At 72.2% G+C, this 54,393-nt stretch carries 61 protein-coding genes and 2 pseudogenes (1 of these 63 cut by a window edge); 35 read left to right on the top strand and 28 right to left on the bottom strand.

Features of this window, described 5'->3' with window-relative positions; all coding sequences use genetic code 11:
• The 3 genes in view from AA75_RS39350 to AA75_RS39340 are tightly spaced (at most 24 nt apart) and all read right to left on the bottom strand, a layout consistent with a single transcriptional unit that may run on beyond the window.
• Window positions 1–1,466 carry the 5' portion of an aerobic carbon-monoxide dehydrogenase large subunit gene (locus AA75_RS39350; protein ID WP_033825254.1) on the bottom strand. 928 nt of this gene lie to the left of the window's left edge, so the window shows 1,466 of its 2,394 coding nt (coding positions 1–1,466); its start codon is at window positions 1,464–1,466; the stop codon falls past the left edge of the window.
• The gene (locus AA75_RS39345; RefSeq protein ID WP_033825253.1) at window positions 1,463–1,960 is read right to left on the bottom strand and encodes a (2Fe-2S)-binding protein; all 498 of its coding nucleotides are present in this window, start codon (window positions 1,958–1,960) and stop codon (window positions 1,463–1,465) included. Before AA75_RS39345 ends, AA75_RS39350 begins: the two co-directional genes overlap by 4 nt.
• 24 nt (window positions 1,961–1,984) lie before the next feature.
• Entirely contained in the window at window positions 1,985–2,926 is a 942-nt protein-coding gene (locus AA75_RS39340) for a xanthine dehydrogenase family protein subunit M (protein ID WP_233289390.1), read from the bottom strand.
• Window positions 2,927–3,136: 210 nt separating this feature from the next.
• On the opposite strand from AA75_RS39340, the gene AA75_RS39335 reads away from it, so the two are divergent.
• The 4 genes from AA75_RS39335 (at window position 3,137) to AA75_RS39320 (ending at window position 7,454) form a co-directional block, all read left to right on the top strand.
• Complete coding sequence (locus AA75_RS39335) at window positions 3,137–4,147, top strand: LysR family transcriptional regulator (RefSeq protein WP_033825252.1); 1,011 nt, start codon at window positions 3,137–3,139, stop codon at window positions 4,145–4,147.
• An 84-nt stretch (window positions 4,148–4,231) separates the two neighbouring features.
• Entirely contained in the window at window positions 4,232–4,957 is a 726-nt protein-coding gene (locus tag AA75_RS39330) for an SRPBCC family protein (RefSeq protein WP_033825251.1), read from the top strand.
• Window positions 4,958–5,066: 109 nt separating this feature from the next.
• Window positions 5,067–6,524 carry a glycine betaine/L-proline transporter ProP gene (gene proP, locus AA75_RS39325; RefSeq protein WP_033825250.1) on the top strand — a complete coding sequence of 486 codons (1,458 nt, stop codon included), beginning with the start codon at window positions 5,067–5,069 and terminating at the stop codon, window positions 6,522–6,524.
• Window positions 6,525–6,584: 60 nt separating this feature from the next.
• A complete protein-coding gene (locus tag AA75_RS39320; protein WP_233289389.1) occupies window positions 6,585–7,454 on the top strand; it encodes an alpha/beta fold hydrolase in 870 nt (289 codons plus the stop codon).
• A gap of 55 nt (window positions 7,455–7,509) precedes the next feature.
• Here AA75_RS39320 and AA75_RS39315 read toward each other — a convergent pair whose 3' ends face one another.
• The 5 genes from AA75_RS39315 to AA75_RS39295 form a co-directional block, all read right to left on the bottom strand.
• Window positions 7,510–8,490 (bottom strand): zinc-binding dehydrogenase, encoded by a 981-nt coding sequence (locus AA75_RS39315; protein ID WP_033825249.1) that lies wholly within the window; start codon window positions 8,488–8,490, stop codon window positions 7,510–7,512.
• A gap of 92 nt (window positions 8,491–8,582) precedes the next feature.
• Window positions 8,583–9,167, bottom strand: coding sequence for a TetR/AcrR family transcriptional regulator (locus AA75_RS39310; protein WP_033825248.1), 585 nt, complete (start codon window positions 9,165–9,167; stop codon window positions 8,583–8,585).
• 58 nt (window positions 9,168–9,225) lie between these two features.
• Entirely contained in the window at window positions 9,226–10,290 is a 1,065-nt protein-coding gene (locus AA75_RS39305; RefSeq protein ID WP_033825247.1) for a class I SAM-dependent methyltransferase, read from the bottom strand.
• Between the two features lie 162 nt (window positions 10,291–10,452).
• Entirely contained in the window at window positions 10,453–11,883 is a 1,431-nt protein-coding gene (locus AA75_RS39300) for an amidase (RefSeq protein ID WP_033825246.1), read from the bottom strand.
• 38 nt (window positions 11,884–11,921) lie between these two features.
• Window positions 11,922–12,515, bottom strand: coding sequence for an ABATE domain-containing protein (locus AA75_RS39295; protein ID WP_199520526.1), 594 nt, complete (start codon window positions 12,513–12,515; stop codon window positions 11,922–11,924).
• 114 nt (window positions 12,516–12,629) lie between these two features.
• Between AA75_RS39295 and AA75_RS39290 the strand changes: the two genes are divergently transcribed.
• Together AA75_RS39290 and AA75_RS39285 are read left to right on the top strand one after the other, a co-directional pair.
• Window positions 12,630–13,172 (top strand): carboxymuconolactone decarboxylase family protein, encoded by a 543-nt coding sequence (locus tag AA75_RS39290; protein ID WP_033825245.1) that lies wholly within the window; start codon window positions 12,630–12,632, stop codon window positions 13,170–13,172.
• Between the two features lie 122 nt (window positions 13,173–13,294).
• Window positions 13,295–14,188, top strand: a complete 894-nt coding sequence (locus AA75_RS39285) for an endonuclease/exonuclease/phosphatase family protein (protein ID WP_233289388.1) — start codon at window positions 13,295–13,297, stop codon at window positions 14,186–14,188.
• 144 nt (window positions 14,189–14,332) lie between these two features.
• Here AA75_RS39285 and AA75_RS39280 read toward each other — a convergent pair whose 3' ends face one another.
• Entirely contained in the window at window positions 14,333–15,217 is an 885-nt protein-coding gene (locus AA75_RS39280) for a LysR family transcriptional regulator (RefSeq protein WP_233289387.1), read from the bottom strand.
• Between the two features lie 177 nt (window positions 15,218–15,394).
• Between AA75_RS39280 and AA75_RS39275 the strand changes: the two genes are divergently transcribed.
• The 4 genes from AA75_RS39275 to AA75_RS39260 all read left to right on the top strand — a co-directional run bounded on the left by AA75_RS39275 (window position 15,395) and on the right by AA75_RS39260 (window position 19,439).
• The gene (locus AA75_RS39275; RefSeq protein ID WP_233289386.1) at window positions 15,395–16,606 is read left to right on the top strand and encodes an MFS transporter; all 1,212 of its coding nucleotides are present in this window, start codon (window positions 15,395–15,397) and stop codon (window positions 16,604–16,606) included.
• The gene (locus AA75_RS39270; RefSeq protein WP_033825243.1) at window positions 16,603–17,457 is read left to right on the top strand and encodes an SDR family NAD(P)-dependent oxidoreductase; all 855 of its coding nucleotides are present in this window, start codon (window positions 16,603–16,605) and stop codon (window positions 17,455–17,457) included. The genes AA75_RS39275 and AA75_RS39270 overlap by 4 nt, the downstream gene beginning before the upstream one ends.
• A gap of 286 nt (window positions 17,458–17,743) precedes the next feature.
• A complete protein-coding gene (locus AA75_RS39265) occupies window positions 17,744–18,616 on the top strand; it encodes an NAD-dependent epimerase/dehydratase family protein (protein WP_033825242.1) in 873 nt (290 codons plus the stop codon).
• Complete coding sequence (locus AA75_RS39260) at window positions 18,609–19,439, top strand: MBL fold metallo-hydrolase (RefSeq protein WP_149038650.1); 831 nt, start codon at window positions 18,609–18,611, stop codon at window positions 19,437–19,439. The genes AA75_RS39265 and AA75_RS39260 overlap by 8 nt, the downstream gene beginning before the upstream one ends.
• A gap of 347 nt (window positions 19,440–19,786) precedes the next feature.
• On the opposite strand, the gene AA75_RS39255 is transcribed toward AA75_RS39260, so the two are convergent.
• On the bottom strand, window positions 19,787–21,235 hold the full coding sequence (locus AA75_RS39255; protein ID WP_033825241.1) for a tetratricopeptide repeat protein: 1,449 nt from the start codon (window positions 21,233–21,235) through the stop codon (window positions 19,787–19,789).
• The gene (locus AA75_RS39250; RefSeq protein WP_199520525.1) at window positions 21,232–24,615 is read right to left on the bottom strand and encodes a CHAT domain-containing protein; all 3,384 of its coding nucleotides are present in this window, start codon (window positions 24,613–24,615) and stop codon (window positions 21,232–21,234) included. Before AA75_RS39250 ends, AA75_RS39255 begins: the two co-directional genes overlap by 4 nt.
• A gap of 143 nt (window positions 24,616–24,758) precedes the next feature.
• Here AA75_RS39250 and AA75_RS39245 point away from each other — a divergent pair, with 143 nt between their 5' ends.
• The 3 genes from AA75_RS39245 (at window position 24,759) to msrA (ending at window position 26,727) form a co-directional block, all read left to right on the top strand.
• Window positions 24,759–25,163 carry a hypothetical protein gene (locus AA75_RS39245; protein WP_033825239.1) on the top strand — a complete coding sequence of 135 codons (405 nt, stop codon included), beginning with the start codon at window positions 24,759–24,761 and terminating at the stop codon, window positions 25,161–25,163.
• A gap of 4 nt (window positions 25,164–25,167) precedes the next feature.
• Window positions 25,168–26,094: a hypothetical protein gene (locus AA75_RS39240; protein ID WP_033825238.1), complete on the top strand. Its 927-nt coding sequence runs from the start codon at window positions 25,168–25,170 to the stop codon at window positions 26,092–26,094.
• A gap of 126 nt (window positions 26,095–26,220) precedes the next feature.
• Window positions 26,221–26,727, top strand: coding sequence for a peptide-methionine (S)-S-oxide reductase MsrA (gene msrA, locus AA75_RS39235; RefSeq protein WP_033825237.1), 507 nt, complete (start codon window positions 26,221–26,223; stop codon window positions 26,725–26,727).
• Window positions 26,728–26,784: 57 nt separating this feature from the next.
• Here msrA and AA75_RS39230 read toward each other — a convergent pair whose 3' ends face one another.
• The 3 genes from AA75_RS39230 to AA75_RS39220 form a co-directional block, all read right to left on the bottom strand.
• Entirely contained in the window at window positions 26,785–27,462 is a 678-nt protein-coding gene (locus AA75_RS39230; RefSeq protein WP_051814183.1) for a flavodoxin family protein, read from the bottom strand.
• An 87-nt stretch (window positions 27,463–27,549) separates the two neighbouring features.
• On the bottom strand, window positions 27,550–28,113 hold the full coding sequence (locus AA75_RS39225; protein WP_199520524.1) for a peroxiredoxin: 564 nt from the start codon (window positions 28,111–28,113) through the stop codon (window positions 27,550–27,552).
• Between the two features lie 31 nt (window positions 28,114–28,144).
• A complete protein-coding gene (locus tag AA75_RS39220) occupies window positions 28,145–28,435 on the bottom strand; it encodes a muconolactone Delta-isomerase family protein (RefSeq protein WP_033825235.1) in 291 nt (96 codons plus the stop codon).
• A gap of 130 nt (window positions 28,436–28,565) precedes the next feature.
• Between AA75_RS39220 and AA75_RS39215 the strand changes: the two genes are divergently transcribed.
• Window positions 28,566–28,937, top strand: coding sequence for a hypothetical protein (locus AA75_RS39215; RefSeq protein ID WP_033825263.1), 372 nt, complete (start codon window positions 28,566–28,568; stop codon window positions 28,935–28,937).
• A 24-nt stretch (window positions 28,938–28,961) separates the two neighbouring features.
• Here AA75_RS39215 and AA75_RS39210 read toward each other — a convergent pair whose 3' ends face one another.
• Window positions 28,962–29,534, bottom strand: a complete 573-nt coding sequence (locus tag AA75_RS39210) for a hypothetical protein (RefSeq protein ID WP_233289385.1) — start codon at window positions 29,532–29,534, stop codon at window positions 28,962–28,964.
• A 191-nt stretch (window positions 29,535–29,725) separates the two neighbouring features.
• Here AA75_RS39210 and AA75_RS39205 point away from each other — a divergent pair.
• The 4 genes and pseudogenes from AA75_RS39205 to AA75_RS53015 all read left to right on the top strand — a co-directional run.
• Window positions 29,726–30,058 (top strand): annotated as a pseudogene (locus AA75_RS39205) (VOC family protein); the annotation flags it as partial.
• A 92-nt stretch (window positions 30,059–30,150) separates the two neighbouring features.
• Window positions 30,151–30,405: pseudogene (locus AA75_RS53025) on the top strand (hypothetical protein); the annotation flags it as partial.
• A 59-nt stretch (window positions 30,406–30,464) separates the two neighbouring features.
• Window positions 30,465–30,647 carry a hypothetical protein gene (locus AA75_RS53020; protein ID WP_233289394.1) on the top strand — a complete coding sequence of 61 codons (183 nt, stop codon included), beginning with the start codon at window positions 30,465–30,467 and terminating at the stop codon, window positions 30,645–30,647.
• An 88-nt stretch (window positions 30,648–30,735) separates the two neighbouring features.
• Window positions 30,736–31,269 carry a recombinase family protein gene (locus tag AA75_RS53015; RefSeq protein ID WP_233289393.1) on the top strand — a complete coding sequence of 178 codons (534 nt, stop codon included), beginning with the start codon at window positions 30,736–30,738 and terminating at the stop codon, window positions 31,267–31,269.
• Window positions 31,270–31,636: 367 nt separating this feature from the next.
• On the opposite strand, the gene AA75_RS39195 is transcribed toward AA75_RS53015, so the two are convergent.
• Both AA75_RS39195 and AA75_RS48660 read right to left on the bottom strand, forming a co-directional pair.
• Window positions 31,637–32,053: a phage terminase small subunit P27 family gene (locus tag AA75_RS39195; protein ID WP_033825234.1), complete on the bottom strand. Its 417-nt coding sequence runs from the start codon at window positions 32,051–32,053 to the stop codon at window positions 31,637–31,639.
• Between the two features lie 128 nt (window positions 32,054–32,181).
• Complete coding sequence (locus AA75_RS48660) at window positions 32,182–32,592, bottom strand: hypothetical protein (protein WP_149038648.1); 411 nt, start codon at window positions 32,590–32,592, stop codon at window positions 32,182–32,184.
• Window positions 32,593–32,917: 325 nt separating this feature from the next.
• On the opposite strand from AA75_RS48660, the gene AA75_RS50400 reads away from it, so the two are divergent.
• Window positions 32,918–33,079 carry a hypothetical protein gene (locus AA75_RS50400; protein ID WP_158515647.1) on the top strand — a complete coding sequence of 54 codons (162 nt, stop codon included), beginning with the start codon at window positions 32,918–32,920 and terminating at the stop codon, window positions 33,077–33,079.
• Between the two features lie 166 nt (window positions 33,080–33,245).
• Here the strand turns inward: AA75_RS50400 and AA75_RS46600 are convergent, their stop codons facing one another.
• Window positions 33,246–33,764, bottom strand: a complete 519-nt coding sequence (locus AA75_RS46600) for an NUDIX hydrolase (protein ID WP_033825233.1) — start codon at window positions 33,762–33,764, stop codon at window positions 33,246–33,248.
• On the bottom strand, window positions 33,742–34,941 hold the full coding sequence (locus AA75_RS39190; RefSeq protein ID WP_051814181.1) for a hypothetical protein: 1,200 nt from the start codon (window positions 34,939–34,941) through the stop codon (window positions 33,742–33,744). The genes AA75_RS46600 and AA75_RS39190 overlap by 23 nt, the downstream gene beginning before the upstream one ends.
• A 308-nt stretch (window positions 34,942–35,249) precedes the next feature.
• Here AA75_RS39190 and AA75_RS39185 point away from each other — a divergent pair, with 308 nt between their 5' ends.
• From AA75_RS39185 to tgmC, 6 genes are all read left to right on the top strand, one after another.
• Window positions 35,250–35,594: a hypothetical protein gene (locus AA75_RS39185; RefSeq protein ID WP_033825231.1), complete on the top strand. Its 345-nt coding sequence runs from the start codon at window positions 35,250–35,252 to the stop codon at window positions 35,592–35,594.
• Window positions 35,591–35,848 (top strand): hypothetical protein, encoded by a 258-nt coding sequence (locus tag AA75_RS39180; RefSeq protein WP_033825230.1) that lies wholly within the window; start codon window positions 35,591–35,593, stop codon window positions 35,846–35,848. Before AA75_RS39185 ends, AA75_RS39180 begins: the two co-directional genes overlap by 4 nt.
• Window positions 35,845–36,165, top strand: a complete 321-nt coding sequence (locus AA75_RS39175) for a hypothetical protein (RefSeq protein WP_149038647.1) — start codon at window positions 35,845–35,847, stop codon at window positions 36,163–36,165. The genes AA75_RS39180 and AA75_RS39175 overlap by 4 nt, the downstream gene beginning before the upstream one ends.
• A 239-nt stretch (window positions 36,166–36,404) precedes the next feature.
• Window positions 36,405–36,671 carry a putative ATP-grasp-modified RiPP gene (gene tgmA, locus AA75_RS39170; protein ID WP_033825228.1) on the top strand — a complete coding sequence of 89 codons (267 nt, stop codon included), beginning with the start codon at window positions 36,405–36,407 and terminating at the stop codon, window positions 36,669–36,671.
• On the top strand, window positions 36,671–37,642 hold the full coding sequence (gene tgmB, locus AA75_RS39165; protein WP_033825227.1) for an ATP-grasp ribosomal peptide maturase: 972 nt from the start codon (window positions 36,671–36,673) through the stop codon (window positions 37,640–37,642). Before tgmA ends, tgmB begins: the two co-directional genes overlap by 1 nt.
• Window positions 37,639–38,781 (top strand): ATP-grasp peptide maturase system methyltransferase, encoded by a 1,143-nt coding sequence (gene tgmC / locus AA75_RS39160; RefSeq protein WP_033825226.1) that lies wholly within the window; start codon window positions 37,639–37,641, stop codon window positions 38,779–38,781. Before tgmB ends, tgmC begins: the two co-directional genes overlap by 4 nt.
• 103 nt (window positions 38,782–38,884) lie before the next feature.
• On the opposite strand, the gene AA75_RS39155 is transcribed toward tgmC, so the two are convergent.
• Window positions 38,885–39,151, bottom strand: a complete 267-nt coding sequence (locus AA75_RS39155; RefSeq protein WP_033825225.1) for a hypothetical protein — start codon at window positions 39,149–39,151, stop codon at window positions 38,885–38,887.
• A 170-nt stretch (window positions 39,152–39,321) separates the two neighbouring features.
• Between AA75_RS39155 and AA75_RS39150 the strand changes: the two genes are divergently transcribed.
• Entirely contained in the window at window positions 39,322–39,669 is a 348-nt protein-coding gene (locus AA75_RS39150; protein ID WP_033825224.1) for a hypothetical protein, read from the top strand.
• A gap of 493 nt (window positions 39,670–40,162) precedes the next feature.
• Complete coding sequence (locus AA75_RS39145; RefSeq protein WP_033825223.1) at window positions 40,163–40,528, top strand: cupin domain-containing protein; 366 nt, start codon at window positions 40,163–40,165, stop codon at window positions 40,526–40,528.
• A gap of 40 nt (window positions 40,529–40,568) precedes the next feature.
• Here the strand turns inward: AA75_RS39145 and AA75_RS39140 are convergent, their stop codons facing one another.
• From AA75_RS39140 to AA75_RS53010, 3 genes are all read right to left on the bottom strand, one after another.
• Window positions 40,569–41,012, bottom strand: a complete 444-nt coding sequence (locus tag AA75_RS39140; protein ID WP_051814177.1) for a hypothetical protein — start codon at window positions 41,010–41,012, stop codon at window positions 40,569–40,571.
• Between the two features lie 120 nt (window positions 41,013–41,132).
• Window positions 41,133–42,017, bottom strand: a complete 885-nt coding sequence (locus tag AA75_RS39135; RefSeq protein WP_233289392.1) for a stealth conserved region 3 domain-containing protein — start codon at window positions 42,015–42,017, stop codon at window positions 41,133–41,135.
• Window positions 41,968–43,014, bottom strand: a complete 1,047-nt coding sequence (locus AA75_RS53010; RefSeq protein WP_233289384.1) for a hypothetical protein — start codon at window positions 43,012–43,014, stop codon at window positions 41,968–41,970. The genes AA75_RS39135 and AA75_RS53010 overlap by 50 nt, the downstream gene beginning before the upstream one ends.
• Window positions 43,015–43,281: 267 nt before the next feature.
• On the opposite strand from AA75_RS53010, the gene AA75_RS39125 reads away from it, so the two are divergent.
• On the top strand, window positions 43,282–44,121 hold the full coding sequence (locus AA75_RS39125) for a potassium channel family protein (RefSeq protein WP_063794528.1): 840 nt from the start codon (window positions 43,282–43,284) through the stop codon (window positions 44,119–44,121).
• A gap of 90 nt (window positions 44,122–44,211) precedes the next feature.
• On the opposite strand, the gene AA75_RS39120 is transcribed toward AA75_RS39125, so the two are convergent.
• Both AA75_RS39120 and AA75_RS39115 read right to left on the bottom strand, forming a co-directional pair.
• The gene (locus tag AA75_RS39120) at window positions 44,212–44,859 is read right to left on the bottom strand and encodes a GPP34 family phosphoprotein (protein ID WP_033825222.1); all 648 of its coding nucleotides are present in this window, start codon (window positions 44,857–44,859) and stop codon (window positions 44,212–44,214) included.
• A 98-nt stretch (window positions 44,860–44,957) separates the two neighbouring features.
• Window positions 44,958–45,359, bottom strand: coding sequence for a VOC family protein (locus tag AA75_RS39115; RefSeq protein WP_033825221.1), 402 nt, complete (start codon window positions 45,357–45,359; stop codon window positions 44,958–44,960).
• A gap of 62 nt (window positions 45,360–45,421) precedes the next feature.
• On the opposite strand from AA75_RS39115, the gene AA75_RS39110 reads away from it, so the two are divergent.
• On the top strand, window positions 45,422–45,883 hold the full coding sequence (locus AA75_RS39110; RefSeq protein WP_033825220.1) for a MarR family winged helix-turn-helix transcriptional regulator: 462 nt from the start codon (window positions 45,422–45,424) through the stop codon (window positions 45,881–45,883).
• Between the two features lie 335 nt (window positions 45,884–46,218).
• The gene (locus AA75_RS39105; protein ID WP_033825219.1) at window positions 46,219–47,793 is read left to right on the top strand and encodes a multicopper oxidase family protein; all 1,575 of its coding nucleotides are present in this window, start codon (window positions 46,219–46,221) and stop codon (window positions 47,791–47,793) included.
• A 70-nt stretch (window positions 47,794–47,863) separates the two neighbouring features.
• Here AA75_RS39105 and AA75_RS39100 read toward each other — a convergent pair whose 3' ends face one another.
• The gene (locus tag AA75_RS39100; protein ID WP_033825218.1) at window positions 47,864–48,688 is read right to left on the bottom strand and encodes a VOC family protein; all 825 of its coding nucleotides are present in this window, start codon (window positions 48,686–48,688) and stop codon (window positions 47,864–47,866) included.
• A gap of 133 nt (window positions 48,689–48,821) precedes the next feature.
• Here AA75_RS39100 and AA75_RS39095 point away from each other — a divergent pair, with 133 nt between their 5' ends.
• From AA75_RS39095 to AA75_RS39085, 3 genes are all read left to right on the top strand, one after another.
• The gene (locus AA75_RS39095; RefSeq protein WP_051814174.1) at window positions 48,822–49,553 is read left to right on the top strand and encodes a hypothetical protein; all 732 of its coding nucleotides are present in this window, start codon (window positions 48,822–48,824) and stop codon (window positions 49,551–49,553) included.
• 121 nt (window positions 49,554–49,674) lie between these two features.
• A complete protein-coding gene (locus AA75_RS39090) occupies window positions 49,675–50,499 on the top strand; it encodes a hypothetical protein (RefSeq protein ID WP_033825217.1) in 825 nt (274 codons plus the stop codon).
• Window positions 50,500–50,728: 229 nt separating this feature from the next.
• Window positions 50,729–51,673, top strand: coding sequence for a hypothetical protein (locus AA75_RS39085; RefSeq protein ID WP_149038646.1), 945 nt, complete (start codon window positions 50,729–50,731; stop codon window positions 51,671–51,673).
• A 154-nt stretch (window positions 51,674–51,827) separates the two neighbouring features.
• Here AA75_RS39085 and AA75_RS39080 read toward each other — a convergent pair whose 3' ends face one another.
• Window positions 51,828–52,439, bottom strand: coding sequence for a TetR/AcrR family transcriptional regulator (locus AA75_RS39080; protein WP_033825215.1), 612 nt, complete (start codon window positions 52,437–52,439; stop codon window positions 51,828–51,830).
• Between the two features lie 100 nt (window positions 52,440–52,539).
• On the opposite strand from AA75_RS39080, the gene AA75_RS39075 reads away from it, so the two are divergent.
• Window positions 52,540–53,472 carry an oxidoreductase gene (locus AA75_RS39075; protein ID WP_033825214.1) on the top strand — a complete coding sequence of 311 codons (933 nt, stop codon included), beginning with the start codon at window positions 52,540–52,542 and terminating at the stop codon, window positions 53,470–53,472.
• A 125-nt stretch (window positions 53,473–53,597) separates the two neighbouring features.
• Window positions 53,598–53,870 carry a hypothetical protein gene (locus AA75_RS39070; protein WP_149038645.1) on the top strand — a complete coding sequence of 91 codons (273 nt, stop codon included), beginning with the start codon at window positions 53,598–53,600 and terminating at the stop codon, window positions 53,868–53,870.
• A 204-nt stretch (window positions 53,871–54,074) separates the two neighbouring features.
• Here the strand turns inward: AA75_RS39070 and AA75_RS46595 are convergent.
• The coding region (locus AA75_RS46595) for a transposase (protein ID WP_199520522.1) at window positions 54,075–54,393 on the bottom strand (319 nt) is incomplete at its 5' end.

Genomic DNA, 54,393 nt, shown 5'->3' with positions numbered 1-54,393 from the left:
AGGATGTCCATGTGCTTGCGGGGCCCGGCGCCGACCGTCTCGGTGAAGAACGACAGCCCGATGCCCATGAGTTCGCCGCGCTCGCGCCGCTCGGCCTGCTCCCGGCGCAGCGCCGGGTAGTCGGCCAGCTCCAGCGCCTTGGCCAGGGTGACCCGGTAGTTGCCCGAGTCGTACTCCCACCCGGTCTTGCTGGGGTACGGGAACTGCTCGGGCCGCAGCAGGTTCTGCATCCGCAACTCGGCCGGGTCCGCGCCGAGTTCGTCGGCGAGGCAGTCCACCATCCGTTCGATCAGGTACACCGCCTCGGTGACCCGGAACGAGCAGGCGTAGGCGACGCCGCCGGGCGCCTTGTTGGTGTAGACGCCGGTGACCGCGCAGTGCGCGGCCTCGATGTCGTACGAGCCGGTGAAGACGTGGAAGAACCCGGCCGGGTACTTGGTCGGCTGGGCGGTCGAGTTGAACGCGCCGTGGTCGGCGAGCACCTTGACCCGTACCGCGAGGATCCGGCCCGCGCGGGTCGCGGCGATCTCGCCGTGCATGTGGTAGTCCCGGGCGAAGGAGGTGCTCATCAGGTTCTCGGAGCGGTCCTCCACCCACTTCACCGGCTTCTTGGTGAGGATGGAGCCCACGATCGCGCAGACGTAGCCCGGGTAGATGCCGACCTTGTTGCCGAAGCCGCCGCCGATGTCGGGCGCGACCACCCGGATCTTGTGCTCCGGCAGGCCCGCCACCATCGCGTACAGGGTGCGGTGCGCGTGCGGGGCCTGGGTGGTGGACCAGAGGGTGAGCTTGCCGTCCACCGGCTCCATGTCGGCCACGCAGCCGCAGGTCTCCAGCGGCGCCGGGTGCACCCGCGGGTACAGCATGTCCTGGGCGACGACCACCTCGGCGCGGTCGAACACCGCGTCGGTGGCGGCCCGGTCACCGGACTCCCAGTCGAAGATGTGGTTGTCGGTCCGGCCCTCCTGGTCGTCCCGGATCAGGGGGGCGTCGGCGTCCAGCGCCCGGCGCGCGTCGATCACCGGCGGCAGCGGCTCGTACTCGACGTCGATCAGCTCGATCGCGTCCCTGGCCGCGTAGTGGTCGTCGGCCACCACGAACGCCACCTCCTGGCCCTGGAACCGGACCTTGTCGGTGGCCAGCACCGCCTGGGTGTCCATCGACAGCGTCGGCATCCAGGCCAGTCCCAGACCGGCCAGCGTGGCACCCGTGATCACGGCCCGGACCTTGGGGTGCGACTCGGCCGCCGAGGTGTCGATCGACAGGATCCGGGCGTGCGCCAGCGGACTGCGCAGCACGGCGCCGTGCAGCATGCCGGGCAACTGCACGTCGTCCACGTAGTGCCCCTTGCCCCGGACGAACCGCGGGTCCTCCTTGCGCTTCAACCGCCCGTACCCGATCGGGCGCTCCTGCTCCGGCGCCGACCCGGACTCCTGGTCGACCCCGGTCTCCTCGACGGTGGTCATGACGTGCTCCCCGCGCTCGGGGCGGCCGAGGCCTCCAGCGGGTGCCGCGCGGCCCACTGGACGGCGCGGACGATGTTCAGATAACCGGTGCACCGGCACAGCTGGCCCGAGATCGCCTCGCGGATCTCCTGGTCGGTGGGGTCCGGGTTGCGGTCCAGCAGCGCCCGGGCGGTGAGCATCATGCCCGGGGTGCAGAAACCGCACTGCAGCCCATGCTGCTCGATGAACCCCTGCTGGACCGGGTCGAGGCCGTCTGCCCCCTCCAGCCCCTCCACCGTGCGCACCCGGTGCCCGTCCGCCATCACGGCCAGCACCGTGCAGCTCTTGACCGGCTCGCCGTCGAGCAGCACCACACAGGTGCCGCAGTTGCTGGTGTCGCAGCCCCAGTGGGTGCCGGTCAGACCGAGGTCGTCACGCAGGAAGCGGACCAGCAGATGCCGGGCCTCCACCTCCGCGGTGCGGTCCTCGCCGTTGACGTTGATGGTCACCTGCATCGTCGTCCAGCCCTTCCGGCCCGGTCAGGCCGCCGCGACGGGCCGGCCGGCCCGCTCGGCGGCCCGGCGCAGGGCGCGTTCGGTGAGTTCCCCGGCCAGGTGGCGCTTGTAGGCCGCGGTCCCACGGGTGTCGGTCACCGGATCGCAGTCCTCGGCGGCGATCCGGCCCGCCTCGGCGAACACCTCCGCCGACGGCTCCCGCCCGGCCAGCGCCTCCTCCGCCCGCCGGTACCCGACCGGCGAGACGCCGACCGCGGCCAGCCCGATCCCCGGCGAGGCGATCCGCCCGTCCACCACCGCCAGCGCGGCGCCCGCGGCGGCGATCGCCCAGTCCCCGGTCTTGCGCTCGACCTTCTCGTACGCGCTGCCGCCCCCCGGCACGACCGGCACCCGGATCTCCACCAGCATCTCGCCGGTCCCCACGTCCGTCTCGTACGGACCCCGGTAGAACTCCGCCATCGGCACCCGGCGCCGGCCCCCGCCACCGAGCACCACCGCCACCGCACGGACGGCCGCGCACACCGCCGACAGGTCCTCCGCCGGGTCGGCCTGGCAGAGCGAGCCGCCGATGGTGCCCCGGTTGCGCACCGGCGGGTCCGCGATCACCCGCTCGGCGTCGTGGAAGATCGGGAACAGCCGGCCGACCAGCTCGGACTCCAGCAGCTCGCGGTGGCGGGTGAGCGCCCCGACGCACAGCTCGTCGCCCTCCAGCCGCACGTAGTCCAGCTCGTGCAGGTCGTTGATGTCGACCAGCAGCCCCGGACGGGCCAGCCGCAGCTTCATCATCGGCAGCAGACTGTGCCCGCCGGCGATCACCCTGGCCTCCTCGCCGAACCGCTCCAGCTGCGCCAGCGCGTCCTCCACGCTCGACGCCCGCCGGTACTCGAATGACGCGGGAACCTGCACGGTGGCCTCCAACAGCGTCTCGGGCGACGGCCGCGGACGGGTGGCATCCGTCGCGCTCACGCTCCGCACTGCTCACGCGAGGCGCCGAACGGACGCCGGGACGGGCCTTCATCGCCGCACAACCACACTGTCGGCCCGCCGGACGGACCGGTCAACGCCGACTTAGGGGAATGGTTAAGAGCCCCCCGTGGCTGAACCGGAGGGAGCCGGGCACCGACCGACCCCGACCGGCGCCGAAGGGCCCCGGCGCCGGGCCCGCGGGAGGCGGCGATGACCCTCACCCAGCTGAAGGCGTTCCTGGCGGTGGCCCGGCTCGGCTCCGTCAAGGCCGCGGCGATCTCGCTGCGGGTCAGCGAACCCGCCGTCTCGGGCTCGGTCGCCGCGCTGCGCCGCGAACTCGGCGACCAGCTCTTCGTCCGGGCCGCCGGCGGCATCGCCCTGACCCCCGGCGGGCGGCGGCTGGCGGCCGGCGCCGCGGAGATCGTCGGCCTCGCCGAGGAGACCCGCCGCAAGGTCCGCGAGGCCGGCACCGAGGGCTCCCACCTGCGGCTGGCCGCCACCGAGACGATCGCCGAGCAGATCGTCCCGCCCCTGCTGGAGGCCTTCGTCCGCCAGTACCGGGACGTCGAGACCACCACCCTCGCGGTGCCCGCCGGCGCACTCGTCGAACTGCTGCTGGACCGGCGCGCCGACATCGCGATCGGCCTCGCCGACGCCGACCCCGACGGCACCGGCGGGACCGCGCTGCGCCCGGACACCTTCGAACACATCCCCTTCCTGCGCGTCCCCCTCGTCGTGGTCGCCGCCCCGCACCACCTCGGCGCCGGAATCGACCACCTGGCCGGCGGCCGGCTGCACCTGCCGGTCGGCCGGCTCGCCGGACAGCACTGGCTGCTCGGCCCGGGCGGCCTCGACCCGGCCACCCCCGGCGGCGCGTTCCTGACCCGGCACGGCGTCGGCGAGCGCGCCGCCGCCGTCTTCCCCAGCGCCGGCGCCGCCCTCGGCGCTGCCGTCGCCGGGGACGGACTGGCCCTCGCCCCCGCCCACCTGGTCCGCGACGAACTGCGCCGCCGGGTGCTCACCGTGGTCGCCGTCCCCGGCACACCGGTCGACGCCGTGCTGCGGGCCAGCGCCCTGCACGGCGACCGGCGGACCCCGACGGCCGCCGCGCTGTGCCGCTTCGTCACCACGCCCGCCGCCGTCCGCAGCCTGCTGGCCCGGGCCGCCGGGGTGCCGGCCGGCCACTACCGGCCGACCGTACGGGTGAGTCTGTGGACCTGAGCGCGGCGCGGGGTAGCGGGAATCGGGGTGCGCCGGGCCACCGTTGGACGGGAGGGGGCGCTACCGGCTAGGAGGCCCGTCCGCATGGAGTTCACCAACGAGTTCCGGGTCAGTCTTCCGATCGGACCGGCCTGGGACCTGTTCACCGACGTCGAACGGCTGGCCCCCTGCATGCCGGGAGCCGTGCTCACCGAGGTCGAGGGCGACCGCTTCCACGGCACCGTCAAGGTCCGGGTGGGTGCGGTGACCGTCCAGTACCGCGGCACTGCCACGTTCGAGGAGCAGGACGAGGCGACGCACACCGTACGGCTCAAGGCCGCCGGCCGCGACACCCACGGCCAGGGCAACGCCGACGCGCACATCACCGCACGCCTCGCCCCGGACGGCGACGGCACCCGGGTGACCGTGGAGACCCGGCTCAGCGTCTCCGGGAAGGTCGCCCAGTTCGGCGCGGGCGTCATGACCGACATCAGCAAGAAGCTGATCGGGCAGTTCGTCGACTGCCTGGAGGAACACCTGGCCGCAGGCCGCGAGCAGCCCCCGGAGCCCGAGCAGCCCACCCGGCCCGAGCAGCCCACGGCGCCGCAGCCGACCGTGGCGGCGGCGACCGTGACGCCCGCCGGACCGGCTCCCCGGCAGGCGCCCGTTGCGCCCGCCACCCCGCCCGAGGCCGAGCCGCTGGACCTGGTCGCGCTGGCCCGCGGCCCGCTGCTCAAGCGCCTGGCGCCGGTCGCCCTCGGGGCGCTGGTCCTGCTGCTGCTCCTCGGCGGGCTGCGCCGGGCCCGCGGGTGCCGGCGGCCGCCGCAGTGACCCGCCGGGGTCCGTGAGGGATCTCTCAGTACCGCGGCCCAGGGGTTTGACCAGCGCGGAGGCGGTGAGGCGGGAGCGGTCACCCGTTCCCGACACCGAAGGCGACCCCTTGAGTCAGACGTCCGTCCGAACCCCCGAGTCCACCGGCCACGGCCCCACCCCGGTCCCTGCGACCGGGGCCCCCGCCCCTGGCGAGGTCACCGTCGTCGACCCGAAGATGCTGAAGCGCGCGGTGTCCGCCGCCGCCCTCGGCAACGCCATGGAGTGGTTCGACTTCGGCGTCTACAGCTACCTCGCGGTCACCCTGGGCAAGGTCTTCTTCCCGACGGCCGGCGGCGCCACCCAGCTGCTGGCCACCTTCGGGACCTTCGCCGCCGCCTTCCTGATCAGGCCGCTCGGCGGACTGGTCTTCGGCCCGCTCGGCGACCGGATCGGGCGGCAGAAGGTCCTCGCCACCACCATGATCATGATGGCCGCGGGCACCTTCGCGATCGGCCTGATCCCCTCGTACGCCGCCATCGGCATCTGGGCGCCCGCCCTGCTGCTGCTCGCCCGGATGGTGCAGGGCTTCTCCACCGGCGGCGAGTACGGCGGCGCGACCACCTTCATCGCGGAGTACGCACCCGACCGGCGCCGCGGATTCCTCGGCAGCTGGCTGGAGTTCGGCACCCTGGTGGGCTACGTCGCCGGCGCCGGCCTGGTCACCGCGATGACCACCGCCCTGGACGAGCCGAGCCTGCTCTCCTGGGGCTGGCGACTGCCGTTCCTGCTCGCCGGGCCGCTCGGCCTGATCGGGCTCTACCTGCGGATGCGGCTGGAGGAGACCCCGGCCTTCCGCACCCTCCAGCAGCAGGCCGAGACCGCGGAACGGCAGCGTCCGAAGAGCCGCCTGCGTGACCTGCTGACCCGGCACCGCCGGGCCCTGCTGCTCTGCATGGCGCTGGTCCTGGTCTACAACGTCACCGACTACATGCTGCTGTCGTACCTGCCGACCTACCTCACCGCCGAACTCGGCGTCGGCGCCACCCGCGGACTGCTGGTGGTCATCGCCGCGATGGTGCTGATGATGGCCGTCAACGCCCCGGTCGGCCGGCTGTCGGACCGCATCGGGCGCCGCCCGGTGCTGCTGGCCGGCTGCGCCGGTTTCCTGCTGCTCTCCGTTCCCGCGCTGCTGGTGATCCGGCACGGCGGCCCGTGGGGCGTCCTGCTCGGCGTCGGCGGACTGTGCCTGCTGCTGACCTGCTTCACCGGCACCATGCCCGCCGCGCTGCCCGCACTCTTCCCGACCCACATCCGTTACGGCGCCATGGCCGTGGGCTTCAACGTCTCCGTCTCGCTGTTCGGCGGCACCACCCCGCTGGCGGTGACCGCGCTGATCGACGCCACCGGCAACCGGATGATGCCCGCCTACTACATGATGGCCGCCGCAGTGATCGGCCTGGTCGCGGTGCGGATGATGCCGGAGAGCGCGGGACGCCCGCTGCCCGGCTCGCCCCCGGCCGTCGCCTCGGACCGTGAGGCCCGCGAGCTGGTCGCCGCCGCCCGCGGTGCGAGGAGCGCCGGCTGATCCCCGCTCGGGGCCGGGGCCGGGCCTCGGGGTGTCGGCGGACGTTCCTAGGATGCCGCCATGATGATCTCCAGTCAGGAACAGCCGCTGATCCAGGTCCTGTACGACGGCTCCCGGAGCGACCTGCGGGACCCGGCCCGGCCGCGTCCGGTCCGGGTCTACCGGTGGGAGCCGGACCGGACGCCGTCCGAGCCGGGCCCGCTGGTGGTCCTCTCGCACGGCACCGGCGGCTCCGGCGGCGCCTTGGAGTGGCTGGTGCGGCCGCTGCTGGAGGCCGGTCTCCGGGTGGCGGCGCTCGACCACCATGGCAACAACTACGTCGACGGCTACGAGCCGGAGGGCTTCCTGAACGTCTGGGAGCGACCCCGGGACGTCACCTTCGTCCTCGACGCGCTCGCCCGGGAACGGCCGCTGGGCCCGGTCGGCGTGGCGGGATTCTCCCTCGGCGGGTACACGGCGGCGGCCCTGGCCGGCGCGCGCGTCGACCCTCGGCTCCTGACGGCGGTGCTGACGGGGGCCGTGCCCCTGCCGGAGGTCTCGGAGTTCCCGGACGTGCTCCAGGCGCTGCGGACCAAGCACCCGCATCAGGACCTGCTGCAGGGCGCGCTCGAGGCCGCCGCGGCCGACCACTCGGACGCCCGGGTGCGGGCGGTCTTCCAGGTGGCCCCGGGCATCGGCGCGCTGGTCACCCCGGAGAGCCTGGCGACGGTGCGGGTGCCGGTGGAGATCCGCTGGGGCGGCGCCGACCAGGTCACCCCGTACGAGGCCGACACCCGGCCGTACCTGGAGCACATCCCCACCGCGAGCGGCCGCTCGGCGGGCCCCGACGTCCGCCACGACGACTTCTTCGCCCCGGAACCCGCCGACCCCGGCGCCCGCGCCCGGGTGGGCGCGGAGGCGGCCGACTTCTTCCGGCGGCACCTGGTCTGACGGCCCGCCACCGGTCGGGCCCGCGGGAGCCGCGCGCCCGGCCGGTGGCGGCGGGTCAGCCGACGGTGACGGCCATCTTGCCGAGCGCCGTACCGCTCTCCATGACCCGGTGTGCCTCGACGATCTCCTCGAAGCGGAAGACCCGGACCGGGCCGGCCGGCAGCGCACCGGCCTCCACCTTGGCGTAGATCTCGTCCAACGGGACGTCGGTGAGCGGGAATTCCGGTGTGCCGAGGACGAAGGCGCTGGCGAAGAAGCTGAGCCGGACCCCGCTGGGGAGGTCGGCGATCGGGTCGAAGTCCGGCACCGGGTCGAAGCCGCCGAGGAAACCGATCTGGCAGACCCGGCCGCGCGGCCGGACCAGCGCCAGGGAGTCCCGCAGGACGCTGTTGCCGACGATGTCGAGGACGGCGTCCACGGTGATCCCGCCGTCCCTGACCTGCGGGGTGAGCCGGCCGTCGTCGATCAGCACCTGGTGCGCGCCGAGCTCCCGGAGCAGGGCGCGGTGGCCTGCGCTGCGGGTGGTGGCGACCACCCGGGCGCCGTGGTCGACGGCGAGGCTGACGGCGGCCTGGCCGAGGGCCGAGGTCGCGCCGCGGACCAGGACCGTCTCGCCGGACCGCAGTTCCAGGTTGCCGAACAGGCCGCTCCACGCGGTGGCGTAGACCTCGGGGACGGCGGCGAGTTCGGCCCAGCCGAGGCCGGAGCGGACCTCGACGACGTTGCCGGCCGGGACGGTCACCAGTTCCGCGTAGCTGCCGTTGCGGGTCCGGCCCATGCCGCCGAGGACCGCCACCACGGTGGTCCCGGCCGGGAGCCGGCCCGACGGGTCGGACTCGACCGTCCCGGCGCACTCGATCCCGGTGACGGCCGCCACCTGCCCCCAGGCGCCGGCCCGCATGTAGGCCTCGGCGTGGTTGAGGCCGAACGCCCTGACGCGGACGAGTACTTCGCCGTCGGCGGGGACGGGGTCGGGCAGCTCGGTGAGGGTGAGCACCTCGGGGCCGCCGTGGGCGGAGATGACGATGGCCTTCATGATCGGATCCGTTCTTGAGTGGTCATTCAAATATTGGGCCGGAAGAAGGGCCACCGCAGGTGCGGTGGCCCGGAGGGTGTGGTGTCCGGTGGTCAGGCGAGGGCGGCGAACGCGTTGTCCGTGATCGCGCGCAGGACCGCCTCGTCCGGGTTGGCCTTGCCCACGACCATCAGCCCCTGGCAGGTGGCGACCAGCAGCCTGGCGGTGCCGGCCGGGTCCAGCGAGGTCCGGACCTCGCCCCGCAGGCGGGCGGTGTCCAGGGCGGCGGCCATGCAGTTCTCCAGGCGGGCCAGGTGGCCCCGGACGACGGCCGCGGCCTCGTCGTCCTCGGCCGCGTTCTCGATCGCGGTGTTGACCAGCAGGCAGCCCTGCCGGCCCTCCGGGCTGAGCAGGTCGCGCACCAGTCCGTCGAAGTAGCCTCGCAGCTCCGCCAGGGACGCCCCCGGGGCCTCCAGTTCGCCGAGCTTCTGCGGTACGACGAGCTTGGAGTAGCGCTCCAGCGACTTGAGGAACAGGGCCCGCTTGCCGCCCGGGAAGGCGCTGTAGATGCTGCCCGGCTTCACGCCGGTCGCCTTCACCAGGTCCTCGATCGAGGTGGCCCGGTAGCCGCGCTCCCAGAACTTGCGCATGGCCTGGTCGAGCACGGTGTCGGGCTCGAACTCGCGGGGTCGGGGCATGGCAGGACCATACATGAGCGACCATTCAAGAACAAGCGGCCCCCGCTGGGGGCCGCCCTCAGTGACGGGCCACGTAGTACACGTTGAGGATGTCGCCCTCCACCCGCTCGGCCTCGACCCGGCCGAACCCGGCCTCGGCGAGCATCCGCCGGGCGGTCTGCTCGCCCCACACGGTGCCGAGTCCCTCCCCGCCCTCGCTCAGCGAGACGGACATGCAGTAGAACACCGAGAAGGTGTACAGCGCGGGCCCGAGCGGATGGTCGAGGTTCTCCTCCAGCCGGCTGGACGCGGCGATGTCGCCCATCAGGAACACCCCGTCCTCGGCGAGCGCCCCGGAGATCGCGGCGAGGGCGGCGGTCGGCCTGGCCAGGTCGTGGATCACGTCGAACGCCGTGATCAGGTCGTAGGAGCCGGTCAGCGCGGCGCAGTCACCGACCTCGAACTCGACGTTGGGCAGGCCCAGTCCGGCCGCCTCCGCACGGGCCGCGGCGATGCCCTGCTCCGAGGCGTCGAGCCCGCGGAAGCGGCTGGCGGGGAACGCGGCGGCCAGCACGTTGACCGCGTGACCCTGGCCGCAGCCGATGTCCAGCGCGTCGATGCCGTGCTGCAGCCGCTCGGTGAGGCCGGTCACCAGCGGCACGATCCCGTCCACCAGCGCCAGGTCGTACACCTGCCCGGACTCCTCCGCCTGCAGCGCCTGGAAGCGCGGGTACGCCGAGTACGGCACCCCGGCCCCGGTCCGGAACGCCGCCAGCACCCGCTGCTCGACCTCGCCCATCATGCCCAGGTTCTGCGCGATCCGGGCCAGGTTGTCCGGCCCCGCCGCCCTGGTGAGCGAGGCCGCGTGCTCCGGCGGCAGCACGTAGGTCCCGTCCGCGGGCCGGTAGTCGACGATCCCGCCGACCACCGTCGCGCCGAGCCACTCCCGTACGTAGCGCTCGCTCAGCCCGGCGGCCCGGGCGATCTCCGCACTGGTGGCGGGCGGCAGGACGGACATCGCGTCGAACAGCCCGGCCTCGTGGCCCAGGCTCACCATCAGCCCCAGGCAGGCGTCGTTGACCACCTCGATCATGCGTCCTGCGAACGCCTCCTGCTTGGCCGCATCGAGTTCCACGACCGACATCGCTCCTCCTCCCCACCGGGCGGGTCCGGGGAGAGCCGGGCGACGCCGGACGCGCCCGCGACGCAGCCCGATGAGACCGCAGCGGAGACCCTCTCCTCCTTGCCACGCTACGCCGGGCGGCACCCGGCCACGACCCCGGTCGTGCGCCCCTCCCGCGGAGGCTCAGGCGTGCACGGGCGGCCGCCGCCGGGACCAGGGCCGGGCACCCTCCAGTTGGGCGGCCAGCCGCAGCAGGGTGGCCTCGTCGCCGAAGCGGCCCAGGAAGTGGACCCCGACCGGCAGCCCGGCCGGGTTCCACCACAGGGGGACGGACATCGCGGGGTTGCCGGTGAGGTTGGCGACCACCGCCGGGTAGGCAACGGTCCGGCCGCCGTTGCGGGCGGCCCGCAGCGGATCGTCCTCGGTGGAGGTGATCTCGCCGAGCGGGACGGGCGGTGTGGACATGGTCGGGGTCAGCCACAGGTCGAAGCGGGCGAGGAAGGCGGCGACGACCCGGGCGAACGCCTGGAGGTCCTCGACGGCGAGCAGGTAGTCCGCGGCGCCGACCCGCTCACCGGCCGCCCGGTAGGCGCGGGTCAGCGGCTCCAGTTCGTCCTCCGCCGGCTCGCGGCCGAGCCGGCGGACCCAGTAGCGGACGATCCACGCGGTGGCCGCGTCGAACACCGTGCCGATGGCCGCGCCGACCGCGGGGGTCAGCCCGGGCAGGTCCGCCTCCGTCAGTTCGTGGCCGAGCTCTTCGCACAGGGCGACGGCGTCGTCGAGGGCGGCGACGCAGTCGGGGTGCCCGGGGGAGCCGTCCGGGGTGCGGGCGGTGTACGCGATCCGCAGCCGGCCGGGGTCGGCCCCGACCTCCAGCGCGAACGGCCGCAGCGGGGGCGGCGCCGGGTACGGATCGCCCGGGGCGGGCCCGGAGGTGGCGTCGAGGAGCGCGGCGCTGTCGCGCACCGACCGGGTGAGGGCGTGCTCGCAGGCCCAGCCGCCGACCACGTCGCCGTACTCCGGCCCGAGCGGGTTGCGGGCGCGGGTGGGCTTGAGCCCGAACAGGCCGCAGGCGGAGGCGGGGAACCGGATCGAGCCGCCCAGGTCGTTGCCGTGCGCCGCCGCCACCAGCCCGGCGGCGACGGCCGCCGCCGAGCCGCCGCTGGATCCGCTGGTGGAGCGGGTGGGGTCCCAGGGGTTGCAGGTCGGCCCGTGCAGGACCGGCTCGCAGGTGGGGACCATGCCGAACTCGGGGGTGTTGGTCCTGCCGAGGACGATCAGCCCGGCCCGGCGCAGCCGGAGGACCAATTCGCTGTCGTAGCCGGAGACATGGCCGCGCAGGAAGCGGGAACCCTCGGTGAACCGGCCCCCGGCGACCTCGGTGGCCAGGTCCTTGAGCAGGTAGGGCACCCCCGCGAACGGGCCCTGCGGCGGCCGGTCGGCGGCCGCGAGCGCGGCCTCGTACATCGGGATGACGACGGCGTTGAGTGCGGGGCCGAGCCGCTCGATCCGCTCGACGGCCGCCTCGACCAACTGCGCCGGGGTGACCTCGCGGCGCCGCACCATCGCGGCCAGCTCGGTGGCATCGGGCTCCACGGGCGGACGGGGATCCATCGCCGGCCCTCCTTCCGCCGCCGGGCCGCCCCGGCGGTTCAGCTCTGCCTGGTGCGCTCGTAGTGGCGGGCGGCACGGGCGCGGTTGCCGCAGTCCGGGCCGCTCCACTCGCGGCGCGGATGGTTCTTGAGGAAGTGCAGGACGCAGCCCGGCGCCTGGCAGGCCCTCAGCAGCTCGCGCTCGGGGCCGGTGACCAGGTCCACGGTCGCCTGGGCGATCTCACCGAGGGCGGCGGGGACGGGTGCCGCGGCGCTGCGGGTGAGGGTGGCCGGGCCGGGGCCCGTGGCCAGTTCACGCCAGCTGGGGGCGCGCCGCACGTGGCGGTTGAGTTCGCCGACCGCCTCGGCGGGCGCGTCCGTACCGCGGGCGGCGGCGTCGATCAGCGTGCGGGCCGCGTCGCGCAGCGACCGGATCGCGCGCAGGTCCGCCTCGTCGAGGGCGAGCAGAGCGTCGTCGTCGAGTGCGGTGGCGAACCGGGCCCGGTTGTCGCGCAGCCAGGCGGCGGCGTGCTCGACGGTCGTGAGCCCGTCCACCAGCCGGCCGCGCACGGCGTACGTCGCGTTGGCCAGCTCGATCGGCAGGGGCTCGCCCAGCAGGGGGGCGCCACCGCTCTCGTATGCGTTCAGGTCCACCTCCTCATGGTACGGCGGACTTGCAACCGTGAGAGTCCCATGGCATGGTTCTAACGGCTAGAGCAGCCAGCAACCATTAGAACGTTGGTTGCGTAACCATCCAGGAGCATCCCCATGTCGCGACTTCCGATCATCGAGCCGACCGAGGCGACCGCCCCCGCCGCCGCCCTCCTCTCCACCGTCCGCGCCGCCCTCGGGGTCACCCCGAACATGGCCAAGGTGATGGCCAACAGCCCCGCCGTCCTCAAGGGCTACCTCGAGTTCTCCGGCGCCCTCGGCGGCGGCAGGCTCCCGGCCGCCACCCGCGAGGCCATCGCCCTCGCGGTGGCGCAGGAGAACGCCTGCGACTACTGCCTCTCCGCCCACACCCACATCGCCACCGAGCTCGCCGGGCTCTCCCCGGACGCCGCCGAGCAGGCCCGGCGCGGCGCTTCGGCGGACGCCCGGACCGCCGCCGCACTGGCCCTCGCCGTGACGCTGACCCGCACCCGGGGGGAGCTCGAGGACGCCGACCTGAAGGCCGCCCGCGAGGCCGGACTGACGGACGGCGAGGTGGCCGAGGTGATCGCCAATGTGGCGCTCAACGTCTTCACCAACTACTTCAACAAGGCCGCCGACGTCGACATCGACTGGCCGCACGTCAGCCACCTCGCCTGACCGGCCCGCGGAGGCCGGCCGGACCCCCGGCCGGCCCCCGCCCCCGCCTTCGCGGGGCGGTCCGGTGCCACCCGAGCTCCCGTCAGGAGAGGCACCCGGCAACCCTGTTGTACGGTCGGACCGTGACCGGATCCGCAGTGGTGCGCCTCGCGACCTTCAACGTCCTGCACGGGCGGCAGCTCCTCGCCAGCGGCCGCCCGGCGCCGACCACGGGCCCGGACACCCCCACCGTGCGGCCGCTCGTCGACGCCGTCGCCGCCCTCGACGCCGACGTGCTGGCGCTGCAGGAACTCGACCGCCACCAGGAGCGGTCGGGTCGGCTCGACCAGGCGCGGGCGGTCGCCGAGGCGACCGGCGCCGCCGACTGGCGCTACGCCTCCGCGTTCCACGCCCGGGCCAGGCCGGGCCGCCGATGGGAACCCGACCGCTCCGAGCCGGGGTTGCGGGTCTACGGCCCGCCGGGCACGGGGCACGACGGGGAGGTGCCCTCGCACGGCATCGCGCTGCTGTCCCGCCTGCCGGTCCTGGAGTGGCGGGCCCGACGGTTCGCCGCGCCCCCGGTCGCCCTGCCGCTGCCGGTGGCCGGCCGGGCGGGGCTCACGGTGATCCGCGACCATCCGCGCGCGGCACTGGCCGCCGTACTGGAGGGCAGGCGCGGCCCGTTCACGGCGGTGGCGCTGCACCTGTCGTTCGTCCCGGGCTGGAACGTGCGCCAACTGCTCGCCGTGCACGGCTGGATCGCCGACCTGCCCCGGCCGCACATCCTGCTGGGCGACCTCAACCTCGCCGGCGCGCTCCCGGCGGCGACGCTCGGCGCGGCAGACCTGCTCTCCCCGTCGCCCCGGTCGGGCTGGCGCGACCTGGCCCGGGTCCCGACCTTCCCGTCGCACCGCCCACGGGTGCAACTCGACCACATCCTCGCGACCGGACCCGGCCCGCACCGGCCGGAGGCGATACGGGCGCCCAGGACACCGATCTCGGACCACCGGCCCCTGGTCCTCGACCTGCCGCTGTGACCCCACCGGCCCACGCCGGGACGCCCCCGCGTCCTTGAGCATGCGGGCCAACGGCAGTGCGAAGCGCTCGGCCCGGCCGTCCGCCGTCCGGACCTGCCCGGTTCCCGCGACCGGTTGCCAGGTGGTCGTCCTGGACCCGGGAACTCAGAAGTGCAGGGCGCCGATCTCGCGGACGGTCCGGGCGAGGGCCCGGACCAGCTCGCTCTCGCCGTCGCGGCGCCACACCAGGGCGTACGGCATCGTCCCCATCTCGGGAATGGGGAGGAAGCGCACGTGGGACATGGACCAGTACCGGGTGACGTGCGAGGGAAAGGGGTGGACGATCTCGCCGGTGGTGACGAGATGGATCAGCTCGTCCGCGTTGGTGACCTCCTCGACGCGTTCGATGGTCCTGCCCCGGGGTGTGTAGAACCCCAGGTAGGCGTCCTCCCAGTAGTCGGGCATGGCGGGGGCCATGGCGTGGGCGAAGTCGGCGAGCGCCTCGTGCGGAACGGCGTCGTGACTTGCGAGCTCGTGATCCGCGGCGACGGCCAGTACGCGGGGGTCGTGGAAGAGGACCGGGCCGACGGTGACATCGGGCTCGTCCACCGGCAGCCAGGTGACGAAGACGTCCATGTCGCCGTCACGGAGCCTGGCGAACGGCTCGACGTACGGTGCCCTGCGCACCTGCAGCTCCCACTCGGGGTGGCGGGACCGGAACGCCTCCCAGTAGCGGTGCAGGTCGGGCACGTTGAAGGGCATCATGCCCACCCGCAGGCGTGCGGTCCTGCCGCGGGCAGCCAACCGGGCCCGTTCGAGGCTGTCCCGCAGCTGCGCGTGGACCGGCCCCAGATCCGCGCGCAGCTGACTGCCGAGCGGGGTCAGGCGGATCCGGCGGCGATTGGAGCGGTCGAACAGCAGACCGCCGAGCTGCCGCTCCTGACGGCCGATCACCTGACTGACGCGTGCCTGGGTGAGGTGCAGCCGGGCGGCCGCCCGGCCGAAGTGCAGCTCCTCCGCCAGTGTCAGAAAGACCTCGATCTCGCGCATCTCCATGTGCCGCCGACCCCCGTCATAAGCCTGATTTATCGGATCCTACTGATCTTGGGCGTTGATGGCCGTGGCGTCCGCCTGAAGGATCGTCAGCACAACGAATCCCTACCGGACCGGAGTGCCATGACCGTCGTCGACGCCCGGAAGCCACCCACCCCGTCCGAAAGCGATCGGGTGCCCCTCAGGAGCTGGCTCGCCGTCGCCACCATGGCGGTCGGGACGTTCGCCCTGGTGACCGTCGAGTCACTGCCGGTGGGGCTGCTCCCGTTCATCGGAGGAACTCTCCACGTCTCCGAGGGCACCGCAGGCCTGATGGTCACCGTCCCCGGCCTGGTCGCCTCCGCCACGGCGCCGCTGCTGCCGGTGGCGATCGGACGGCTCGACCGGCGGGTCGCACTGATCGGCCTGATCACCCTGATGGTCCTGGCCAACGGACTGTCGGCCGTGGCACCCGACTTCACCATCCTGCTGGGCGCGCGCTTCCTCATCGGGATCAGCATCGGCGGCTTCTGGTCGCTCGCCGCCGGCCTCGCCGTGCGGCTCGTACCGGATCGCTCCGTCCCCCGGGCCGTCTCGGTGGTCTTCGGCGGCGCCACGGCGGCCAACGTCCTCGGCGTACCGGCCGGGACGCTGATCGGCGGTCTCGCGGACTGGCGCACCGCGTTCGTGGCCGCGGGCGCACTGGGCCTCCTCGTGCTGGTCGGCCTGCTCCTCCTGCTGCCCCCGATGCCTGCCCAGCAGGTCGTTCGGCTGCGCACGCTGCCGCAGCAGTTCCGCCACCCCGTGGTACGCGCCGGCGTCATCGCCACGTTCCTCCTGGTCGGCGGCCACTTCGCCGCCTTCACCTTCGTCAGCCCGATCCTGCGGACCGTTTCAGGGATCGGCGAGGGCGCGATCGGCCCGCTCCTGCTCGGCTTCGGCGTCGCCGGAATCCTCGGCAACTTCCTCGCCGGTGCGGCCGCGGAGCGGAACGTCCGCGCGACCGTCGTCACCATCAGCGTCCTGCTCACCGCGATCCTCGCGGTCTTCCCCCTCGCCGGCCGCACCCCGGTCGGCGGAACCCTGCTGCTCCTGGGCTGGGGGCTGGCCTTCGGCGGTGTGCCGGTCGCCGTCCAGACGTGGATCCTCAAGGCGGCGCCCGACTCGGCGGAGGCCGCCACCGCCCTGAACACCTCGGTCTACAACCTGGCCATCGCCCTCGGGGCCCTCCTCGGAGGGATCGTCGCCACCAACCTCAGCACCAACGGTGTCCTGACGACCGGCGCCCTCTTCACCCTCCTCACCGCCCTGGCCGTCCGCAGCGCACGCCGCGGCCGAGCAGCTGGCCGAACCCTCCCGGCCACCCCCATTCCCACGACCTCTCCCGGACAGGAGCACCGCACATGAGCACCACGGCCGGATCCACGAGCCGCGTCTGGTTCATCACCGGCGCCAGCCGCGGTCTCGGCCGCGCCTTCGCCGAGGCAGCCCTGACGGCCGGCGACCGCACCGTGGTCGCCGCCCGCACCACGACCGCGCTGAACGAGCTCGCAAGCGCCCACCCCGGCCGGGTCCTGCCCCTGACGCTGGACGTGACCGACCGGGACGCCGTGTTCGCCGCCGTCGCCGAGGCGGTCGGCCACTTCGGACGGCTCGACATCGTCGTCAACAACGCCGGAATGCTCCCGATGGGCATGGTCGAGGAGTTCACCGAAGCCGAGGCGCGCGCCCAACTGGACGTCAACTTCTTCGGCGCACTCTGGGTGAGCCAGGCCGTGATGCCCGTGCTGCGCGAACAGCGCTCCGGCCATCTCGTGCAGGTCTCCAGCATCGCCGCCCTGGGCGGCTTTCCCAGTACCGGCATCTACAGCGCAAGCAAGTTCGCCCTGGAAGGCCTCAGCGAAGCCCTCGCCCTGGAGGCGGCCGGCTTCGGCGTCAAGGTGAGCATCATCCAGCCCGGCGGCTACTGGACCGACCTCTACACCGCAATGCGCAGCACAAGCCACCTGAAGGCGTACGCACCACTCCGGGAGGAGCTGGCCAGGCAGTTCGCCGAGGGCTCGGTCGACAGCGACCCGAAGCTCGCCGCAGCCGCGCTGCTCCAACTGGTCGACAGCGACGAGCCGCCGCTGCGCCTCCTCCTGGGCAGCATGGTCTACGACCTGGCCTTCGACATCGCGCGCACCCGGGCGGACACCTGGGCGGCGTGGGAACACGTCAGCCGCGCCGCGGAACAGGCGATCACCGGCCCGGCCTGACGGCAATCCGCACCGACGGTCGACGGTGGCCGCCGCGCTGATGCTGGGCGTCATGGCCCACGAGCCACCCGTACCCGCCTGATCAGCACCGGACCCGCCGGACCAACCGCTCTTCGCCGCAGCACCGTTGACTCGTCGTGATCACCCAGGGCGCCTTCGGCCCGGCGCCTGTGCGAGGAGCCGGGAAGACCTGCGCACGTCGTCGACCGTCACCGACCCGAACGCAGCCCCGCTCACCCCTAGTTGTTGTCCCCCCTTGTCGTCGAGCAATCGAAGAGGAACAGACGTGAAGGTACTCGTGCTGGGTTCCACCGGCTACATCGGATCCGCCGCGGTGCGGCAGCTGATGGCCGACGGCCATCAGGTGGTCCACTTCGTCAAGGACGCCGAACGGATCGGTCCTGACGCGGCGTCGCGCGTCGGCGATCTGCGCGACCCCGCCTCGCTGCGGGCCGCCGTCACCGACGACATCGACGCCGTGCTGAACCTCGCGACGCCGACCGGCGAGGAGCCGGTGGACGCTGCGGCCGTGGGCGCACTGACCGAAGGGGTGCGCGGCACCGGGCGGGCGTTCGTGTACACCAGCGGTGTCTGGGTGCTCGGCGCCACCGGCGACACCGCCGTCGGCGAGGACGCCGCCACGGACGCGATCACCATCGTCGGCTACCGCCCGCGCATCGAGCAGCGCGTGCTGGCGAGCGCGGCCGAGGACGTGCGCGCCGTGGTGCTGCGGCCCGGCATCGTGTATGGCCACGGCGGCGGCATCCCCGGTCTGATGACCGGCTGGGCGAAGGAGCACGGCAGCGGCCGGTATGTCGGCTCGCCGGCCACCCGCTGGCCGATGGTGCACGTGGACGACCTCGCCGAGCTGTTCGTGCTGGCCCTGACCGGGGCCGAGCCGGGAAGCGTCCTGCACGGCGTGGCCCACGAGGCGGTGCCGGTCGCCGCGCTCGCTGCCGCCGCCGACGTCGCCGCGGGTGGCACCGGCCGGGCCGAGCCCTGGCCGCTGGAGCAGGCCGCCGAGGCCGTGGGCGCCCCGTTCGCCGAGGCCCTGGCGCTGAACCAGGTCGTCTCCGGGTCCCGCGCCGTCACCGAGCTGGGCTGGCGGCCCAGCCGCCCGTACGTCCTCACCGAGCTGACCGGAGGCGACCGTGGCTGACCTCACCGGATCCGCCCTGCCCATCTGCCGCACCTGCGGCACCCAGTACGCCGCCGCCCGTCCCGACTGCCCGGTCTGCCTGGACGAACGCCAGTACGTCGGGGCCGACGGCCAGCAGTGGACCAGCCTCGCCGAACTGCGGGGCGAGGGCCACGAGATGCGCTTCGAGGAGCAGGGCCCGGACGTGCTCGGCATCGGCTGCACCCCCGCCTTCGCCATCGGCCAGCGGGCCCTGCTGCTGCGCACGGCCGCCGGCAACGTGCTGTGGGACTGCGTGCCCTACCTCGACGACGCGGTGATCCGCGAAGTGGCGCAGGCCGGCGGGATCGACGCGATCGTCATCAGCCACCCGCACTTCTACTCCGCCATGGTCGAGTGGGCCCACACCTTCGACGCTCCGGTGTACCTGCACGAGGCCGACCGGCAGTGGGTCGGCCGCCCCGACCCCGCCCTGCGCTTCTGGAGCGGACGGACCCACCGGCTGACCGACGACCTGACGCTGATCAACCCCGGCATCCACTTCCCGGGCAGCACGGTGATGCACTGGAGCTCCGGGGCGGGGGCGCTGTTCAGCGGCGATGTGGTCAACGTCTGCCCGGACCGCCGCTGGGTCACGATCATGTACAGCTACGCCAACCACATCCCGGAGCGGCCCGACGCCGTCCGCGCCGCCGGAGAACTGCTCGCCGGCTACCGCTTCGAGCGGATCTACGGAGCATGGTGGGACCGCGTCGTCACCAGCGACGGCAACGAAGTCCTCGCCCGGTCGGTCGACCGCTACCTGCGCTTCGAACTGGGACTGGAGACGGAGGCCCGCCCATGACGACGACGGAACGGATCCGCTGAACGCCGGTGGGGCGGGCCCGGCCGGCTGCTGCCGGAACTCAGCGGTGCTCAGGGGTTCTCCGAGTCGAAGCGGCAGCCGGCGTCCCACCAGCTCGCCGCTGGAGGTCGAGGGCGAGACAGCGAAGCGGAACCCACGCCACCGAGCACTCGAGTGGGACTTCGAGATCCCCTTGCTTCAGGGGACGGAAGGTCGTCGCCGGTAGCGGCTGCGACGCGTCAGCCGGGCAGCTCTCACCCGTCCGTCTCATGCCGTCGGCCGCCACTGTGTGCTCGATGCAGGCCGCCTGAGGTTCGGCCCGATGCACGGCGAGGAGGTACTCGCGGTCACCACAGCCGCGGCTGCTTCAGGTCGTCCAACGCCCGGCGTGCGGCGAGTGCGCGCACCAGCGGATCGCCGAAGCCGAGGAGCTCGATCACGTCCTCGAGCCGCTCTTCCAGCAGGGGCTCGAGGGCGTCGAAGTGCCCGGCCAGGACCAGCGCCTGCATGAGGAGGGCCACCGACTTCTTGGTCCGGTCGTCGGACCGGCCCAGGTACCGGTCTGCTGCGTCGAGCGTCTCCCTGGCCGCCTCGACCGCGTCGTCCCACCGTTCCTGCCGGAAGTGGACGATCGCCAGCAGCCGTCGAGTTGCGACCACGGCAGGATGGCCGGCGCCGAGGGCAGCCTCGCCACGTTCGAGCAGCTGCCGGACCTCCGGTTCGACCGCCTCCGAGTCCACCTCCGGGTCCTCGTCGGCCAGCAGCAGCGCGTGCCATCGACCCAGCTCGTCGAAGACCACCTCCCCGGTGAGCTCCTCCACCGACCGGGCCTGCTCCGGCTCCTCCGGTTCGATCGCCGGACCGCCCTGAGCGCCCTGAGCGCTCTTCAACCGCGTCCTCACCAGGACGGTGTCGGGGTCGTCCGGTCCCAGAGCCGACTCGAACTCCGGGAGAAGCGCTGCCCACACGCGTGCGGCCTCGTCCCGGCGACCCGCCCACTCGTGGATAACTCCGATGTTGTTCCGGGCACTCAGGGTGTCGCGGTGCGTTGCTCCCAGGCTCGCCGTCCGGTCGGCGACGATCCGTTCGACGACCTCCATTGCCCGTCGGTGGTCACCCGACTCGAGGAGGGTCTCGCCCAGCCCGGTCTCCAGGTCCGACACCAACGGATGCCCGGCGCCGCTGATCTCCACCTGGACGGCGATGAGGCCCTCCCAGATCCGGGTGGCACGCTGGTACTGCCCCACCTCGCGACAGGCGTGCGCGAGCCTGCTCCTGCTCAGCCGGCTGGCCGTTGAGCCCGGTGGGAACCGCAGCTCGGTCACCTCGTTGACGCGCTCGCACAGGGGCAAGGCGGCACGCCACAGCCCGCTTTCGAACAGCAGGTCGAGCATCCGTTCGATGAGACGGACGATGTTCGTACCGTGGTCCTCGGCCCTCGTGTAGCCGACCCAGGCGGAAAGGTGCGGGGCGAGTGTGATGCAGCGCGCGGTCGCGCCCGGAGCCCCGGGGTCGCCGAGGTATCCGGCGATGCCTGCGATCGCGGTGAACTGCCACCGCTCACCGAGGAATCGGCGGAACTTCTGCTGGACCCGGGGCGCGACGGAGCAGGTGCCGTCCGGACCTCTCGTCACCAGCCCGGCCCTGACGAGCGCTGCCAGGTCCGCATCGCGATCCGGCGTCGACGGGAGCAGCTCGACCGGAATGCGGTCGGGCGCCAACCAGGCGGTGGTCGCGAGGACGGGGAACGCCGTCCCGGGGAGTGATCCGAAGTCGAAGTCGCCCACCCCGATCACGCCCCGGTGTGCACGAACGAGGCCCAGACCGTCGGCGTCGCGGGACAGCGCTCGCGCAATCGGCGGACGGCGAGGTGCAGCGCGTGGGCGGAGGTCTCGACCCGGAGTTCCCGACCGCCCTCATCCGTGAGGTGGGAGTAGAAGGTGTCGAAGATCTCCCCGGCCGTCGCATCGCTGACCGGCCAGAGCGCACCGATGACATGGCGGAATCCAGCGAGTTGCAGGGCGCCGGTCAGGTGCAGTTCTTCGTCGGTCAGGTCCGAGCCGGTCTCGGCGGTACTGCAGGCCGACAACACCGCCAGCTCGCGGCCGGCCAGCTGGAGCGCGGCGAGCTCGGCCATCGTCAGCGGGTTCTGCTCGTGGTCGGCGAGCAGGAGTCGACTCATGCCCGGTGAGTGGATGTCGGTCACCGCGTGGCAGGCCAGGTGGACGTTCGCGTGGCCTTCCAGCGCCGCCAGGAAGGCCTGCTTCGTCGCCTGGGTCCCGGCCAGCAGGCTCGCGTCGGGCAGCCAGTGCCGGATCGCGGCGACCTCCGTGTCGACGCCGCGCAGCGCGACGGTAGCGGGGGCCTGCGCCTGCGCGACGATCACCGTCCGGCTCGGGCCGGTGCTCTCCGGCATCTGCCGTACGAAGTGCAGGGCGCGCAGACTCGTCGTGTAGGAGGAGACCACCCGGTCGAGCACGCCGTCCGCGGTCCCGTTGCCGGCCGCGTGCCAGGGCAGGTGGCTCAGGAATCCGAGCGGGCACCACCACATCCGCGGCCAGTCGCCGCCCTGGGACACGGGTTCCAGCCCGAGGTCGGCGAGGATCGGCTCGGCGGCGGCCGTCCAGAGCCACTCCAACGTGTCACGTACCGCTGCCTGTGCCTGGAGGCGGACCCGGAGGGTGTAGGTGTCCGTCAGCGCGTAGCGCCGGGCCGTCAGGAAGGTCAGCACCCGTTCCTGCGTCGGCCCGTGGGCCAGTTCGGGCAGTTCGAGGATGCGGACGGGCCGGTCGGAGTCGGAGGTGACCAGGACGGCGTACCCCTTTTCGTCGCCGGTGGCGATCAGGGCGATCGGGCCCTGTGCCGCCGCGCCGGCGAGGGAGTGCTGCGCGTCCGGTGCGGCCGTGGCGTGCAGGTGCCGCCAGCGGTCCATCAGCCTTCGCCGTTCCTGCGCAATGTCCCGTTCCAACTCGCGACGCCGGGAACTCGTCCCTGTCGCACTGTCGCGAAGATCGAGGGCCCGCAACGCGGCGGTCAGCTGCAGCAGTTCGGCGGTCTGTGACGGGTCTGCCCCGGATGCACCCGGGTGGACGGTCATGACGTCCTGCGACAGCAGGCCGCGGCTTCGCTCGATCAGCTCCACCGTCCGCACCGGGTCCTCGGCCGCGATCCCGGCCTCGATCAGCTGCCCGGTGAACCCGCGGTAGCGGCGCAGAACGTTCTCACGGTCGGCCCGGAGCGGACCGGAAGCGACGTTCAGCCGACGGAGGTCGATCATCTCCGCCAGGTCGTCCAAGGTCCGGCCGGCTGTCGGCGCCGACAGCCGGCTGCGCAGCACCGCCGCGGTCGTCCTGACGTCGAGCCGGGCGTACGGCGAGGCGATCACCCGGTCGAACCCGGCGCGCGCCTCCAGGGCATGGCTCGGGTCCTTGGTGACCGTTGCCAGGTTTCCCAACGCCGTGGCGCGTTCCAGTTCCGCGGCGACCAGGGTCCCGGGCATGGCGACGTCGGCACGGGCCAGCACCTGCTCGGCGAGTCCGATCGCCTCCTGGAGCCGTTCGACGTCGCCCGTGGCCACGCCCCGCAGGACCTGGACACGAGCCAGCTCGCACAGCACCATCGGCTCCTCCGGGCCGCCGGGTGGCGCCAGCGTCCGCGCCTGTTCGCCGTACTCGACGGCCTCGTCGATCGCCGCCGACCGGTGCGGGGAGCGGCGGAAGATGTCGCCCAGAACCCTGGTCAGCAGATGCAGGATCGCCACTCGCTGCGCCCCCGGGAGGTCCGGGAACTCATTGGCCCGCTTGAGGGAGGTGAGCGCTTCCTCCAGCAACTCCGGGCTCCGGCGGCGGCCGCCGTCGTAATGAACGGCTTTCGCATGGCTCAGGTAGGCCCCCGCGGCGATCACGCCATCGGCGTCGTTGACGACCTCGATCGCGAGCCTGCTCTCATGGACCGCCTCGTGCAGTGCTTCCAGGTCGTCGGTCAGCTCGTAGACGGTCCGGTGAGCCTCCGAAAGGGCGATCCTGACGAGTCCCGCCCTCGCCGGATCCGATTGCGCCATGAACTCGACAGCGGTGCGTGCCAGCGCGACCGCCTCCCGCGCCGGTTCCGGGTCGTGGGTCTGCTGGGCAAGCTTGCCCAGCCCGGCCGCCAGGTAGATCCTCGCCAAAGTCTGTGTGCCGCCGCCCTCCGCCACGGTCAGCAGGCGCCGGCTCAGTCCGACGGCCCGACGGAGCCCGTCGGTGTCACTCTCCTCGGCCAGATCCTCCAGTGCCGCCTCGCAGAGGACCAGGAGCACGGCGGTTTCGGTCGGGCGGTGCGGCGGCGACGAGGCCAGGAGCTCGTGGCAGCGTGCCACGGCGGCGGCCCGCTCGTCCCGGCCGGAAGCCAGAAGTCTCGTCAGCACGGCCGACAGATGCCCGACCGCCAGGCTCTTCAACTCCTCCGGAAGGTCTCCGTACAGGTCGAGTGCCTTGAGCAGTGGCCGGACCTCATCAACCAGCAGGCCTAGCTGCATCAACGCATTCATCAGGGCGAAGCGGTGGTCCACCCCTCCCGAAGCCGTCGCGCGCAGCCTGTCGCGCCCCGCCAAGTCGTACATCGCTGTGTCATGGTGGTGGTCCATCAGCGAACGGTCGGCCTCCTCGGGGCGCATACGGACGTGCACGATGCCGCCCACGTCGACAGCCCGCACGCAGACGTCCCGCTCGTGAGTTGCTGCGCGCAGGACACTCAGGACGACGAGGAGTTGCTTGAGCACCCTGGTCAGCTCGGGATGGTCCGGAGAGGCAGCCACGAGGGCCAGCTCGAGAATGTCGACGGCGAGCCTCAGGGTGGCGAGGTCACCCGTGTCGGCGTAGCTCAGGAGCGGCCCGCCGTGCAGCTCCAGCCAGACAGTGGGATCGGTGACGAACCCGGTCTGCTGGGAGAAGGTCGCCAGGGGGTCGTGACCGGCCCGGTAGACGCGGCTCATCTGCTCGGGGACGAGATGCGGTGTCGCGGCGTAGACCGGTCCGAACAACTGGCCTGCGATCTCCAACTCCAGCATGTCCTGTCCGGGAGGTCCGACCAGGCTGCGCTCCAGGAACATTCCGGCGGAGAGCCCGATGGCCTGCAGATCGAACTGTCCCTTTCGGCGATGCCCCAGAAGTGCCACCACCTCAGCCAACGCGTCCATCGACAGCAGCATCTCCCGGCCCGAACCGCCCCGGGCAGCGCCCAGTCTCGCGAAGACCCTCGCCACCAACTCGTCACGCATCCGACCGCCCCCAGTCCCCACCGCAGGCACCAACTACCGCTGCTTTAGCCTAAACTGATGGTATGCCAGATACCCCGACGGGCCGACGCTCGAACGACGCGCTGACCGAACTCGCCGAGCGGGTGGAGAAGCTCTGCCGGGTGTACGGCCGCAATGATCAACTGGCCGACCTGTTGACGGCGGCCGGCGCAGACGACCTCCTCCGACAGGTGATCGAACTGATGGCCTCGGGAGACCGCCCGTTGGACGGGATGACGGACCTCCTCGACCAGCTCGACGCGGCGGCGACCAACTTCGGTCTTCACGGTCTGACCCGGCCGGACCGGACGTGGAGCCCGCTGCCGGGGGTCCGGACCCCTCGTGCGGCGCCGCCGCTGCGGGTCTGCCCGCTCCGCTGGTGCACCCGCGCCGAGGAGAGCGCGGCCAGCTGCGCCCTGGTCGACCGCCCTCTCACCCTCCTGCCGTGACACCGTGACCACACTGCTCCTGGGAATCTCCAATAAGGCCGCCGAGCGCTGGGCCGCGCTGCTGCTCGGCCCCGGCCTGCTCTTCGTCATGTGCCTGGTGATCGCGCGACACTCGGGCTTCCGGCACGCGGTGGACCTCCGGTACCTCCGCACCTACCTGAACGCGTTCGCCGGCGCGCGGGCAGACCAGCAGCCGGCCGAGCTCCTCACCGCCCTACTGCTAGTGACCGCCCTCGCAACCGCCGCCGGGGCAGCTGCGGCCTCGGCGGGCCGGACCTTCGAGCGGGCCTGGATCCCGGACCGGCCGCACTGGTACGTCACGGTGCTCACCCATCGGCGCATCCGTCGCTGGACCACCCTCACCCGCGCCATCCAGGAGGCTCGTGACCAGCGCGTTCACGATCACCTCCACGGGACGACGCCGAACCGCCGTCGTCCGACCGAAGCCCGACTGCTCGAGCAGCAGGAGCGGCGCTTCCCGGACGGCCCACCGGACCGGCCGACCTGGACGGCCCAGCGCATGGCCACCGCCGCCGGTCGGGTCCGGCAACGCTACGGCGTCGAACTCGCCGAGATCTGGCCGCACATCTGGGCGGTTGCCGACAGCGAGGCCCGCAAGGACATCCAGGGTGTCCGGGACGGCTACGCGGACGCCGGCCGGCTCGCCGCCTGGGGAACGGCCTACCTGCTCGTCACCGTCTCCACCGGCTGGTGGCCGGCCTCCGTCATCGGCGCCGTCCTCGTCAGCACGGCCGTACTGCGGGCACGCGCCGCGATCGACGCACTCGCCACCCTCGCCGAGGCCGCGGTCGACCTCAACATCCGCAAGGTCGCGGAGCAGCTGGGAATCGCATGCCAGGCCGGGTTCGACGTGACGGCGGCAACCTCCCTCAACGCCGTCCTGCGCCCGCGACCGTCGATCACGCCCTGAACCGGCCGGTCCTGTTTCCTTACGGAACCCGGACGAGGAGCGGCCGGCGCGTGCACAGGAATACGGCGGCCTCGTAGGTTGTCAGTAGCAGCGAAAGCCGATGTCCGTCACTGAGGGAGTGGAACCATGGCGACCGAGAAGGCCATCCTCGCCGGGGGTTGTTTCTGGGGCATGGAGGAGCTCTTCCGCCGCCAGCCCGGGGTGGTGTCCACCCGCGTGGGCTACACCGGTGGCGACGTCCCGAACGCTACCTACCGCAACCACGGCAACCACGCCGAGGCCATCGAGGTGGTCTACGACCCGGCCCGGACCGACTTCCGGGCCCTGCTCGAGTTCTTCTTCCAGGTCCACGACCCGTCGACCAAGGACCGCCAGGGCAACGACATCGGCGCCAGCTACCGCTCGGCGATCTACTACCTCACCGATGAGCAGAAGCGAGTCGCCGAGGACACCATCGCCGACGTCGACGCCTCGGGCCTGTGGCCGGGCAAGGTCGTCACCGAGGTCACCCCGGCCGGGCCCTTTTGGGAGGCCGAGCCCGAGCACCAGGACTACCTGCAGAAATTCCCCAACGGCTACACCTGCCACTTCCCCCGCCCGGGCTGGAAGCTTCCCCGCCGCGCCGACGCCTAGGGAAGCCCTGGCCTCGGCCGGACCGGGGTCCGCTCGAGGTCGTCGGCCGCGCCGAACTCAGCGGTGCTCAGGGTTCTCCGAGTCGAAGCGGCAGCCGGCGTCCCACCCGGAGCGCTGGTTGCCGTACGCCGGGATGCCGCCCGCGTCCTTGAGCATGCGGGCCAGGTGGAGCAGGTTCCAGGTCATGAAGGTGGTGTTGCGGTTGGTGAAGTCGTTCTCCGGCCCGCCGGAGCCCGGGTCGAGGTAGGACGGGCCCGGACCGGCCGCACCGATCCAGCCCGCGTCGGCCTGCGGCGGGACGACGTACCCCAGGTGCTGCAGGCTGTAGAGCACGTTCATCGCGCAGTGTTTCACCCCGTCCTCGTTCCCGGTGATCAGACAGCCGCCGACCCGCCCGTAGTAGGCGTACTGCCCGGCGTCGTTCAGCAGGCTCGAACAGGAGTAGAGCCGCTCGATGACCTGCTTCATCACCGAACTGTTGTCGCCCAGCCAGATCGGCCCGGCCAGCACCAGGATGTCGGCGGCCATGACGCTCGAGTAGAGGACCGGCCACTCGTCGGTCTCCCAGCCGTGCTCGGTCATGTCCGGCCAGACACCGGTCGCGATGTCGACGTCCACCGCCCGGACGGTCTCGACCTGCACGCCCTGGCGCTCCATGATGCCGGCGCTGAGGTCGATCAGCCCCTGGGTGTGGCTCCGCTCCGGCGAGCGCTTCAGCGTGCAGTTGATCACCATGGCCCGCAGGTCGTCGTAGCGGGCCGGCGGGCCACCGGGGGAGACGGGTGGAACGGTCACGAGAACTCCTCGAACGTCAGTCGCACGTCACTTGTAGGGGAAGAAGCCGCGGCGGTCGCCGCCGTCCCAGGCCTCCCGCAGGCCCGGTGCGGACAGGTCCCAGTCGGGCCGGATCTCGCGGGTCACCTCGCGCAGGTCGCGGCGCAGGTCCTCGACCGACGGCCGGCCCCAGTACCAGTAGCCGTTGTAGACGCTGTGGATGACCAGCCCCGGCTTGAGCACCAGGGTGTGCGGGACCATCGGATCGTGGTGCGGGTCGGTGTACTCCTGGATGTCCAGGTCCTTCTGGACCTTGCGCCCGGCGTCGGAGAGGAAGGTCCACCGGGCCCCGACCGAGTCGCGGAACTCCGCCAGCTCCAGGATGCCGTCGGTCGAGATGGTGACCACCTGGGTGTAGGCCACGGCGATCTCGGGATAGTGCGCCGCCAGCTGCTGGTGCTGCTGGTGTTCCTTGGGGCAGTAGTGGCCCCGCGAGAGGAGGAGCACCATCGGATCCGTCCCCTGGAGGTCACTCAGCCTGCGCCTGGTCCTGGCGTGGTCGGTCAGCTCGTAGTCGGGGAACACCCCGCCCGGCCTGATGTCCGTACGCATCTTCAGCTCCTCGCTCCGGTCCGTGCGCGTCCTAGCGGCCCGGGTCGTTCGGATGGGGGGACAACGGCGTCACTTCGTCCCGCCGCCACACCCGCAGCGGCATCGACGCGAGCACCTGTTCCAGACGCTCGGCGTCCTCGGCGCTGAACAGGCCCCAGGTCCGCCACTCGCCCGGCGCCAGCGGGGGCCGCCACAGCCGGAGCAGGCTGCCCTGGGCCGCCAGCTCCCGGGCCCGCGCCGCCTCCCGGGCGCGGATCTCGGCCACGGCCTCCTCGGAGGTCCCCTCCGGCACCGTGGTCACCATGTCCACCAGGAACTCCATGCGCTGCTCCTCAACCTTCAGCCTCGCCCCCATGGTGATACTCGCCAAGACCCGCTCCGCGCGCACCTCGACCACCCGGGCTGCAGGCTGGAACAGCCCGCAGCACACCGATGCCACGAGAGAGGTCCCGATGAGCACCACGGCACAGGACGAGGCGGTCGCGCGCAGCGTCCTCGACCCCTGGAAGGCCGCTGTCGACGCCCACGAGCCCCGGCAGGTCGCCGCGCTTTTCACGGAGGACGCGATTTTCCAGGGCCTGCACCCCTACAGCGTCGGACGGCAGGGCGTCGCGGACTACTACGACTCCCAGCCGCTCGGGATGACGGCCGACTACCGGATCCTCGAGACCAGACGGCTCGCCGAGGACCTGATCCTCGCTTACCTGGGCGTCGACTTCTCCTTCGTCGACCGGCCGACCCTGACGGTCCACCTGAGCGTCCTGGTCCGCCGGGACGGCGGCAGCTGGCTCATCGGGCACTACCAGGTGTCCAGGCTCGGCTGAGGCAGGCATCCGGGCCCGGCCCCTTCAAGCCGATCCGGCGCCTGTCCTCCGGGCCCGGGCCCACCCCCATGCCCACGCGACCGCACCCACCAGCAGCGCGGTCCCCAACGCGTACACCGGCAGCCACCGGGTGGTGGTCGCCGCCAGGCAGTCGGCCACGGCCAGACTGCTCTGCTGCTGCTGGGCATGGGTGAGCGCGTCCCCCGCGCCGGCGGCCAGATCCCCCAGCGCGGCCTCGGTCCGCAGACTCTCGTACCGGCCCGACTCCACGCATCCGTCCCGGGTGCCCGGCATCGGGAACAGCCAGTCCCAGCGCTGCATCGCCGGAGCCAGCGCCAGTGCCACGCACAGACCGGCCACCAGCGCGTACGCGGCCAGGCCGCACGCGTACGCGGCCTGCCGGCCCGGTGCCCACAGCGGTACCCGCCCGAAGGACAGGACCACCACCAGCAGCGTCACACCGAGGTAGGTGGAGAACCACTCCCACGCGCCCTGGGACAGCGAGAAGGCCAGCACGACGGCGAGTGCGGTCCCCAGCACACCGGCATTGCCGGTCAGTCGGTCGGCGCCCCCGCCCCCGCCCCCGTCGTCGGCCACAGTGCTCCGGACACCTCTACGGCCGCGCTCGCTCACACGCTCTCTCCTGCCTGCCGCCGGCGCACCAGCCTCCCGCCCCCACCCGCGGCCACCACACCGGTACGGCCCGGACCCCACCCGGCCGGCCCAGCCGACGGCGGTCCGGAACTCTGCGCCCCGACCACCCGCTGACGGCCCGTAGGATGCCGGTCATGGCCTGTCGCATGTCCGAACTGGTGATCGACTGCCGGGATCCGCAGCTTCTGGCGGCGTTCTGGTGCGAGGTGCTGGGCTACACCGTGCTCGGCACCGACGAGGACGGCGCGGTGGAGATCGGGCCGCCGGAAGGGTTCGGCGGGCTGCAGCCGACGCCGGTCCCCAGCCCCGCGGCCGAGCCGAGGCCGGGCAGGCTGCGGCCGCACATCGACGTCAGCCCCACCGACCGTGACCAGGACGCCGAACTCGCGCGCCTGCTGGCAGCCGGGGCGCGCCCGGCCGACGTCGGCCAGAGCGGTGAGGAGAGCTGGCACGTCCTGGCCGACCCGAACACTCCGGACTACCTGTACTGGAGTAGTCCACGGTGTCGACCGCCGCCCTGTCCCGCAAAACCCGGAATCCTGCCCGCCCCACCGACGGGATGGAACCCAACAGCCTGCCCGGCACAGAGGGCACCGTGTTCAGCCAGACCCTGCGAGGGGCCCGAGTAGTTCGACTGTCCGTCCTGACGGACGAGACCACCAGCCCCGAGCGGCAGCGCGACGCCTGCGACATGGTGGCCGGCTCGCGTGGGATCGACTTCGGCGAGGGCGATGCCCTGCGCGAGGCCGTCGACTTGGATGTGAGCGCGTCCAAAGTCGCCCCGTTCGACCGCCCTGCCCTGCGAACCTGGCTCACCGACCCGGACAGCTTCGATGCTGTTGTCTGCTGGCGGTTCGACCGGATCATCCGTCCATGGCGGAGATGCACGATCTTGCCAAGTGGGCGCGCGAGCACCGGAAAATGTTGGTTTTCGCCGAGGGCATCGGCGGCGGCCGTCTGGTCTTCGACTTCCGCAACCCGATCGACCCCATGGCAGAGCTGCAAATGCCCATGCTGGCATTCGCCGCGCAGGTCGGTCACGCAGTCGATCAGTGACCGCGTGACCGGCGCCATGGCGGCCATTCGCAGGATGCCGCTTCGCTGGCGTGGTTCCCGCCCGCCGTACGGCTACATGCCTGCCCCGATGCCCGCGGACCACGGCGGAGTCGGCTGGACGCTGGTTCCCGATCCGGACGCCGTGGCAGTCATCGAGCGCATCGTTCGGGAGCTACTGGAGGGTCAAACCGTCTCCGCCATCACGGCAGGACTCAACGAGGACGGCATCCCGAGCCCGCGCGATCACTGGGCTGTAAAGATGAACCGCGCCAAGGGTGGTAATACCGGCGGCGCCAAGGGCTCCCGCGTCGTCCGCACCGGGTTCAAGTGGACCCCCGCGGTTATCACTCGGATGCTCAAGAACCCGGTGCTACTCGGTTGGAAGATGCACAAGGGGAAGCCCGTCCGGGACGCCCAGGGCGCTCCGATCATGTGCACCGAGACGCCGATCATGACGCGCGAGGAGTTCGACCACGTTGGTGCGCTGTTGGACTCCCGGAGCGTAGAAAACCGCGAGCGAGCGGACACCGATGCGCTTCTGCTGCGGGTGATCCACTGCGCCAACTGCGGCGGGCGCATGTACCTGAACAAGCAGGCGAGAAGTCCTCGGGACTTGTGGTGACGCGGCACACAGTGAGGGCACCCTCGCGTGGTAGTGCAATCACCGGTTCGGTTCACCCGTGAGGCGTCGCCGACAGGCGCAAACTAAGTTGAGGAGATGAGTAATCTGCCAATGCTGACTGTGCAAGATCACCCTGATGACACGCTTGCCTGGCTGGCCCTCGGACACGGTCCCGAAATCCATGACGCACTAAAGGAGATGTCCGAGAGTGCCCAAAATGCTGGCGCATACCTAATTACCGGAGTGCGGATCTCGGCAGTAGGTGGCGGAGGTCCGCCGGGAGGCATCAGTTTCATTGCATATGGAACTGCCCTACAAAAGAAGCCTCCCCGCTAGCTTCGCCACCGAAGAGCAGATGCAGGGAGCACTAAAAGTCTTCCGGACTGGTGGCCACTCGGCGGGCTTCGACGGCAACGAGTCCCAGACGCATCCGGGCTTCCGGCGTGAAGCCGATTACGGTCGCGATCGCCCGTAGTTCCTTCTCGGTTGATTCGACGTACCGCATCGCGGGGTGCTCCACCGGCTGACCGGTGGACCCGACGGCCATCAGGCCGTCATTCTCGACAGTCGCGAGAAGGTGCGCGCGGCGGTCGTGAGGCTCGCAGTACCGCAGGATCACGTACCGGTCCGTCTCCGGGCTGTACGCGCCGCTACCAGCCTGCCAGACGGTCCGCCAGACCTCTTTGCCGACCCGCTTGAGGTGAGCCGGCGCGCGGGGCGCGCGGCCTTCGTAGACCACCGGGGCGGTCTCGTCGGCCGGGCCGTTCGCGTGCCCCGTCGCCATTCCGGGGGCCTTCGAGCGGCTGGACCAGGAGGTTTAGACCCTAGTGGCCGAGGTCCGCGCGCTGCGGGCCGAAAACGCCGAGCTGCAAACACGGATCCGCGAACTACTTGGCCGCCCTTAGCATTTCATCATTCCCCTACGTTAGGGCACCGATGCGGGCATTGATCGCAATTTTGCACCATGTTAGGATTGGCGGTCAGTCCGGATTTGTAGGTCTCCCGAAGGATAACAAGAAGTAGATGGACGAAGCCTGCCACCAAGAGACACATCAGCCCAATAATGCTCCAAAGAGCGTTAGTGGGAGTTGGCTTTCCCGAGTAAAGGGCAAGAAGGCAGGCCGTCCCTCCGCTAAGCGCCCCAAAGAGGGCAGCAAACGGAGCGATCCTTCCAAGGGCCACCAGATATGCCTTGAACTTATTATCCGGGAATCCCGCAAGCTCCCTAAGTGTGCCAAGTGCATCCATGCTAAATAGATACGCCACCAGTAATAGTGGAATTACGGTGGCCGTCGCCAGGTAGTACGCCTCGGTCCCATTCATGGCTGCATTCTATTCGGCATGTAGCTGTTGCAGTTACAGCACTTGCTGCAAATGGGCAGCCCTGGTTAGTCCATCAGGCCTATCCCGCGGTCACGGTCAGCGCCATTGAGAACGGCGCGAACCGTTTCTGGGCGGGGCTCGCGTAGCCGTCCGCTCTCACTCACCTGCCCCGACCGGGCCGATCCGGCGGGGCTGTTTCATGCCCGAACACAGGGGGAACCAATGGGCACTGTTGACGCAATGATCAATGCCGCTTCGGCTGATCTCGGGTACCGCGAGGGCCCGAGCAGCGACACGAGGCCGGCGAGACTCTGAGGCTGGCCGCATGACCGCGCACCGGCACTTCATGGTGTCTGAGGACACCGAGGACGACGCGTACGGGATCATGTTCCGACTCGCGTCCGTCCTGGTGCGAGCCGGAATCACCGAGCGCTACGGCATGTCCGTCCGCTGGATCCCCTCTCAGCGGGACCTACCTCCCGGGTGAGGTGTCTACCTGATCGACCGTATGGCGGACCAGCCGACCCCGGCCGGTTTCACCTTCGTGACCACGGTCCGACACGCCCGGGCCCTGGTCGCCGAGCTGGCCGCCCTCGCGGCGTAAGCGTGAGGAAGCCCCGTCACCCCATCAGCAGGGTGGCGGGGCCCTGAGGTCAGCAAATTGGGCGACCATCGCTCAGGTATCGGGCGTGGCCGTCGGTCAGCGCCGAAAGTGCAGCGTCAAAGCGCGAGTGCAAGCGAGGGCGGAGCAACGCACGAGCTTCGGCGGGTTCCATCATGGCTAGCTCTGACAACTCATCATCATGTGGCCGGAGTTGGGCAGACTGTCCGGCGGACAGCTCGCCACCATCCAGGATGAAGGCAAGCTGATCGTCCCAAGGGCCGTGCGGGGGAACCCACTCCACTGCGAGGAGCCGGCCGGGTGTGAGGTGCAGCCCTAGTTCCTCGCGCACCTCGCGCCGCCCTGCCTCCTCGGGAGACTCGTTGGCTTCAACCATGCCACCTGGCAGGTCCCAGTCAGGTTTGTAGCTGGGGTTGACCACCAGCACCCGGCCGCGTTGGTCGCGGATGATCAGGTCAACGGCAACTCGCTTCCGCGCTTGTTTGGCATTGCCCTCGGCTAGGTAGGCGTTCCACGCTTTCGGGTCGTCAGGTGTGGGCGGTGTCGTCAATGCCGGTTCCTCCCCTTTGCTGCGGCATGATGTCGGCGAGCAGCAGCGCCCTCATACGGCGCGCATCATCGAATCGTGCCAGATACTCACAAACGGGGCGGTAGGTGGTGTGCTGGCTCAGCTGATCACGAAGCCCGTCAAGCTGTTGAACCACCCGGACCGACCCCATGGTGGGGCTGGTCGCGAGAAGTTCGACCCCAACGCCAACGGCGGAATCTAGGTCGCCTCGCCTGACGTGCAGCGAGGCGAGCGTGATCCGACTCAGGGCCAGCGATCGGGCTCGGCCTTCCTCGCGCAGGCTAACGGCTTGCTCCGCGTACGTAAGCGCGGATTCGACTATCCCCAAGTCCCCGAGGGCAAGCGCGGATTCGCTCGCGAGAGTCGCGTGATCGAACGGCGAGAGCCACGGGTGATCGTCGTCTGCACCAAGCTCAAGAGACACACTCGCCTGATCAAGAGCGGCGGTCGCCGGAGCGTACTGCCCTGTAGCTGCAAGGGCGCGGGCATGCATGGTATGCAACCGAGCCATGAGGCTTGGCAGGTGCGGCCCGGAGCGCGCAAGCTCGACCCCGACCAGCGCCCAGTGAACTGCCTGCCGTGGATCGCCGGTCTGTAGCGCAAGGTGGCTGCTGCTGGCGGCGACGTGTGCGGCTAGAGGTAGGTCGCCAGAGGTTCGCGCGAGCGGCAGCGCCTTCGAGAAGTGCGCCGCAGCGAGATCATCTTGCCCTGAGTCGTGGGCCATCCAGCCGGCCATTTCCGTAAGCGCGGCGGCCGCCCCGAACACCACAGGGCCGGACGCCCCGTCGACTAAGCGGGGCGCGACGCTGGCTGTCAGGTGCCGAACCACTGCGCTGTAGAGCCGTCCGCCCCCGGCTTGCCGGTCCGCGTTCCGGAAAGCGTCCATCGCTGAGAGATCGTCCGAGTCGGCGAGCACTTCGCCGAGCGGTGTGTGGTACGGCGCTGCCTGCGCGGCTGCCTCCCATGGACGCCGGGCGAGTCCCAGCAGAGCGCCCGGGATGTGGAAAGCGTCGGCGATCTGCTCAAAGACCGCTAGTTTCTCGACCCGGAAGCGGCCGTTCATGTAGTCGTAGAGCCGCCCTTGGCCGATCCCCGCCGCTGTTGCGATGCGCCGAGTGCTGACCCCACGGGTGTTGAGCAACTTGAACAGGGCGCCCATGTCTCTGGTCCGAAGGATGGAGAGCAAGCGCTCATCCCCGAGTAGGCCCGCGACAACGTCGCGTGGGTCCGCTAGTTGCTGGTCCACTGGTTCGCTCCCCTGGCAGAGTGCTCCGATCGTAGACCCACTCTGTGTGCGCAGACTCCAACATGGAGTCACCAACGTGGAGTCCTGTGGACGTGCAACGACACCGTTCAATGTCGTCAGTCGGATAGCCCATTGCGAGATCGTGAGGTGCCGTCCGTCAACGAGCGTGTTCGGTTCGACATGACGCCCGCCAAGGCGTCCAACGGCCAGAAAGCTGGATGATGAGCGAGACCCCCGAAGCGCCCGAACGGTCAGCACTGTGGGCCCCGGCGCACTCGGATTGTCGGCCCCGGCGGGTCGGCAAGAGCGAGACAACCACCCGGCATGGTGACTGGCGGCTCCGCCAGGACGACGGGCCCGACGTAGACCCGGCCGCCTACGTCCTGGTGTGCCGGTCCGAGGCCGAGGACGGCACCGTGTGCGGCGCCGAGTCGGGCCCGGTCCCCACCACGGACGAGATGCGGGAGTGGGCGCGGAAGCACGAGTGGAACCACGACGACCACCGGAGCTTCCGACTGCTGGCCGACGTGGCCATGGTCATGGTCCCCGAGGTGGAACCGCTGTGAGCCTGCCGAGCCGGGTCGAGGCCGTCGCGACGATCAGCGTCGTCCTGGTGGCCGCCGGTGCCGCGTCCGGGGCTGTCCTGGTGATCGATCCCGAGCCGGTGGGGGTTCGACAGGCTCTCTGGTTCGGGGTCGCGCTGCCGCTGCTGCTACTCGGAGTGCCGTGCGGCGCTGCCGTGGCCGAGCGGTGGCGCCGACGCAGACGCATCCGCCTCACTGTGAGGCGCGTCTCCGGCCACCGAGAGGAGCAGCCGTGATTGGTGCCGTGATGGAGCCCGGCACCCTGCCGAAGGTGCCGCTGGGACTGCCCTGGCTGCCCGGACTGTGCTGGGGCTGCCTCGCCGAGCGGGACGTGACGCCCCTCGGTGGGGCCGAGCTGGACGGCGCCGAACTGCCTCTGTCGGTCTGCCGCTGGTGCCTCGCCGGTCTCCGGCAGAGGCTCACCGTTGTGCAGCGCTGGCACCAGCTCGGCACCCTCGCCGGCCAGCGAGCGCACCGGGTCGCGCAGTGGTCCCGGGCCCTGCGACGCCGCAGACAGGCGGAAGGACGCCACCGAGCCCCCGTCCGCACTTAGCCGCCCGCTCTGGCGTCCCATCCATGAGGCTCCCCCTCCCCATGGGCCAGAGCGGGCCCCAAATCTCCCGTCCCGAGCCGTGGTTGAGGCCCGGTCGCCCGTGACGGGGCACGACTCCCACCCCGGCCGTCCCCAACCCTGGACAGGTCGAGCCGGTCGGGGTGGGATTACACAACTCGGCTACCTGGCCGAGCTGTTGATCCTGTCAGCACCACCAGCGAAGCGGAGGCGCAGAACAGATGACAACCGCAGCGTGGGGAACCACCCGCATGGGGCCGTACGCCGATTCCCCGGTGATCCCGGCCCATACCCCCGTGATCGACCCCGAGACGCAAATAGCCGTGATCGTGGACCAGCACGGCCGCACGGTTGAGATGGGTGCACACGGCACCAGCACCAACACCAGCACGCCCACCAGCACGGGCGGCGGCGACGGGCAGGGCGCGAACCCGACGACCGACATGGACAGCATCCCGGCCAACGACCAGGACCAGGGCACGGGCTGATGTCCGGGGGTCGACACCGGGCCGTACTGGTCCTGACCAACCCGTACGACGTGACGGCCGATGTGGTGGTACGCATCCTCGCTGACCGCCGAGTACCGGTCGTCCGTGTCGATCCCGGCGCCGATCTGCACACGGGTGCCTCGCTGTCCGCCACGTACCGTACGAACGGACAGCGGGGCACCCTGCGCACGCCGAGCCGGGAACTCGACATCACCGACGTTCGGTCTGTCTGGCTCCGCAGACCCTCGCCCTACGAAGCGCCGCCCGGACTCGCCGAGCACGACGCGAAGTTCATCAGTGCGCAAGCCTTCTGGGGCACTGGGGGCATCCTTGCTTGCCTTCCCGGAGCACACTACGTCAATCACCCCTGGCGAATCCGCAATGCCGAGTACAAGCCCGCGCAACTTGCTGCCGCCGCCCGATGCGGGTTCCTGGTCCCGGACACTGTCATCACGGCAGACCCGAACGAAGCCCGCGACTTCTGCGCCTACCAACCCGGCGGAGCTGTCTACAAACCACTGTGGGACAGCCGGTACCGGAACGCGGAGGGAACCGCGCAACAGGTGTGGGTGCGCGGGGTCGACCCGGCCGAGATCACCGACGCCGTGTCCGCATGCCCCCACCTGTTCCAAGCCAAGGTGCCGAAGGTGTTCGACGTGCGGGTGACTGCCGTCGGTGACCGCCTGTTCGGGGTCCGGATCGACAGCCCCGATCTCGACTGGCGCCACCGGCAAGACCTGATGACGTGCACGCCCATCGAGATCCCCGGGGCGGTCGCGCGTTCGGTCGCCGCCTACCTTGCCAAACTCGACCTGGTGTACGGCGCGTTCGACTTCGCCGTGACCCCTGACGGCGCCTGGTACTTCTTTGAATGCAACGCCAACGGGCAGTGGGCATGGCAGCCGGCGGAGACCACCGCAGCAATCGCCGATGCCCTCGCCGACCAGCTAGAGAAAGGCCCCGACACGTGAGCACATCGGCCGAACTTCGCGCCGCAATGGTGGCTGCCTTCACGGGGGACGACATGGTGACCGATCCCGCGTGGGATCGCGCCGCGAAGACCGTCCCCCGGGAACTGTTCGTCGGGTCGTACTTCCTTCCGGTCGAAGGGAGCAACCCGACCGAGTACCGGCCCGTTCGCGAGGGCGAGCCCGGATGGCTGGAGAGCGTCTACACGAATCAGACCCTCGTCACCCAACTGGACGGACGGACCCGCCCGGAGGACGTGCCCGACGGCACCGTGACCGGCGCCCCGTCTTCGTCATCCACCCTGCCGTCCCTGGTACTGCGCATGTGGCACCAGCTCGACACCGAGGCCGGGCACCGCGTGTTGGAGATCGGCACAGGAACGGGCTACTCAACCGCCCTCGGTGCGCACCGCCTCGGGGACACCAACATCACCAGCATCGAATATGACCCCACGGTGGGTGGGGCTGCTGCCACTGCCATCAAGGCCGCCAGCTACGCGCCCCGCCTGATCATCGGTGACGGGATGCTCGGCGACCCGGACGGGGGCGACTACGACCGGCTCATTGCTACCTGTTCGGTTCGGTACATCCCGCCGCCGTGGCTGCACCAGGTCAAGCCGGGCGGAAAGATCCTGGTAACCCTTTCCGGCTGGTCCTACGGATTCGGTCTGGCTCTGCTCACCATGACAGCCCCCGGAGAGGCCACGGGCCGGTTCCTGCCGGGCTTCACCAGTTTCATGATCGCCCGGCCGCATGACCGGCCGCCCCGCCAGAGCCTTTCCCTGCTGCCCGGCAACGAGCGGCCCAGCAGGATCGACCCCGAGGTCATCAGCACGTGGACGGGTGGGTGGGTCGCACAGCTCGCGGCACCGTCAGCCGAGCGGATGGGCGCGGGCGGGCATCAGATTCTCTCGGACGTGGCCACCGGATCGCAGGCCCGGACCATGCCCAACCCTGACGGGGGGTGGACCGTGGTCCAGCGTGGCCCGCTCCGGCTGTGGGACCAGGTGGAGAACGCCGTAGAAGCGTGGCAGACGAAGGGTAAGCCGCACCAGGACGGATTCGGCATCACCGTGTCCGAAGAACGACAGCGGGTCTGGCTCGGCACCGCGGACGGTCCGGGCTGGGATCTCCCGATCTGAGCCGGATAGGCTCGGTGGGGGCGCAGGCGTCGTATTCACTCAACGGCCATTGGCTATCCTGCGCCCTCGGCCCCGTCCCGCTGGTGATCCGGCAGGACGGGGCTCAATGGTTCCCGTTGGCCTGGTCGATGCGCTCCGCCTGGTCGGTCACGAAGCTGCCCATCCCGAACTCGGTCCGGATCAGCCCCTTGCGTCGAAGCTCCGCGAAGACCTTCCCAGCGGTGATCTTGGCTACCGAGAACTCCGCTTGGACCATAGGGCTTGTGATCATCGAGCCCGGCGCGTAGCCGTTGGCGCCTCGCTCAATTCGTGCGGCGAGGACTGCCACGATCTGGGGCCACTTCGGGCGGGTCGGGTCAAGGTCGGTCACAGCGCTACGGTATCCGGCTGCGCACCGCCACGCCTGCCTACCGTAGGTAGTGGCCGCCTATGGACAGGTATAGGCTGGTCCCGTATTTTCAAGAAATTAGAGAACCCCCGGAAGCCGATTAGGCCCGGCTCCGGGGGTCGCGTCCGACAGCTTTAGGGAGCTGAACGAACATGCGACACCTTATCGCCCTCGCCCTCCTGTGGGTGCTGCGCCGAATCCTTCCGGCTCGCGGACAGCACCGCGCCGCACCGGCCACCCCCGAGCCCATCCGGGTCACTCTCCCCGAACAGCGACTCGCGTCGTGGGCCGAGCGAGAGAACCCGTACGTGGGGCCGCTGGTGCGCCCGTACGTCGACCACACGGCATGGCTTGCCGAGCTGGACGAAATGCAGCGCCAGTACGAGGAGAGGGAGCAGCAGCGCGAACGGCGTGAAGCCCTTCGGGCAGTCGTGATGGGGAAGCCCGACCCCGGATACACCTACCCCGGCGCGCACACGCTCGCTGGGGCGGTGGCGTGATGACCCTCGCCGCTACCGAGAAGCCCACATGCGGCGCCCCTCGCCCCGGGCAGTTCGACGGAGCCCCGTGCGTCCGTGAGCCGTTCCACGGGGACAACCACCAGAACGCCCGCGGGGAGACGTGGCCCCGCCTCGCTCCGGTGCGCTGCGCTCGGTGCGGGGGTCCGGCCCCCACCCCGGTCCCGATCGTCCACCAGGAAGCCGCGAGCGGCCCCGGGCACACCCTGTGGGCGTGCTCGCTGACCTGCCCGCAGTAGAACCCCCCTCGCCCCGTCCGGGACCGATCCCGGGCGGGGCACTCTCGGCCCTGTCGTAGAACCGTTAGTTACCGCCCGTCCGGAGACCCCGAGGGTAGCGAGTTCTGCTTGCTGCGGACCCGGCTGAGCTGACCGGGCCGGGCCGCCCGGGCCGGTCCGGTCCGGCCGCGCGTCGCCGTCCGGGGCTCCGGAGCCGAGACTGGAAGGGGGATCCCGGTTCGGGTGAGGAGCACGTCATGTCTGGTCTGATCCGCAAGAGTTTCGACAGCCCCGAGGAGGTCCGGCCCTTCGAGCAGGACTCGGGGAAGGTGGAGCTGGTCAACCTGGACGCCGGAGCGGTGGGACGGGGAACCTTCGAGCCCGGCTGGAAGTGGTCGACGCACATCAAGCCGCTCGCGGGTACCGAGACCTGCCAGGCCTCGCACATGGGGTACGTGATCTCGGGCCGGATGCACATCGTGATGGACGACGGCGAGTCGGCCGACTTCGGCCCCGGTGACTTCATGGTCTGCCCGCCCGGCCACGACGCCTGGGTGGTGGGCGACGAGCCCTGCGTCGTGATCGACTGGCAGGGGCTGTCGGACTACGCCAAACAGCGGTAGCGGCCCCCTGAGCCCCGAGCCCCGAGCCCTGAGCCAGGTGTCAGGGCAGGTGTCGGGCGGCCCCGGCCTCGATGATGGCCGCGCTGGCAGCGAAGCCCTCGGCGGTGCCGCCCATCGGGTCGGGCACGTCCCGGCCGTCCAGGTAGAGCCGGATCTTGGCGGCGTTCCGGGCACCGCCGAGGGACCGCAACTGCTCCAGCACGGAGCGGTCCATGGCGAGCACGACGTCCGCCCGATCGAGCATCGCGGCGTCGACCCGGACGGGGCGGTGGCCGGAGAGGTCGTAGCCGAGCCCGGCCGCGGCCGCGATCATCGTGGGGTGGGCGGTCCCGCCGACCCATAGGTCGAGCAGGCCGGCGGAGCTCACCTCGGCGGCCGCGCCCGCCTTGGCGGCGAGCACCGCGGCGGCGAGCGGGCTGCGGCAGTAGTTGCCCAGGCAGACCGTGAGGATGCGCAGCGGGGCTCCGGTGGGGCCGGTGGTCACGGGCGTGCTCCGATCGGTCGAACCGCGGGCCCGGCCGACGGCCGACGGCCGTCGTACCGGGGGAGGGACACCACCATGATCCGCCGACCGCACGGGTGAGGACACCGGGACACCGGGACGTCAGGACGCCAGGACGTCCGGGCGGTCGTCGGGCGCCGGGGTGCCGCGCGGTGGAACGGGGCCGGGGCCGGGGTCGGGGCCGGGACCGGCCGGGCCGAGGTCGCCCGCGGCCGGATCCTCGAACGGGGAGGGGACCGGGAAGCAGTCCCGCAGGAAGGCCCGGACGGCGCGGTCCTGTTCCGCCCGCGGAATCGCGTCGCGGACACCGTCGGCGAGGCAGAAGGCGTCGGCCCAGCGGCGGTCCGCCAGATCGCGCAGCCGCCCGAGGTCGTCCCCGCTGTCCACGCGGAAGTAGCCGTGCTCGAGCTCGCCGGTGACGGCCCGGCCGGTGGCGTGGGCGAGGTGACTGGCCAGGGTCACCGGCGCGAGGTCGGTCGCCGAGCGGAAGGCCGTCCCGGCGGTGAGGGCCAGCGGCTCGGCGAAGCGCTCGGCGCTGTCCGCCAGGATGCTGCGCCGCAGCGGGTACGGGACGTGGCACAGGACCCGCGGGTAGGTCCGCCCGCACGCCGCCCGGATCGCGGCCCGGGTGTTCTTCTGCGCCGCGACGTAGACGGTGTCGCCCGGGCCCGCGTCACCGGGCGGGATCACCCGGTCGTCCGGGAAGACCTTGGGCAGGCCGTTGCCGTGGAAGAACAGCTGCGGGCTCAGCGGCCGGCCGAGGAACATGTCGTCGTTGAAGTACAGGAAGTGTTCGGCGAGGCCGGGAATCAGGTGCAGCCGGGCTTCGATGGCGTGCGAGTTGAACACCGGGCGGGCGCCGCCGTCGGCGAACAGCTCCCGGTGGGAGACCACCGTCAGGCCGGGCCACGAGGTGTCCAGCCAGTGCGGCACCTGATCATCCGTGACCAGGTGGACGTGCCTGACCCAGGGCGCGTTGGCCGCGATCGACCGCAGGCAGTAGCGCAGTTCGTCCCGGTTGCGGTAGCGCTGCGGGGTGTCGCCGGGCAGTGCGTCCGGCCCGTCGTCGGGCAGGCCGCGGTCGGCCAGTACCCGGGCGCGGGCCTCGGCGCGGCGGCGTCGCCAGGCCCGGTCGCGGTCGTCGACCCAGGACACCACGGCGTCGACGGGGAAGGACACGTCCTCGGGGAACGCGGTGGCGAAGGTCCGCGAGCGGGTAGGTCCGGTCCCCGATCCGGATCTCCGAGGTGGCCTCCAGCGAGGAGAGCCACCAGCCGTACGGGGTCACCCCGATCGAGGCGACGGCACCCTCCCCGGACTCCGCCGCGTCCCAGAACTCCACGTCACAGCCGTGGTCGGCGCCGTAGTGCACCCGGCCGCCGGCCAGGACGGGCCGGTACACCCGCACCCCCTTCACCCGGTCGCGCCCGCTCCCGTCATCCGCCTCCCCGCCCTCGTCCGGTGCCGCCGCCGGGGTCCGCGCGGGCGGCGCCTCCACGGCGGGGACGGCGGCGGGAAGCTGCTCGGCGAGGACGGTCCCCAGCGTCCGGCCGTGCTCCAGCAGGTCCGCGTAGACGGGCCGGCCGGCGAAGGCGGCCGCGCAGGCCTCCAGCGCCGCGGTCCGGCCCCCCGGACGGATGGCCAGCCGGTGCCTGCCGGGCCGGTCGGGCACCACGGCGAACGGCACCCCGGCCGCCGTGAGCGCGGCGGCGGTCTCGGCGAGGTTGGCGTCCGCCGTCTCGCCCGGCAGCACCGGGCCCCGCAGCAGGGCGCACCGTTCACCGTGCCGGACCAGGTCGGGCAGGTCCGCCAGCAGCTGCTCCTCGCGCTCCAGCAGCGGATCGGGCCGCGGCCGCGCGGCGGCGGCCGGGGCCTGCGCAACGGCCTGCGGAACGGCCTGCGGACGTCGTCGTGGGGCCAGCCGGTCGGCGAGGCGCCGCAGCCGGCGCCGCAGGGCACGGGGCACGGCACGACGGACGCGCATGGAACCTCCGGGGGTCGGCGCCGCCGCGGGCCCGGGGGCGGCAGTACGGCGGCGAAGGCGGAAACGGCGCAGGCCGGGGAGTCTGCCAGGCGCTGATGAGCCCAACCCGGGAGGACGCTTCCCAGCAGCTGGACCACCCGCCGTCACCCGCCGCCACCCGCCCGCTCGGCGTCCGCCGCCACCCCGCGGCGCCCGGCACAATGGCCACGGCTCCACCCGCCGTCGAAGGGCCCGACACGCCGACCAGCCAGGAAGCAGGCCATCCGGATGACCCGCCGCGAACGCTGGGAACACCGCACCCAGAACCCGCTGATCGCCCTGTCCGTCGTGTTCGCCGTGGCGTACGCCGTGCCGATCCTCGCCCCCGACGCCCGGCCGTGGGTCCTGCACGGTGCGACCTGGGTGGAGTGGGCCGCCTGGGCGGCGTTCGCCGTGGACTACGGCATGCGGCTGCTCCTCGCCGAGCAGCGCTGGACCTTCGTCCGCAGCAACCCGCTCGACCTCGCCTCGGTCCTGCTGCCCCTGGTCCAGCCGCTGCGGCTGCTGCGCCTGGTCTCCACCCTGCTGCTGGCCGGGCGGCGGGTGCGGATGGCCTCCCAGGTCCGGCTGACCACCTATGTCGCGGGGGTCGTGCTCGGCCTGCTGGTGTTCGGTTCCCTGGCCGTGCTGGAGATCGAACGCTCCTCGCCGACCGCCAGCATCCGTACGCTGGGCGACGCGCTCTGGTGGTCCTTCACCACGATGACCACGGTCGGCTACGGGGACCTCACCCCGACCACGGGACTGGGACGGCTGCTCGCGGTCGCCCTGATGCTCTCCGGCATCGCGCTGCTCGGTGTGGTGACCGCCAACATCGCGGCCTGGTTCGTCGCCCGCTTCCAGGCGGAGGAACGTGTCGACCACCAGAACCAGCAGGCCATCCTGGAGCTCACGGCCGAGGTCCGCGAACTGCGCCGGCAGCTCGCGGAGCTGGGCGCCGTCCGGCCCGCCGACCCGCCGTCCGAGCCGTCCGAAGGCCTGTCCGCAGATCTGTCCGCCGAGCCATCGGCGGAACCGTCCGCCGAGCCGCCCGCCGGGCCGTCCCGCGCCACCGAGCCGGTGGCCTGAGCCGGTGGCGGGCCTGGCAGCGCCGGACCCCGGTCACCGGTGGTGTCGGCCACCGGTGTTGCCGGTGGCCGGAGTTCACGCAGGCGCGGCTCAGCCGCCGCCCATCCCGCCCTGGGCCGCCACCAGCGTGGTGCCGAGGCCGCCCACCGCGCGGGCCAGGGCCGGCGACAGCTCCGACAGCCGCCCGGTCAGCGCCGTCACCCGGTCGCGGTGGGCCCGGCGCTCACCGCGGGAGACGACCAGGCCGACGCCCCCGGCCGCGGCCAGCGCCGCCAGTGCGGCCTCACCGAGACCGACCCGCGCCGGGTCGCCCTCGCCGCGCAGCAGCGCCGCGGTCGCCCGCTGCACCGCCAGCGCCTCGGCGGGGTCCGGGACCAGCACCCGCCGCCGGGCGGGCGGCCCGTACGGGTCGCGGTCCTCGATCAGCACCGCGCCCAGGACGGCCAGTTGCTGCTCGACGGCCTCCAGGGTGTCCTCGCGGTCCCGGCGGATCCAGGCCTTCCAGCGCCGAGCATGGGCACCGACCTCGGTCAGCGCGGCGTCGAGGACCGGATCGCCGGTCGGCTCGGCCTCCGCGACGGCCACCGTGCCGCCGTCGTCGGCCACGCTCCCGCGGCGGGCCAGCTCGGCGAGGACCGCCGCCCGCACCAGGAACCCCGTCCGGGTGCGGTCGAAGAGGGTCTGCCGGTCGGTGTCGAACGCCATCAGATAGGTCGCGAGATGCAGCGGTCGGGTCATGCACCGACCCTAGGCCCGCGGCGGGCGCCGGGGCATCGCCCGCAAGGCCGGTCCGCCGTCCGTCCGGATGAGGACGCCCGCGCCGGGCCGGTCGGCCCTCAGTAGGACTGGAGCTCGATCAGCGTGCCCTCGGGGTCGCGCAGGTGCGCGGTCCGCAGGGTCGGCCCCCAGGACGGCCGGTCGGTGGCGGGCGCGACCTCCTCGGCGCCGTGGGCCAGGCAGAGTGCCAGTCCCGCGTCGACGTCCGCCACCCGGCAGACGAACATCGCGCCGCCGCCGGGCGCCGGGGACTCCGCGGCGGTGAGGCCGGTCGCCGCCGCCATCGCGGCACGCTCGAACAGCACCAGGACGCCCTGCCCGTCCACGTCCCAGTGCGCGTACGGGCCGGCGGGCCCGCCCGTCGCCAGGCGGGCGCCGACGAGCCGGGGCAGCACGGCGTCGTAGAAGCGGAAGGTCTCGGCGAAGCGGGTGACCAGCAGGCGGGGGTGCAGCGCGTCCACGCGGTAGCCTCCAGAAATAATGGGTCCACACCCACTATAGGTGAGCACCTAGAATCATCGCCATGAACCCCGAACCGGCCCCGGACACCCTCCCGCCCAGCCTGACCGGGCTCACGACCTACCTGCTGTCGCGAACCGGCAAGGCCGCCCGCGGCCTGCTCGCCGCACGGCTGGCCCGCCGCGGGCTGCGCCTGTGGCACATGGCGGTGCTCGCCGCACTCGCGGACTTCGGCCCGCACGCCCAGCGCGAGCTGGCCGTCCGGCTCTCCGTCGACCCGAGCGACATCACCAAGGTCGTCGACGACCTCGCCGCCGCCACCTGGGTCGAGCGCACCCGCGACCCCGCCGACCGCCGCCGCGTCCGCGTCCACGCGACCCCGGCCGGACTCACCGCCCTCACCGAACTGCAGGCCGAGGCCGAAGCCGTCCAGGCCACCCTCCTGACCCCGCTCACCCCCGCCGAACGCACCCAGCTCACCGACCTCCTGCGCCGGGTCTTCGAAACACTCCCCACCGGCGGCTGACCACCCCGCGCGCGCCGGGGGAGAGGGTCGTGCGGCCGCGGCGGAAGCGGCGGCGCCCGCGCCGCCGGGCGGGGAAGTCGCCCGTACGGCCGACCGGACCTCCGGCGGCGGCCGGTCGCGGCGTGCCGTCCGGCGCGGCGGCGCCGGGGCCAGCAGGTCGCCCGGTTACGCTCCTGACCCTGTGTCATCTTCCTCAGGAAGGTGTGGACCGCCTGCGCCGGACACCGACCCCGACGGTCCGGGCCGGCGCTCGGATCAGTAGTGGGAGAGATCTGGATGACGACGGCACCGCACAACGTCCCCGGCCTGTCGCACCCGGTCACGGGGGGCGCCCGGTGAGCCCGCTGCGCCGTCGTACCTTCCTCGTCCTGGCCGGCGGCCTCGGATCGATGGCGGGCAGCGGGGTGTTCGCGGGCCGTGCGGCCGCCAGCGTGATCAACGGGGAGTTGCTGACCAGCCGGATCGAGCTGCCGGAGCCGTTCTCGGTGCCGCTGCCGGCGGCGCCGTTCGCCAAGGCGGTGCGGCAGGCCGACGGCAGTGACCGCTTCGAGGTGGTGCAGCGCGCCGCGGACGTCGAGATCCTGCCCGGGGTCAGGACCCGGGTGTGGGGCTTCGACGGCCTGTTCCCCGGGCCGGTCTTCACCGGACAGGCCGGTCGGCCGGTGGTGGTGAGCGTCCGCAACGAACTGCCGGTCCCCACCTCGATGCACCTGCACGGCGGAGTGACGCCGCCGGACTCGGACGGCTATCCGACCGACCTGGTGGTCCCCGCCGGGTGGCAGCACCACGACGCGATGGCAGGCGGCCACCACGACGCACCGGCGGCCGGCCGGCAGCTGACCGAGCTGACGAAGGAGTACCGCTACCCGCTGGACCAGCGGGCCGCGACGCTCTGGTACCACGACCACCGGATGGACTTCACGGCCCCTCAGGTCTGGCGCGGACTGCTCGGACTCTTCGTGGTCCGGGACAGCGCCGAGCTGGCCCTGCCGCTGCCCTCCGGCGAGCGCGACCTGCCCCTGCTGATCTGCGACCGGGCCTTCGACGAGGACGGCGACTTCCGGTACCCGTCGCTCGACCCCGAGCTGATCGACCCGCCCGGCGTCGAGGACGCCTACATGGCCGGCGTGGTCGGGGACGTGGTGCTGGTCAACGGTGCGCCCTGGCCCGAGCTGGAGGTCGACGCGGCCCGGTACCGGTTGCGGCTGCTGAACGGCTCGAACGCCCGCCGCTACCGCCTCGCCCTGCGGCCCGGGCCGCGCGACGGTGCCGCGTTCACCCAGATCGGCAGCGACGCCGGGCTCCTGGCGGAGCCGGTGGAACTGGACGCCGTCCCCATCGCCCCGGGCGAACGCTACGACGTGGTGGTCGACTTCTCCGCCTGGCCGGTCGGCTCGACCGTCACCCTGGTCAACACGCTCGGGGACGGCGACACCCGGTGGGTCATGCGCTTCCGGGTGGTCCGGGAGGCCGCCGACGACAGCGAGGTACCGGCCCGGCTGGCCGACCCGGACGAGCTGTCGCAGGACCAGGCGGTCGCGCACCGCCAGTTCTCCTTCCGCCGTACCAGGACCTCGCACGGCGGCCACGCCTGGACGATCAACGGCGAGTCCTTCGACCCGGAGACCACCCTCGCCACCACCAGTCTGGGCAGCGTGGAGAGGTGGCGCTTCATCAGCGACGTCCACCACCCGGTCCACCTCCACCTGGCGCACTTCCAGGTGGTGGCCCGGGGCGGCGGCGACCCGCACCCGTGGGACGGCGGCTGGAAGGACACCGTCGACGTCCGGCCGAAGGAGCCGGTGGACGTCCTCGTACGGTTCCGGGGGTACCCCGGCCGGTACATCCTGCACTGCCACAACCTCGAGCACGAGGACATGGCGATGATGGGGAACTTCCAGGTCGAGTAGGCCGGCCCGGCCGGGGACCTGCCCGGGGCGAGCCGCAGCGGCCCGCCCCGGCCGGTGCGGGCCGGATCCGCTAGACGTCCGTGGTGGTCGGCATCTCGCCCGCGGTGGTCGTCATGTCGATCACGGCGAAGGCGGCGCCCTGCTGGTCCGTCAGCGCGGCGAACCTGCCGAACGGGCTGTCCATCGGACCGAACTGGAGCCGGCCGCCCAGCTTCGTGGCCTTGGCGACCGCCTCGTCGCAGTCCGCCACGCCGAAGTAGACCTGGATGAACGCGGGGACCTCGGGCGGGAACTCCTCGCCCATGCCCATCCGGCCCAGCACCGCGTTCTCGGGACCGCTGCCGCCGAGGCCGAAGATCCGGTAGTCCATGCCGGCGGCCTCCGGGTCGTCGCCCATGTCGACCTGCTGGGCCCGGTACGGGAACACCTTCGGCAGGAAGCCGTCGACCTTTGCGTTGTCCCGGGTGAAGACCTCCGCCCAGGCGAAGGAGCCCGGCGCGCCGGTCTTCTCGAAGCCCCGGTGCTCGCCCGGCTGCCACACGCCGAACACGGCGCCGCTCGGCTCCCTGGCGATCAGCATGGTGCCGAAGGTGCCGACCTGCATCGGATCCATCACCACCTCACCGCCCGCGGACCTGATCTTCCCGGCGGTGGCCGCCGCGTCGGGCGACGCGAAGTACAGGCACCACTGCGACGGCGCCTCGCTGCCGGGCATCGGCGGGACCACGGCCGCGACCGCCTTGCCGTCGGAGTAGGCCTGCGTGTAGTTGCCGTACTCGCTGGACGCCTCACCGAAGGTCCAGCCCAGCACCTCCGAGTAGAAGCTCTTCGCGCCCTCCACATCGGCGAACATCGCGTCCGCCCAGCACGGCGCGCCCTCCGGGAACCCGGTCATGTCGGTCGACCTCTCTGTCGTGTACGACGGCGTATCCGTCCCACGCTAGGTCACCGGGTCCGGACTCCCCGGGCGATCGAAGCGCGTGTCCGGTCCGGTCCCGGGCGGCACACGTACCAGTACGATTCGCGGAATGACAGAACCGATCAAGAACGAACCCCCGCGGTCCGAGGGCCGGCCGGAACCGCCCACCCGGGACCAGGTGATCGGCCGCATCGCCGACCACCTCGCCACCCGGCGGCCCGGACATCCGCTGCGGGTCGCGGTGGACGGCATCACCGCCGCCGGGAAGACCACCCTCGCCCGTGCCCTGGCCGCCGCGGTGTCCGACCGCGGACGAGCCGCGATCCACCTCTCCATGGACGGCTTCCACCACCCGCGCGCCCACCGCCACCGGCAGGGCCGCGACAGCGCCATCGGCTACTACCAGGACGCCTACGACTTCCCCGCGTTCGCCCGGCACGTCCTGGTCCCGCTCGGCCCCGGGGGTGACCGGCGCTACCGCAGCCGCATCATCGACCTCTCCACCGACCGGGCGATCGACGAACCGCCCGCCACCGCACCCGTGGACGCGGTCCTGGTGGTGGACGGCAGCTTCCTGCAGCGCGGCGAACTGGCCGGGCTGTGGGACGAGGTGGTCTTCACCGACACCGGCTTCCCTGTCGCCCGCCGGCGCGGCACCCGGCGCGACACCGAGCTGATGGGCTCCCTCGCCCAGGCCGAGCGGGCCTTCGACAACCGCTACCACGCCGCCTGCCGCCGCTACCTCGCCGAGGCCGACCCGGTCGCGCACGCCACGATCGTCGTCGGCAACGACGACCTCGACCACCCCGTGCTCCGGCGGATCGCGGACCACCGCGGCTGACCGGTCGTCAGTAAGGGCGCGTCCGGCCGACCGGCGTGCGAGGGCGGAACGAGGGGGCGCTGAGGAGATCCCGCACGCCCCGGCCCGGGCACGCCGGGCGGGCGGCGGACGTTGGCGGGGCATGCCGGAGGACAGCGAGAGCAGCATCTCCAACCGCATCGTCGGCGCCGAGGCGCAGACGGTGATCCAAGTCGGCGTGCTGCACGGCCATCTGACGGTCGACCGGCCCGCCGGGCGAGCCCCGGGGGAGCCGCAGCTGACGGTCACGGTGGACACCGAACAGCCGGACAGCACCGGCTACACGTACGAAGGCGGCGGCAGCGGCCCGGACACCGCCGTGCACCTCTACGTGGAGAGCTTCACCGCGCAGGCGGTCATCCTGCACGGGCTGCGGCCCGTCGTGGTGCGCCGGATCGCGCGCTTCGGCTGGTGGGACGCGGCGGACCTGAGCCCCCGTCGGTTCCGCGTCGGGCTCGACCGGGCCGCCGCCCACTACAACGCCGACCTCCGCGGAGCCGGACCCGCGGACGGCGCCACGCCCGGCGGCGGAGCCACCCGGGAGGCCCGGCTGGAGCGCGCGACGCCCCTCGACGGGACCGACTTCCCGTTCTACGTCACCTCCGGCGCCCCCGAGTACCTGATCGTCCGGCCCGACGGCTACCGGGAACGTGAGCTGATCGAATGGCGGCTGGAGCTGGACTGGTCCTGCCTCGGCCGGCGCGGCACCGTCACCATCGACCACGGCGGCCAACCGTTCCTCTCGGACGGCCTCCGCCCGTACCACTACGACCGGTACCGCTCCCCGGGCGGAGCGGCCCCCCGGCGCGCCGCCCCCGCGGCGCGGGAACAGCCCGGACCGGGCCGGATCCGGGCGCTCCGCGACCGGCTGCGCCGCCGACGCCGGACGCCGCCCGGCCCGGATGCCCCCGGGCCCGGACGCCCCTGACCCTGAACGCGCCTAAGCGCTGTCCTGGCGATCACGAGCGTAGCCGGCCGACGAGTGCTGCTGCGGTGACGGTGCCGAGGTAGACGTAGCGCCCGGCCCGACGAGACGATGCCTTGGGCGGTCCGGGCGTAGCAGTCCGGGCGGGTAGGCGATGGGTCATCATGAGTGCGACCACGGCGGCGGGTGCCGCCCGCCGCCGGGTCCGGGCGCCGGAGGAGGGGTGCGGCTGATGGGTCTGGCCGGCCGCGCGCGCATGCCGATCGACGGCCGCGCCGTAGCGCGCAGTCGCCGCCCCCGGAGGCTGGCGCAGGAGCTCTTCCGCGGGTGTTTCACGGCGGAGGAGGGGATCGTCCGGGAGCTGCTGCAGGAGTTGCCGCCCGACGCCCGGTACGTCTCGTTCAACAGCCACCGCGGCAAGGCCACCGGCGCCGACCTGCTCTGGTGGTGGGTGGAGCCCGGTGGGCGGGGGTTCGGCTGCCTGGTCCAGACGCGGAGCCTCACCTGCCACGCGGGTCTGTGGCGGATCGGCTCGGACCGGCGGGCCGACCCGGACTCCCAGCTCACCCGGCTGCTGTACACCGCCGAGCACCTGGAGGTCCCGGCCGCGCTGCTGCTCCACACCGGGCCCGAGGAGGCCGCAGCCGCCGCGACCACCGCTCCCGACGCCGTCACCGCCGCCGCGGCGCTGCTGCCCGCCCTGGCCGTCCGAGCCACCCTCCGCCACCGCGCGGCCGAGGCGGAGGCCGCCGGTCTCCGGTTCGGTGGCCTCGACGGGCCCGGGCTGCTGGCCGGCGCCGTGCCCTTCGCCCCGCTCCTCGCCCGCGGCGCCGGGCCGTGCCCGCCCGTCGCGACCGACGCCGAGCTCGCCGGTCAGGGGGTGCACCCTCGGCTGCGCGGGTTGCTGAGCGCACCGCAGTCCGGCGCGGGCGCGGTCGCCCGGAGCCTGCACGACGCCCTGTGCGCGTACCACCCGTGTGCCGGCCGGGCCGCCGACGGCGTCACCCTGCTCGACGGGCCCGGGCCGATGGCGCGGTTCCACCGCACCGCCCACCTCCGCCACGTCGCCGTCGGGCTGCGGCCCGCGGTGCCCGGCTACGTCCACCGGGCGCTCGCCGGGCACGGTCCGGCACGGCTCGCCCGCTACGTCGCCGGCCTGGTCGTCGTCCCCGTGTGACACATCACGCCACCACCCGCACCGGCCGTTGCCCGCCCGCAGGTACGGCAGCAGCCGTTCCCACTCCGCGTCCGACGGATCACCGCGTTCTCTGCGCCCCGTACCTGGAACATCGCGCGGATCAGGCGCAGTCACATGATCGGCCGGACAGCTCCTACGCGCCGACGGCCCGGCCGGGGTGGGCGGCGAGGCCGGTGAGCAGGCCGTCCACCGCCGTGTCCACGGTGGCGGCGACGTCGCTGTCCGCGATCATGCCGGTGTTCAGCAGGACGGCCAGGCCGTGCAGTGTGGCGAAGGCCAGCCGCCCCGCCGCCTGTTCGTCGGTACCTAGGAGTTCGCCGCGGCGCCGGGCGGCCGAGATCGCGGCGAACGGCACGGCGTACGCGGCGTGGGCCGCCGCCAGCGTCGCATCCGTGCCCTCGCGGTGCTTGCTCGCGAACATCAGCTCGACCAGCGGCATCCGGCCGATCGCGAACGCCACGTAGGCGTGGGCGATCGCCCGCAGTTGGGGCTCGAAGCCGCCCCGGGCGCCGTCGAGGGCCTCGGTCAGCCGCGCCGCGAGGTTCTCGAACCCGCGGACGGCGAGCGCCTCGAGCAGCGCCGCGCGGTCGGGGAAGTGCCGGCGGGGGGCGCCGTGGCTGACCCCGGCATCCCGTGCGAGGGCGCGCAGCGACAGGTCCTGGACTCCGGTCTCGATGAGCGCGCGCTCTGCCTCGTCCAGGAGCACGGTCCTCAGATTGCCATGGTGGTAGCTCCGTTCCGGCATGCCGGGATGCTAACAAACCGCTGGTCGGCCCGGTTCCGGGCGGTGCGGGCGGACCGATGTAGTCATTGACAACATAGGGGTGCGGTGGCAGCCTGGCGGTATGAGCACATCGCACAGCAACTGGACGGCCGCGGACCTGCCCTCGCAGGCCGGCCGCACGATCGTCGTCACCGGAGCCACCAGCGGCCTCGGGGCCGTCACCGCCCGCCGTCTGGCGGGGGCCGGCGCCCACGTGGTGCTGGCCGTCAGGGACACCCGCCGCGGCGAGGCGCTGGCGGCGGACATCCAGGGCAGCACCGAGGTGCGGCGCCTGGACCTGGCCGACCTCTCCTCCGTTCGCGGGTTCGCCGCAGGCTGGGACGGCCCGCTCGACGTTCTGGTCAACAACGCCGGCGTGATGGCCATCCCCGAGGCCCGCACCGCCGACGGGTTCGAGATGCAGTTCGGCACCAACCACCTCGGCCACTTCGCCCTCACCAACCTGCTGCTGCCGCAGATCACCGGCCGGGTCGTCACGGTCGCCTCCAACGCACACCGCCGACCGGGGGTGGACATCGACTTCGACGACCTCAACTCCGAGAAGTCCTACCGCCCGTGGCGCGCCTACCAGCAGTCCAAGCTCGCCAACCTGCTGTTCACCCGAGAGCTCCAGCACCGCCTCGCCGCGGCCGGATCCCCGGTCACCGCGCACGCCGCCCACCCGGGCTACGCCGCCACCAACCTGCAGAGCCGCTCGGCGGGCGCAGTGCAGCGCCTGGTGATGGCCGTCGCGAACCGCGTGATCGCCCAGTCCGACGAGCAGGGCGCACTGCCGTCCCTGTACGCGGCCACCCAGCCGCTGCCCGGCGGCAGCTACACCGGCCCGGGCGGCCGGGGCGAGCTGCGCGGGTACCCGGCTCCGGCGCAGCCGAGCGCGTACGCCGTCGACGACCGCAGGGCCCGCCGGCTGTGGGACCGCTCGGAGGAGCTCACCGGGGTGCCCTTCCCCGCCCTCGGCCCCGACCTCGGCGCGGCGGGGGGAACGGCCGGCTGAGCGCGGCCGGGGGGCTCGTGCGGTGCACCGGGCCCGGGGGTGGAGGGGCCGCCAGGGGCCGTGGACGGGACGACTCCGGATACGCCCGTGACGTGCAGGTATCGTGCACCTTGAAGGAGGTCGTCATGATAGCTGGCCCGGGCTTTTGGGACGTGGAGATCGAGCGGGCGGGTTGGTCGCGGATCCTCTCCCCGCGACCGGCCGACTTCCCGGAGATCGACCGGCCGAGCAGGGTGTGGGGCAGGAACTGCTACGTGCGTGGCGCGGACCGGCTGGTCATCGAGTGGTCGGACCAGGTCACCATCTCCGCTGCCCTGCTCAACGGCGTGCTCTGCCCGTTGCGCTCCGCGGAGGACCTGTCGGCCGCGATACGGCCGGGCGGCGGCCCGCGGCGCTAGTACTGCAACCGCGTGGGATCGGCGGGCTCGGGCCTGGCTGCGGCGTCGGAAGCGTGACCGGCGCAGATGGTGCTCGCAGTCCGTCCTTGCCGTCGGCGTCGCCCCATTTTGCGGCCTCGCGAGCGCGGAGAGCGGTCAGGTGGGCGAGCGCGGCCATGGCCAGGGTGGTGTGACTGGGCTGCTCGCCCCGTACTACTGAGGCTTTCAAGGTGGAGTCGGTGGGGTGAGTGGCAGGCCGGTGCCAGCCAGGCATCCATCGATAAGGGCGGGTCGGAGTTGGATATGCCGCAGTCCGCGTCGGAGGGTGCGGGTGAGATGATCCGGATCGGTGAAAGCGGTGTTCGCCGTCGGGCCGCGACGCAGGAGTGACCAGATGCCCTCGACCGGATTGAGGTCCGGTGCATAGGAGGGCAGTTGGAAGACGGTGAGCCAGTCGTGCTCCGCCGCGTACTGCTTCATGCCGACGGCCAGGTGAGTGTTGAGATTGTCCCAGACCAGAACAATCGGGCCGCCGAGCTGGATG

It is taken from the genome of Kitasatospora sp. MBT63, assembly GCF_000710465.2.
GTDB lineage: Bacteria > Actinomycetota > Actinomycetes > Streptomycetales > Streptomycetaceae > Kitasatospora.
This window is presented reverse-complemented; position numbering and strand designations above follow the sequence as displayed.

Coding starts and splice junctions, on each gene's coding strand:
- AA75_RS39345 (WP_033825253.1), bottom strand. CDS start 1,960: ATGCAGGTGACCATCAACGTCAACGGCGAGGACCGCACCGCGGAGGTG.
- AA75_RS39335 (WP_033825252.1), top strand. CDS start 3,137: ATGACCCTCACCCAGCTGAAGGCGTTCCTGGCGGTGGCCCGGCTCGGC.
- AA75_RS39330 (WP_033825251.1), top strand. CDS start 4,232: ATGGAGTTCACCAACGAGTTCCGGGTCAGTCTTCCGATCGGACCGGCC.
- AA75_RS39320 (WP_233289389.1), top strand. CDS start 6,585: ATGATGATCTCCAGTCAGGAACAGCCGCTGATCCAGGTCCTGTACGAC.
- AA75_RS39315 (WP_033825249.1), bottom strand. CDS start 8,490: ATGAAGGCCATCGTCATCTCCGCCCACGGCGGCCCCGAGGTGCTCACC.
- AA75_RS39310 (WP_033825248.1), bottom strand. CDS start 9,167: ATGCCCCGACCCCGCGAGTTCGAGCCCGACACCGTGCTCGACCAGGCC.
- AA75_RS39305 (WP_033825247.1), bottom strand. CDS start 10,290: ATGTCGGTCGTGGAACTCGATGCGGCCAAGCAGGAGGCGTTCGCAGGA.
- AA75_RS39300 (WP_033825246.1), bottom strand. CDS start 11,883: ATGGATCCCCGTCCGCCCGTGGAGCCCGATGCCACCGAGCTGGCCGCG.
- AA75_RS39290 (WP_033825245.1), top strand. CDS start 12,630: ATGTCGCGACTTCCGATCATCGAGCCGACCGAGGCGACCGCCCCCGCC.
- AA75_RS39280 (WP_233289387.1), bottom strand. CDS start 15,217: ATGCGCGAGATCGAGGTCTTTCTGACACTGGCGGAGGAGCTGCACTTC.
- AA75_RS39270 (WP_033825243.1), top strand. CDS start 16,603: ATGAGCACCACGGCCGGATCCACGAGCCGCGTCTGGTTCATCACCGGC.
- AA75_RS39250 (WP_199520525.1), bottom strand. CDS start 24,615: ATGGACGCGTTGGCTGAGGTGGTGGCACTTCTGGGGCATCGCCGAAAG.
- AA75_RS39245 (WP_033825239.1), top strand. CDS start 24,759: ATGCCAGATACCCCGACGGGCCGACGCTCGAACGACGCGCTGACCGAA.
- msrA (WP_033825237.1), top strand. CDS start 26,221: ATGGCGACCGAGAAGGCCATCCTCGCCGGGGGTTGTTTCTGGGGCATG.
- AA75_RS39230 (WP_051814183.1), bottom strand. CDS start 27,462: ATGGTGATCAACTGCACGCTGAAGCGCTCGCCGGAGCGGAGCCACACC.
- AA75_RS39225 (WP_199520524.1), bottom strand. CDS start 28,113: ATGCGTACGGACATCAGGCCGGGCGGGGTGTTCCCCGACTACGAGCTG.
- AA75_RS39220 (WP_033825235.1), bottom strand. CDS start 28,435: ATGGAGTTCCTGGTGGACATGGTGACCACGGTGCCGGAGGGGACCTCC.
- AA75_RS39215 (WP_033825263.1), top strand. CDS start 28,566: ATGAGCACCACGGCACAGGACGAGGCGGTCGCGCGCAGCGTCCTCGAC.
- AA75_RS53020 (WP_233289394.1), top strand. CDS start 30,465: ATGGCGGAGATGCACGATCTTGCCAAGTGGGCGCGCGAGCACCGGAAA.
- AA75_RS53015 (WP_233289393.1), top strand. CDS start 30,736: ATGCCCGCGGACCACGGCGGAGTCGGCTGGACGCTGGTTCCCGATCCG.
- AA75_RS39195 (WP_033825234.1), bottom strand. CDS start 32,053: ATGGCGACGGGGCACGCGAACGGCCCGGCCGACGAGACCGCCCCGGTG.
- AA75_RS48660 (WP_149038648.1), bottom strand. CDS start 32,592: ATGAATGGGACCGAGGCGTACTACCTGGCGACGGCCACCGTAATTCCA.
- AA75_RS50400 (WP_158515647.1), top strand. CDS start 32,918: ATGACCGCGCACCGGCACTTCATGGTGTCTGAGGACACCGAGGACGAC.
- AA75_RS39190 (WP_051814181.1), bottom strand. CDS start 34,941: ATGGGCGCCCTGTTCAAGTTGCTCAACACCCGTGGGGTCAGCACTCGG.
- AA75_RS39185 (WP_033825231.1), top strand. CDS start 35,250: ATGAGCGAGACCCCCGAAGCGCCCGAACGGTCAGCACTGTGGGCCCCG.
- tgmA (WP_033825228.1), top strand. CDS start 36,405: ATGACAACCGCAGCGTGGGGAACCACCCGCATGGGGCCGTACGCCGAT.
- tgmB (WP_033825227.1), top strand. CDS start 36,671: ATGTCCGGGGGTCGACACCGGGCCGTACTGGTCCTGACCAACCCGTAC.
- AA75_RS39150 (WP_033825224.1), top strand. CDS start 39,322: ATGCGACACCTTATCGCCCTCGCCCTCCTGTGGGTGCTGCGCCGAATC.
- AA75_RS39145 (WP_033825223.1), top strand. CDS start 40,163: ATGTCTGGTCTGATCCGCAAGAGTTTCGACAGCCCCGAGGAGGTCCGG.
- AA75_RS53010 (WP_233289384.1), bottom strand. CDS start 43,014: ATGCGCGTCCGTCGTGCCGTGCCCCGTGCCCTGCGGCGCCGGCTGCGG.
- AA75_RS39125 (WP_063794528.1), top strand. CDS start 43,282: ATGACCCGCCGCGAACGCTGGGAACACCGCACCCAGAACCCGCTGATC.
- AA75_RS39120 (WP_033825222.1), bottom strand. CDS start 44,859: ATGACCCGACCGCTGCATCTCGCGACCTATCTGATGGCGTTCGACACC.
- AA75_RS39110 (WP_033825220.1), top strand. CDS start 45,422: ATGAACCCCGAACCGGCCCCGGACACCCTCCCGCCCAGCCTGACCGGG.
- AA75_RS39100 (WP_033825218.1), bottom strand. CDS start 48,688: ATGACCGGGTTCCCGGAGGGCGCGCCGTGCTGGGCGGACGCGATGTTC.
- AA75_RS39095 (WP_051814174.1), top strand. CDS start 48,822: ATGACAGAACCGATCAAGAACGAACCCCCGCGGTCCGAGGGCCGGCCG.
- AA75_RS39090 (WP_033825217.1), top strand. CDS start 49,675: ATGCCGGAGGACAGCGAGAGCAGCATCTCCAACCGCATCGTCGGCGCC.
- AA75_RS39085 (WP_149038646.1), top strand. CDS start 50,729: ATGGGTCTGGCCGGCCGCGCGCGCATGCCGATCGACGGCCGCGCCGTA.
- AA75_RS39080 (WP_033825215.1), bottom strand. CDS start 52,439: ATGCCGGAACGGAGCTACCACCATGGCAATCTGAGGACCGTGCTCCTG.
- AA75_RS39075 (WP_033825214.1), top strand. CDS start 52,540: ATGAGCACATCGCACAGCAACTGGACGGCCGCGGACCTGCCCTCGCAG.
- AA75_RS39070 (WP_149038645.1), top strand. CDS start 53,598: ATGATAGCTGGCCCGGGCTTTTGGGACGTGGAGATCGAGCGGGCGGGT.